Source organism: Acidovorax sp. LjRoot117 (genome assembly GCF_964252695.1).
Lineage (GTDB): Bacteria > Pseudomonadota > Gammaproteobacteria > Burkholderiales > Burkholderiaceae_C > Acidovorax.
The window spans coordinates 55,808-113,217 of the sequence record NZ_CAXUPO020000017.1 but is presented as its reverse complement, the minus strand read 5'-3'; the positions used below and the strand labels follow the sequence as shown (position 1 = coordinate 113,217).

The window sequence follows — 57,410 nt, the reverse complement described above, 5'->3', positions numbered from 1 at the left end:
CGTGAGCAGCGGGGCCGCCGCCATCGTCACCAGCACGTTGGCCACGGGCATGAGCAGGATGGCCACCATGAACGCGGTGAACATCACGCTCCAGCACAGGCCGGATATCCACAGCGCCCGGCCGCTGCGGTGCAGGGACGCGAACACCGTGCGCCCCTGCATCAGCGGCAGTATCACCAGCAGGGCCGCCAGTGTGAACAGGCTGCGCCAGAAGGTCACCTCGAAGCTGCGCGCCGCCTCCAGATGGCGCGTGACCACGCCCGCGATCGACCACATCAGGGTGACCGCCACCATCAGGGCCACGGCGCGGGAGTGCGTGAGCTGGGGCGAAGACATGGAGCGCGTTCAGTCCGGGTGGTGGTAGTGGTGATGGTGATGGAAAGCAGGCAGTACGACCGACATGAAAAAAGGGCCACAGCATGGCGGTGGCCCTTCGGGCGACACACAGAAAACTTCGGGGTGAACCTCAGTTCCTGCGTGCGCTCACTCTGCAGAACGCAGCGTCTTCACGCTGGCAACTCAGGAGCGGCCTGCGCGCTTGCGCTCGTTTTCGGTCAGGAAGCGCTTGCGGATGCGGATCGACTTGGGCGTGATCTCGACCAGCTCGTCGTCCTCGATGAATTCCACCGCGTATTCCAGCGTGGCGTCGATGGGCGGCGTGATCTTGATCGCGTCTTCCTTGCCGGACACGCGGAAGTTCGTCAGCTGCTTGGTGCGCGTGGCGTTCACGATCAGGTCGTTGTCGCGGCTGTGGATGCCGACGATCATGCCTTCGTACACGGGGTCGTTCGCCTTCACGAACATGCGGCCGCGGTCGTCCAGCTTGCCCAGGGCGTAGGTGAAGATTTCACCGTCGTCCATGGAGATCAACACGCCGTTCTTGCGGCCGCCGATGTCGCCCTTGTGCGGCTCGTAGCTGTCGAAGATGTTGCTGATCAGGCCCGAGCCACGCGTCAGGTTCAGGAATTCGTTGGTGAAGCCGATCAGGCCCCGCGCAGGAATGCGGTACTCCAGGCGCACGCGGCCGCGGCCGTCCGGCTCCATGTTCACCAGCTCGCCCTTGCGCTCGCCCAGGGCCTGCATCACGCCGCCCTGGTGGCCTTCTTCGATGTCGGCCGTCACCAGCTCGATAGGCTCGTGCTTGACGCCGTTCACGTCCTTGAACACCACGCGGGGCTTGGACACGGCCAGCTCGTAGCCTTCGCGGCGCATGTTTTCCAGGAGGATGGTCAGGTGCAGTTCACCACGGCCCATCACTTCGAAGATGCCTTCTTCGTCGGTTTCCTTCACACGCAGGGCCACGTTGTGCTGGAGTTCCTTTTGCAGGCGGTCCCAGATCTGGCGGCTGGTCACGAACTTGCCTTCGCGGCCTGCCAGCGGCGAGGTGTTCACGCAGAAGTTCATGGTCAGCGTGGGCTCGTCCACCTTCAGCATGGGCAGCGGTGCGGGGTTGGCGGGGTCGGTGACGGTCACGCCGATACCGATATCCTCGATGCCGTTGATCAGCACGATGTCGCCCGGGCCGGCCAGCGGCGTCTGCATGCGATCGAGGCCCTGGAAGGTCAGCACCTGGTTGACACGGCCCTTCACGGCCTTGCCATCGGGGCCTTCCATGACGACCACGTCCATCATGGGCTTCAAGGTGCCCTGGCTGATGCGGCCCACGCCGATGCGGCCCACGAAGGTGGAGAAGTCCAGCGCCGAGATCTGCAGCTGCAGCGGAGCTGCCGGGTCACCCGAGTTCGGGGGAACGTGCTTGAGGATGGTGTTGAACAGGGCCGACATGTCGGGGCCCCACTGCTCGCCCGGTGCGCCTTCTTCCAGCGACGACCAGCCGTTGATGCCCGAGGCATACACCACGGGGAAGTCCAGTTGTTCGTCGGTGGCACCGAGCTTGTCGAACAGGTCGAACGCGGCGTTCACGACCTTGTCGGGGTTGGCACCGGGCTTGTCCACCTTGTTCACCACCAGGATGGGGCGCAGGCCCAGGGCCAGGGCCTTCTTGGTCACGAAACGCGTCTGGGGCATGGGGCCCTCTTGCGCGTCGATCAGCAGCACCACGCTGTCCACCATGGACAGGGCACGTTCCACTTCGCCGCCGAAGTCCGCGTGACCGGGGGTGTCCACGATGTTGATGTGGGTGCCTTCCCAGCTCACGGCGCAGTTCTTGGCCAGGATGGTGATGCCACGTTCTTTTTCGATGGCGTTGTTGTCCATCACGGTGTCGACCACTTTTTCGTGGTCGGCGAAGGTGCCGGACTGGCGCAGCAGTTGGTCGACCATGGTGGTTTTGCCATGGTCAACGTGGGCGATGATGGCGATGTTGCGGATCTGTTTCGTCATAGTTTTTCCAATGTGCCGCTGGCTTGCAGGTGCGGCGTGCCTTCCAAAATTTGTTGAATTTCCAGCGGACTCAGGAGCCTGTCGGGCACCAGCTCCCCGCCAACGATGTGGCCCACCCCCAGCAGCGCAGGGGGCACGTCGCCAAACACCGCCACGGCACCTGCATCAGGCCAGGTACCTCGGCGGCGTACGCCCGACAGGAAGCGAGCGGCATTCTCGCTGTCCAGCGTGACACGCACATGTTGTGCCAAAAGTGATTCCGGCGGCTCGAGCTGCGCAAGCCGCGCGCCCTCCTCCATGGCTTCGAGCTCTGCCAGCGTGACGCAGCGCTCCACACCGATACCACCGGTATCGATGCGCCGAAGAAAGGTCAGGTGGGCGCCCACGCCCAGCGCGGCGCCCACGTCTTCGCCCAGCGTGCGGATGTACGTGCCCTTGCTGCAGCACACCACCATGCGCACGGCGATGGCGTCCGGGTTGTCGGCCAGCAGGGTGAGCGACAGCGCGTGGATCACCACGTCGCGTGCGGGCCGCTCCACCTCGATGCCGGCGCGGGCGTATTCGTACAGCGCCTTGCCGTCCTTCTTGAGGGCGCTGTGCATGGGCGGCACCTGCTTGATGGGGCCGGTGAACTGCTGCTGCACGGCGGCCAGGCGCTCGGGCGTGAGGTCTGCCAGCACCACGGGGCGGCGCTCCACCACATCGCCCTCGGCGTCGCCGGTGGTGGTGGTGGTGCCCAGCAGCGCCACGGCTTCGTAGGTCTTGGGCGCGTCGAGCTGCAGCTGGCTGAACTTGGTGGCAGCGCCAAAGCACAGCGGTAGCACGCCGGTGGCCAGCGGGTCGAGCGTGCCGGTGTGGCCCGCTTTTTCGGCGCGCAGCAGCCATTTCGCTTTTTGCAAGGCGTCGTTGCTCGACAGGCCGAGCGGTTTATCCAGCAGCAATACCCCATGCACAGGGCGCCGCTGCACCCTGGTGCGAGGCGCGTGCGCAGCAACGCCCCCACGCTCTTTCACTGCGTGCAAATCGCTGCCCCCCAAGGGGGCTTTCGCACCTTGGGGCGGCCCGGCGGTACTCATGCCTACTCCTCTTTAGCGCGCGAAGACACAGCCTTGGCGATCAAGGCGTTCATGTCGGCCGCACGCTCGGAGGTGCGGTCGAACACGAAGTGCAGCGTAGGCACGGTGTGGATGTGCAGGCGCTTGAACAGGCCGTTGCGCAGGAAGCCCGCCGCCTGGTTGAGCGCGGCCTGCGTCTCCACGGGGTCGCCCGTCAGCAGGCTGAAGAACACCTTGGCGTGCGCGTAATCGGGAGTCACCTCCACGCCCTGCAGCGTCACCATGCCCACACGCGGGTCCTTCAACTCGCGCGCGATCAGCTCCGTCAGATCGCGCTGGATCTGATCGGCGACCTTGAAGGCGCGGTTGGGGGTGGCAGATTTCTTCTTGGCAGCCATAGTGTCAATACCTCCCCTGTGTCGCGTGGCGCCCTCCCCCTTCCGGGGGGCGACGCCCATGGCCTGGCGAAGCCAGTTCCATGGCGCCTGCCAGCACGGTGTGCTCCGCAGCCTGTTGAAGGCCTGCGTACATCACCGCGCCTGCAGGGCGCTGGCAGTGGTTGGTAGTGCAAACGTGCATCACAGTGTCCGGGCGATTTCCTTGATGTCGAAGAATTCGAGGTGATCGCCTTCCTTGATGTCGTTGTAGTTCTTGAGCTTGATACCGCACTCAAAGCCTTCCTTGACATCCTTGACATCGTCCTTGAGACGCTTGATCGAATCGACTTCGCCCGTGTAGACCACCACGTTGTCGCGCAGCAGGCGGAAGCGTGCGTTGCGATGGACCATGCCCGAGGTGATGTACGAACCGGCAATCGTGCCGATCTTGGTCGCCACGAACACCGTGCGGATCTCGGCCGTACCGATGATTTCCTCGCGCTGCTCCGGAGCCAGCATGCCCGACATCGCCACCCGCAGCTCGTCCACAGCGTCGTAAATGATGCTGTAGTAGTGCAGATCGACGCCATTGCCCTCGGCCAGCTTGCGTGCACCGGCATCTGCCCGCACGTTGAAGCCGATCACGATGGCCTTGGAGGCGATCGCCAGGTTGATGTCCGACTCGCTGATGGCGCCCACTGCGGCGTACACCAGCTGCACCTTGACTTCGTCGGTCGACAGCTTGAGCAGGGACTGCGCCAGCGCTTCCTGCGAACCCTGCACGTCGGCCTTGACGATGATGGGCAGCATCTTGACTTCGCCCGCCGTCATGTCGGCGAACATGTTCTCGAGCTTCGCAGCCTGCTGCTTGGCCAGCTTGGTGTTGCGGAACTTGCCGGCACGGTAGGTGGCGATTTCGCGGGCACGGCGTTCGTCCGTGAGCACCATGAATTCGTCGCCCGCCTGCGGCACTTCCGTCAGACCCTGGATTTCCACCGGGATCGACGGACCTGCCGTCTTGGCCACGCGGCCGTTTTCGTCCAGCATGGCACGCACGCGGCCATAGGTCTGGCCTGCCAGCACGATGTCGCCGACCTTGAGGGTACCGGACTGCACCAGCACGGTCGCCACAGGGCCACGGCCCTTGTCGAGCTGCGCTTCGATCACGAGGCCCTTGGCCAGCGAGTCGACCGGTGCCTTCAGTTCCAGCACTTCGGCCTGCAGCAGCACTTGCTCGAGCAGGGTGTCGATGCCCATGCCGGTCTTGGAGGACACGGGCACGAACGGCGAATCGCCACCGTATTCTTCCGGCACCACCTCTTCGACCACCAGCTCCTGCTTGACGCGGTCGGGGTTGGCATCGGGCTTGTCGGCCTTGGTGATGGCCACCACGATGGGAACACCAGCCGCCTTGGCGTGCTTGATGGCTTCCTTGGTCTGGGGCATGACGCCGTCGTCGGCGGCCACCACCAGGATCACGATGTCGGTGGCCTGCGCACCGCGGGCACGCATGGCCGTGAAGGCCTCGTGACCAGGGGTATCGAGGAACGACACCATGCCGCGTGGGGTTTCCACGTGGTAGGCACCGATGTGCTGCGTGATGCCGCCGGCTTCGCCCGCGGCCACCTTGGCACGGCGGATGTAGTCGAGCAGCGAGGTCTTGCCATGGTCCACGTGGCCCATGACGGTGACCACAGGGGCGCGCGGCAACAGCTCGACGTCCTTCTGGCTCGAATCGTCGTCGGTGAAGGCTTCAGGGTCGTCCAGCGCAGCCACCACCGCCTTGTGGCCCATTTCTTCCACCATGATCATGGCGGTGTCCTGGTCCAGCGGCTGGTTGATGGTGACCATCTGGCCCATCTTCATCAGGGCCTTGATGACTTCGTTGGCCTTGATCGACATCTTGTGTGCCAGCTCCGCCACCGTGATGGTTTCGGGAACGTGCACTTCGATGATGCGTGCCTCGACCGGGGCGGACTGCTGGTGGTCGTCACGGTGGTCGCGGTTGTCGCCACGGCGGCCGCGCGGGCCTCCGCGCCAGTTGTTGCGGCCGACACCGCCGCTGCTGTCGCCGCGGGTCTTGATTTCCTTCTTCTTGGCAGCGTCGCCCGCCCAGCTGGAGGACAGCTTGGCCGACTTGACTTCCTTGCCTGCACCGGGCGCACCAGCGCCTGCTGCGGCAGGGGCGCCCGCACGGGCCACACCCGTGCCGACGGCCGGCTTGTGCAGCGTGCCCTTCTTCGCGTCGCCCACGGCAGCGGGCTTGGCCACTGGCTTGGGTTCTTCGGGCTTCTTGGCGACCATGACCGCCTTCTTGGGCGTGGCCATCATGGAGCGGATGGCGGCAGCTTCGGCCTCGGCCTTGCGGCGGCGGGCGTCCAGGTCGGCAGCGCGCGCGGTTTCCTCGTCGGCGCGGGCCTTGGATTCTGCGGCGGCCTTTTCACGGGCTTCGGTCTGGGCGGCATTGCGCGCAGCAGCTTCGGCCGCCTGTTCGCGGGTGGCTTCCTGCTTGACGGCAGAGGCCTGCGCCTTCTTCTCGGCTTCCTGGGCTGCGTAGGCGGCGGCGCGCTCTTCGGCTTCGCGCTCGCGCTTTTCGCGGGCTTCGCGCTCGGCACGCTTTTCGGCCAGCTCGGTCTCCTGGCGGCGGATCAGCTCGGCCTGGCTGCGGGCTTCTTCCTCGCGGCGGGCCAGTTCGATGTCCTCGCTGGAGGCAGCGGCTTCCTCGACGGCGGGCGCTGCGGACTCGGCCGCGGTCCCGACATCTTCGTCACGCTGGATGAAGGTGCGCTTCTTGCGCACTTCCACCTGGATGGTGCGCGCCTTGCCGGTGGCATCGGCCTGCTTGATCTCGCTGGTGGACTTCTTCACCAGCGTGATCTTCTTGCGGTCGGCAGAAGCCGTGCCGTGGCTGGCCTGCAGGTAGGCCAGCAGCTTTTGCTTGTCCGACTCGGTCAGTGCATCCGACGGGGCAGCCTTGCCCACGCCAGCAGCCTTGAGCTGGTCGAGCAGGGTTTCAGGCGATTTCTTGAGCTCGTTAGCGAACTCGGCGACAGTATTACTGGACATATATGGTTCGTGCCTCCCTGACCTTTACTCTTGCTGCCCCGCGAACCAATGTTCGCGCGCCTTCAGGATCAAGGCTTTGGCATCTTCTTCAGACTGTCCGGTCAGGTCGGTCAGTTCATCTAGGCCCAAATCGGCCAGGTCGTCACGTGTATGCACACCGCCGTCGGCCAGCTTGGCAATCAACTCGGGGGTGAGGCCTTCAAGGTCGCGCAGGTCCTGGGAGACCTCATCCACGCTTTCCTCGCGGGCGATTTCCATCGTGAGCAGCGCATCCTTGGCACGGGCGCGCAGCTCGTTGACGGTGTCTTCGTCGAAGCTTTCGATCTCCAGCATTTCCTGCAGCGGCACATAGGCCACTTCTTCGAGGCTGTTGAAGCCTTCGGAGATCAGGATGTCGGCGATTTCCTCGTCCACATCCAGCTTTTCCATGAACAGCTTGCGGGCCGTGTCGGTCTCGGTGGCCTGCTTTTGCGCGCTTTCGGCGGCGTCCATGATGTTGATCTTCCAGCCGGTCAGATCGGACGCCAGGCGCACGTTCTGGCCGCCGCGGCCGATGGCGATGGCGAGGTTTTCCTCGTCCACCACCACGTCCATCGCGTGCTTTTCCTCATCGACCACGATGGAGGACACGTTGGCCGGGGCCAGCGCGCCGATCACGAACTGGGCGGGGTCTTCGGACCACAGCACGATGTCCACGCGCTCGCCGGCGAGCTCGTTGGTCACGGCGTTCACCCGGGTGCCGCGCACGCCGACGCAGGTGCCGATGGGGTCCACGCGCTTGTCGTGCGACAGCACGGCGATCTTGGCGCGGGAGCCGGAGTCACGGGCGCAGGACTTGATCTCGAGCAGGCCCTGCTCGATCTCGGGCACTTCCTGGCGGAAGAGCTCGATCATGAACTCGGGGGCCGAGCGCGACAGGATGATGGGTGCGCCACGCAGCGTGAGGTCCACCTCCATGATCATGGCCCGCACGCGGTCGCCGCTGCGCAGGTTTTCCTTGGGGATCATCTCGCTGCGGCGCAGGCGGCCTTCCACACGGCCGGACTCGACAATGATGTCGCCCTTGTCCATGCGCTTGACGGTGCCGGTGAAGATGCGTTCGCCGCGCGACATGAAGTCGTTGAGCAGCATTTCGCGCTCTGCGTCGCGGATCTTCTGCAGGATGACCTGCTTGGCCGCCATGGCGCCGATGCGGCCGATGGGCACGGACTCGACGCCTTCTTCGATGTATTCGCCGACTTCGATGTCCGGGATGCGATCCTTCGCGTCCATCAGCAGCTCTTCGGCTTCAGGGTTCTGCAGGCCGGCATCGTCGGGCACCACCAGCCAGCGGCGGAAAGTCTCGTAGTTGCCGCTGTCGCGATCGACGGACACGCGAATGTCCACCTCGCCCTGGTACAGCTTCTTGGTAGCCTGGGCCAGGGCCGACTCCACGGCGCCCAGGACCACGTCCAGCTCCACGTTCTTCTCGCGTGAAATGGCCTCAACCAACATCAACAATTCGCGATTCATGCGACGACTCTCCTATTTCAATCACCTGAGGGCAGTGGCTGCGCACCGCAGCCCCACCCCGTTTGTTCAGCGGCTCAGGCGGGCGTTGGCCCGGCCTTGCCTGCACGCCCCTTGAAGTCCACGATGGGCGCCAGGCGGGCATCCTTGATTTCATCCAGGGCAAAACCCAGCGCCTGCAGCGGCGCGGGCACGCGCTTCTTGCTGACCTTGGCACCGGGCTTCACGGCGGGCTCTTCGCTCCAGACGATCTGCCAGCCCCCTGCCTCGGCCCGCTCCAGCGTGCCGCGAAATTTCTTGCGGGTGGCGTTGACCTGGCCGCCCGCTGCGGCGCCGATGGGCGCCTTCAAAGTGATGTCGATGACCGAGCCCGCAAAACGCACGAAGTCCTGTTCGTGCCGCAGGGGGCGGTCGATGCCGGGTGAGGACACCTCAAGGCGCTTGTACTCGACGCCGTCGACCTCCAGCGCAAACTGCAGCTGGCGGGTGACCTTCTCGCAATCCTCGACCGTGACGAACTGATCGAGCAGGGGCGCGGGCGCGTCGGCGGCCGGCTGCACCCAGGGCAAGTCGATGGTGATGCGCAGCAGACCACCGGCGGAGCGCTCGATCTCCACCAGGTCATACCCCAGGCCCGTCACTATTTGTTCAACGACTTGCTGCAATGCCACGTGTTCAGTTCAATCCCGGAAAAACAAAAAACCCGATAACCCCCGGAGACTCTTCTCCGACAGCTTCGAGCTCCAAAAGCGTTCGACCAAAAAAAACGGGCGGTTGGTACCCGCCCGTTTGGTCGTGAGAGTCGTATTGTAGCGCGCAAAGTGTTGATTTGCAAAGGCGCGCACTCGCAAAACTGTTGTGAACGCACCCCGAATCCGGCGAAAACCAGCATTCATGCGGCTGCGAGCGGGGTGCACGCCATGGGCGACAAATACCCAGAGCCAAAACGGCACGTGGCGCGCGCCCCACACGCGCCAGCCGCTATCACTGCGATAGCGGCGCCAGCAGCTCGGCCAGGTCGCCCTCGGTGAACAGCGGCTCCTTGCGCGCGGCGGCGGCGCTGTACAGGCTGCCGGCCAGCTGCGCCTTCCTGTCCTGCAGCGCCAGGATGCGCTCTTCGATGGTGCCCTGCGCCACGAGCTTGATCACCCACACGCTCTGCGTCTGGCCGATGCGGTGGGCGCGGTCGGTGGCCTGGGCCTCGGCCGCGGGGTTCCACCAGGGGTCGAAGTGGATCACGGTGTCGGCCTGCGGCAGGTTCAGCCCCACCCCGCCCGCCTTCAGGCTGATGAGGAACAGCGGCACCTGCCCGCTGGTGAACTGCGCGATGACCGCGTCACGCTTTTGGCTCTGCCCGGTGAGCTTGACCCAGGGCAGGCCGCGCTTTTTCAGCTCGGCCTCGATCAGCGTGAGCATGCTGGTGAACTGCGAGAACAGCAGCACGCGCCGCCCCTCGGCCAGCATCTCGGGCAGCAGCGCCATCAGCTGCTCCAGCTTGGCCGATGCGCTCACGCCCCGGGCGGCCTCGAGCGGCAGCAGCTGCGGGTGGCAGCACACCTGGCGCAGCTTGAGCAATGCGTCCAGCACGGTGATCTGCGACTTGGCCAGCCCCTTGGTGTGCAGGGCCTCGCGCACGGTTTTCTCCATGCCCAGGCGGATGGTCTCGTACAGGTCGGCCTGCGCGCCGGCCAGCTCCACGGGCATCACGGTCTCGACCTTGGGCGGCAGCTCGCCGGCCACCAGCGCCTTGGTCCGCCGCAGCATGAACGGCGTGATGCGCGCGCGCAACTGCGCCATGCGCGCGCCGTCGCCCTGCTTTTCGATCGGCGTGCGAAAAACCTGCTTGAAGCGCTGCTGACTGCCCAGAAACCCCGGCATCAAAAAGTGGAACAGGCTCCAGATCTCACCCAGGTGGTTTTCCATGGGCGTGCCCGACAGGCACAGGCGGTGGCGCGCGTTGAGCGCGCCCACCACCTGCGCCGCCTGGGTGCTGGCGTTCTTGATGTTCTGCGCCTCGTCCAGCACCACCAGGTGCCACGGCTGGGCCAGCCACCGGTCGCGGTCGCGCTGCAGGAGCGAATACGGGGCGATCACGAGGTCGTGCTCGGCCACCGCGTCGGCCACCGCATGGCGGCCCGCGCCATGCAGCACCAGGCAGCGCAGGCCGGGGCAAAAGCGCGCCGCCTCGCGCTGCCAGTTGCCCATCAGGCTCACGGGTGCAATGACGAGCGCGGGGTCGGTCAGGCGCCCGGCGTCTTTTTCGACCTGGATGTGGGCCAGGGTCTGCAGCGTCTTGCCCAGGCCCATGTCGTCGGCCAGCACCCCGGCCAGGCCGTGGGCGCGCAAGAACTGCAGCCAGTTCAGGCCCTGCTGCTGGTATGGCCGCAGGGTGGCGCGCACGCCGGCGGGCAGCGGCACCGGGGGCAAGGCACTGGCGCCCTGCAGTTGGTCCACCACGGCGCGCAGCGCGTGGGCGCCCTGCCACGGCACGCCCTGGCCCAGCGCGGCGCTGGTGCGCAGGGCGTCCAGGCGCGACAGCTTCAGGCTGTCGCCGGTGAAGTCGTGCGCCCGGTCGCCCACCAGGTCCAGCAGCGCGGCCATCCAGGGGCGCAGGGTGTCGGTCGGCAAACGCACGAAGCCCGGGCCCTGCAGCGATGGCAGGTACACATAGGGCGGCAGCTGCGGCAGGCCGGTGGTGGCATCCAGCGGCTGGTCGGCCGCGGCGGCGATCAGGTCGGGCAGCCAGGGCAGGATGTTGTGGCGCACGCCGTTCACCTCCATGCCCAGCGACAGCGCAAACCAGGGGGACGTGGCCTCATCGCCCCCGCCTTCTCCTCCCTTGCCATCGCCATCGCCCGCACCCTCTGGCTGCAGCGCCACGGCCAGCGTGTCGGCATGGGTGATCCAGCCGTTGAGCGCCGCATCCACCGTGACGGCAAAGCCTGCGTCGCGCAGCACCGCGAAGCCGTTGTCGGCCCAGTGCATCCAGGCGGTTTGCGGCTGCTCGCCCGGAATGCCGAACAGGCCGTCGTCGGTGCCCAGCAGGCCCAGGTGAAGCAGGCGTTCGATGGCCGACAGCTCGGCCACTGCATCGCGCTGCAGCAGCACCTCAACGCCGTCGGCCCCCGGGACCATCAAGGCCAGGTCCTGCCCCGCCCACCAGCCCACGTGGCCCTGGTAGTCGAACTGCAATTGCGCGGTGATGAGGCCCATGTCGGGCATGTCTGCAGGCGGTGTGGGCGCCAGAAACAGCCGCGCCAGGGGCTTCACGCCCTGCACCCGGGCGAAGGGCGCCCCCACCGGCGGCAGCGGCAGCACGCCGCCCAGGCGGGTGGCCAGGTCGGCCTGGTGTTTTTGCAGCGCCGCGGTGCTCAGCGCCGGCGCCTTGAGCAGCATGGCCAGTTGCGCCGCGCTCAGGCCCTGCAGGTCGACCGTGCCGCACAGGCCGTTGGCAGCGTCCACGTACAAAGGCGGGCTGTTGCTGCACAGCGTGGCCGTGGTGCCGGGCAGGCCGGGGCGCAGCGCCCAGGTGGTGTCGCCACCGGCCGCAGCCGGGGCGCGTGACTCGTGCCAGGCCCACGCGATAGCCAGCGGTGGCCCCCAGGCCAGGGGCGTGCCCACCATGGAGCCGCCCGCATCCGCGAACAGCCGGCCGGTGCTGGCCGCCTGCTGCAGCGCCAGCACGCCCACCGAGCCCTCCAGCACCGCCACCGGCCCGGCGCTGTAGGCCGAGTAGTAGCCCAGCCCGCGCGGCATGGCGCGCAGCAGCTGCAGTACCTGGCGGTCGGCGTCGCTCGCGCGGTCGTACACCGCCTGCCCTGGCGCGGGCTGGGTGCGCACCGGCTTGGGCTTGGCCCAGCCGCCGGTCAGCTTGGGGTAGGAGACCACGGCTTCGAGCTGCATTTGCTGCAGCGTGGCGCGGGGCAGCCCCACGGTGGAGACGAGATACAGGTACCGCTCGGGCCGGTCCACCTGCGGATCAGCGGGTGCGGTGGCCGACGCACCCGCCGCGCGGTCCCATTCGCGCAGCCAGTGCACCAGCCGCGCCTCGGCCTCGGTGCGGGCCAGCGCTTCCTTGCGCTCTTGCAGGGCTTTCAGGGCGTCCGCAGCCTGGGTGGCCTGCGTGGCCGCGGCCGGCGGCTCGCCGCCCAGGTGCACGGATTTGAGCGCCAGCGCCACCGCGTGCTTGCAGTCGGCACCCACCGGGCAGCTGCACTCGCCCCACCACGACTGGACCACGCCGGCGTCGGACAGGGTGAGCTGGACGCGCACGGCATACGGCACCGGCTGGCTGCCCAGCACCTCGCCGTCCAGCGCCCACCCGGCCATGCCGTCCGGCTTGACGGCGATGCGCAGCACGGCCCCTTGGCGGTGCAGCGCTGCCCCGCGCGACCAGGTGCCTTTGTCGCACTGGGCCTGCAATGAGCCGATCTGGAACCAGGGGGGACGGGGTGTAGGCACAAAATCCAAGCAAAAAACGGATCTACCGCTTGTCTATCAAGCGCCAGCAGCTATAAAAACAGGAGCATTTCGCACCAACAGATGAGAAAACCGCCGCAGCGCCTACCGGCTGCGCGCTGCGCGCACGCGCTCGAAGACTTCTTGCGCCTCACCCCCCGTACCGCCTGTACTGCCCGCACCGCCCGCCTGGGGCGACGACGCCTGCAGGCTGGCCAGCAGCCGCCCCAGTACCGGCGCCTGCGGAAGCAGCGGCCCGAGGAACAGCGCCCGTTCGCCATCGGCGATCAGCAGCGTGGGGAAGGTTTCCACATCCAGGTCACCGGCGATCTCCGCGTCGTCCTCGATGTCCACCCATTCGAAGCGCACGTCCGGGTGCGCGCGGGCCAGTTCGTCGAACAGGGGGCGGTACACGCCGCAGGTGCCGCACCAGGCAGCGCACAGGCACACGGCCCACCAGCCGCCCGGGGTGGCGGCGGCCGGGCTCTGCGGTGTGGGGTCTGGCAACGAGGCCGGGCTTTGCATCGACGGGGGCTCCTTCGGGGGTGGGCTGCGCGGCGGGCGCTGCCGGCAGACCCTGCCACCGCACCACCGCACCACCGCGCCTTTACATGCCGCGCCGTTCGCGGGCGCGGTAAACCTCGATGGTACCCACACCGGGCGCCCGGTTGCCCCAGCTGTTGCGCACAAAGGTGGTCACCGCCGCCACGTCCTCGTCGCCCAGCGTTTGCTGAAACGGCGGCATGCCGTGCGGGCGCGGGTTGCCGGCCGTGGCGGGCAGGTAGCCGCCCTGCAGCACCACGCGCACCGTGTTGGTCGGGTCGGCCAGCAGCACGGCGCGGTTGCCCGCCAGCGCCGGGAAGGCGCCCGCCTGGCCCTGCCCGGCATCGCCGTGGCATTGCGCGCACTGCTGCTCGTACACCTTGCCGCCCCGCGCCATGGCGGCGGCGGGTGGCGCGGTGTAGGGCGCCGGGGTGGCGCGGGCGGCCTGCTGCGGCAGCGCCTGCAGGTACACGGCCATGGCACGGGCGTCGGCATCGGTCAGGTACTGCGTGCTGCGGAACACCACCTCGGCCATGGGGCCCAGCACCGACCCGTGCGGGGCCACGCCGGTTTTCAGCAAGGCCACCACGTCGTCGGTGGCCCATTCCTTCACGCCCGCCTCGGCCGCCGCGTTGAGCGCGGGGGCATACCAGTTCTGCACCGGGATCAGCCCGCCGTTGAAGGCCTTGGCGTCGGCCGTGGCGCCCAGCGCGTTGCGCGGCGTGTGGCAGGCCGTGCAGTGGCCCAGGCCGTTGACCAGGTAGGCGCCGCGGTCGTATTCCGCCGTCTTCGTGGATGCGGAGTCGCCAGCGGTGCTGGCAGCGCCCGGGGCAAAGAACAGCGCACGCCACACGCCCAGCGCCGCCTGCGTGCTGTACGGAAAGCGCAGCGCGTGCGCGCGGTTGGGCTCGCTGGCGGGGGGCACGCTGCGCAGGTACGCAAAGATGGCGTCCGAATCCGCGCGCGTCACCTGGGTGTAGTTGGGGTACGGAAAGGCGGGGTACAGCAGCCGCCCGTCCTTGCTGCGGCCATGGTGCATGGCGCGCCAGAACTCGGCCGACGTCCAGCTGCCGATGCCCTGCGCCGGGTCGGGCGTGAGGTTGGAGGTGTGCACCACGCCGAACGGCGTCTCGATGCCGCGCCCGCCCGCAAACGGCGCGCCGCCCTGCGTGGTGTGGCAGGCCATGCAGTTGCCGACGCGCGCCAGGTACTCGCCGCGCGCCACCAGCGCGGGCGTGCTCTGCAGCGTCTCGGCCGCGGGCAGCGGCTCTTCGCCGCGCAGGTTCAGGGTGACCAGCGCAGCGGCCGCGATGCCCACGGCTGCCAGCACGGAAGAAAGGGTCCAGAGGATGCGTTTCATGGGGGCATCCTTGTTCAACGTGCTGCAGTTGCAGCAGCCACCGGCACCTCGGCCACGCCGCCGCAGCGGGCGGGCATGGCGGCCGGCAGGGTGCGCGCGGGCTTGCCGCCCGCTGCCACCGGCTGGGCGGCCAGCCAGGCCGACACGGCGCTCACATCGTCGGGCGTCAACTGCCGGGCGATGTCGGCCATGCAGTCGGGCGCATGGGCGCGGCGCTGGCCGGTCTTCCAGGCGCCCAGCTGGCTGTTGAGGTAGTCGCGCGGCAGACCCAGCAGGCCCGGGATGGACGGCGCCACGCCCGTCATGGCGCTGCCGTGGCACGACACGCAGGCCGGTATGCGGCGCGCAGCGTCGCCCTGCTGCACCAGCACGCGCCCCTGCTCCAGCGCGGCGGTCGGCGCCTGGGGTGCGGGCGGCGGCGGGTACGGCACATCTTGCGCGGCAAAGTGATCGGCCATTTCACGCAGGTAGTCGTCCGTCAGGTGCTCGATCAGGTAGGTCATCTGCGGGTAGCTGCGCCGCCCGTCGCGGAAGTTGAGCAACTGGTTGGCCAGGTAGCCCGCCGGCTTGCCCGCGATGCGCGGGAAGTAGCCCTCCTGCGTGGCCCGCCCTTCCTTGCCGTGGCAGGCGGTGCAGGCCAGCACGCGCGAGGCCATGGCGGCGGCAGGCACCGTGGGCGCTGCTGCAGTGGTGGCAGATGCGGATGCCGCGGCCGACGCCGTGGCCGTCGGGGCGGGAGCAGCAGGCGCGGCCAGCGCGCTGGCGCTGAAAGCCGCCGCTACCGAGGCAGCCGCCACCGCAGCAGCAGGCCAGCCAGAAACAGGGCGCAGCAGGCTGCGCAGGCAATCAATCATGGATTTTTTTCGCGTGGGGATCGACAGGGTCGCCAGCTGGGCCGGGCGTTTATCACCGCCCGCACCAGCGCACCACGGCACTCTACGCCCAACCCCCAAAACAGTACAGATTCAGTTTCCAGTTAAAAATACAGATCAGTTTGCGCTGCATCCGCTCCCAGGCCCCCAGGCCCAAGGGCCCACCCCGTCAGCCCGCCCCCCATGAAACGCTACGAACGCCACGCCGACGCCATCGCCCAGCTCATCCACAGCGGCGCCCTGCGCCAGGGCGACCGCGTGCCGTCCGTGCGCGAGGCCAGCCGCACGCGCGGCATCAGCCCGTCCACCGTGTTCGAGGCGTACTACCTGCTGGAGGCCCAGGGCCTCATCCACGCCCGGCCGCGTTCGGGCTACTACGTCAGCGCGCGGCTGCCCGCCACCGGGTCGCGCCCCGCAGAGCCCCTGCCCTCGCAGCCCGCGCGCACCTCCACCGGCGTGGCCATCAGCGACCTGGTGTTCGAAGTGCTGGGCCTGGCGCGCGACCGCGACCTGGTGCCGCTGGGCTCGGCGTTTCCAGGGCTGGAGCTGTTTCCGCTGGACCGGCTGGCACGCTGCCTGGCCAGCGGCATGCGCAAGCTCGACCCCTGGAACATCGTGCAAAGCCTGCCGCCCGGCGACGAACGCCTGCGCCAGCAGATAGCGCTGCGCTACGGCCTGCACGGCAGCGCGGTCGATGTGGAAGAGATCATCATCACCAACGGCGCGATGGAGGCCCTGAACCTGTGCCTGGAGGCCGTCACCCAGCCGGGCGACATCGTGGTGGTCGAATCGCCCACCTTTTACGCCGCGCTGCAGGCGCTGGAGCGGCTGAACCTGCAGGCGCTGGAGATTGCCACCCACCCGCGCGACGGCATCGACCTGGCCGCCCTGGCCGAGGCGCTGGAGCGCCAGCCCGCCCACCAGCGGGTCAAGGCGTGCTGGCTCATGCCCAGCTTTCAAAACCCCCTGGGCAGCCTGATGCCCGAAGCCCAGAAGCGCGAGCTGGTCGCCCTGCTGGCCCGCCACCAGGTGCCGCTGATCGAAGACGACGTGTACGGCGAGCTGCACTTCGCCCCGCACCGCCCGCCCCCGGCCAAGGCGTTCGATGCCCAAGGCCTGGTGATGCACTGCAGCTCGTTCAGCAAGAGCCTGGCGCCCGGCTACCGCGTGGGCTGGGTGGCGGCGGGCCGCTTTGCCACGGCGGTGCAGCGCTTGAAGCTCATGACCACGCTCTCGGCCGCCACGCCGTCGCAGCAGGCGCTGTCCGAATACCTGGCCCAGGGCGGCTACGACCGGCACCTGCGCCAGCTGCGCCGCAGCCTGGCGCAGCAGCAGGCCATCGCGCTGGGCGCGGTGGCCCGGCACTTCCCGCCGGGCACGCGGGTGTCGCAGCCCGAGGGCGGGTACTTTGTGTGGGTGGAGCTGCCGCCGCAGGTCGACGCCCTGCAACTGCACCGCCAGGCACTGCAGCAGGGCATCAGCCTGGCGCCGGGGCAGATCTTCTCGGCCGACCGGCGCTTTGCCCACTGCGTGCGCATCAACTACGGGCACCCGGCGCAAAGCCGCCTGGAAGCCGCGCTGCAGACGGTGGGCGAGCTGGCGACGGCCCTGGCCCAAAGTAGCCCAGGGCCGGGCGAGCACAGCGATTCAACCGCTGATTGAACCAATGAATCAACCAATAGTTGAACCGCGGCAGGCCGTGCGGACCTGCCCGCACCACGCCACCGCAGCACGTTTTGGCTTGCAGCCACCTGACGAAACCCGGCGGCGTTGGAAAGGCCCAACCTCGGGTTCTCCCGACCTCGGCACGGCTTTTGCAACGGCATACTGACCGCCGCCCGCAACCCGGGCAGCGCTACCAGCCTGGCAACCCGCCAGCATCCACCACCCACCCAACGCCCCACCATGGCAGCACCCCAGCATGTCCCGTTTCTGACCGTGGAAGACGAAGACGACTGGGTCGTCTCGTTCGCCCTGGGCCCGCTCGGTGCCAGCCGCCTCACGCTCACGCGCACGCCGCATCTCGAGTTCATGCTGCGGCCCGAGCAGCGCGGCGTCTCGGTGGCTGCGGTGGAGGCCGGCCAGCGCCCCACCCTGCTCGTGGCCGTGCAATGGGGCCACAAATGCGTGGACGTGGTGTCCACCGCCAAGCGCTACAGCCTGGACATCAGCAAGGTAGACAGCACCACGCGTGCGGCGGCGCTGCGGGTGCTGGGGAAGATGAATTTCGATCAGCGGTTTCAGTTGGCGAATGCGTGAGTTCGCGCCGGTGACACCTGGGCAGCGCTCGAGCGCCTGCGCACCCCATCGCTCAACCCCCGACCGTTCGGGCTGAGCTTGTCGAAGCCTGGGCACACGCGCCCCGAATTGGCAGCCCTTCGACAGGCTCAGGGCGAACGGGGTCAGGCAAGCGCAGCGCACCGACCATCACCGTCACGGGCTTGGAAGCACCGCGGCCTCACCCGCCACCCACCGCATTCACACCACCAGCGGATCCAACGGCTTCACCACCCGGCACGGATTCCCCGCCGCAAACACCCGCGCCGGCACATCGCGCGTGACCACGCTGCCCGCACCAATCACCGCACCATCGCCAATCGTCACGCCCGGGCAGACGATGGCGCCGCCGCCGATCCACACGTCCGCGCCGATCGTGATCGGCACGCCCAGCTCCAGCCCGCCCGCACGCTCCTCGGGCGACATGGGGTGCGATGCCGTGAAGATCTGCACGCCCGGCCCCATCATCGTGCGCGCGCCGATGTGCACCGGTGCCACGTCCAGCACCACGCAGTTCACGTTGAAGTACACGCCCTCGCCCAGCGTGATGTTGTAGCCGTAGTCGCACTGGAAAGGCGGCGTGATCGCCACGCTGGCCGGCACGCCCGGCACCAGTTGCGCGACCAGCGCCTTCACCGTGCCCGCGGTGTCGGGCCGGGTGGTGTTGATGTCGTGGCACAGCTGGCGCGCGCGCAGGCGGTCGGCGGTCAACTCGGGGTCGGCGGCGTTGTAGAGCTCGCCGGAGATCATCTTGGATTTTTCAGAGGTCACAGGGTCTGTCCGTGAAGTGGTGCAAGCGCAAGTGCACGAGCAATCAGCATTTGGATCTTCCGAACCGGTCGATCCGTCGATGGGTCAGCAGTGTGGTTCTACCATTGAACCTCAGCCCTGCTGCCACCATCACGGCCTGCCCCGGCGACACGTCCAACAGCTTGCCCGCCCTCACCCCAGCGCCGTCCACTTGCGCTCGCTCGCGGCGGACTCCACCACCTTTTCGATGAAGCGCACGCCCTCGGCCCCGTCTTCCACGCTCGGGTAGTCGGCCTCCAGCGCGGTGGCGGTGCGCCCTGCGGCCCGCGCCCGGATGTCCGCCGCCACGCCCAGGTAGACATTGGCAAACGCTTCGATGAAAGCCTCCGGGTGCCCGGCCGGAATGCGCCCTGCGCGCAGCGCCGATTCGCTCAGCCAGGGCGAGCCACGGGTGAGGATGCGGCGCGGCCCGTCCACCGGCGAATGCACCAGGTGGTTGGGGTCCTCCTGCCGCCACACCAGCGTGCCGAGCGTGCCGGACACCTGCAGGCGCACATCGTTCTCCAGCCCCGCCGCCACCTGCGACGCGACGATCACGCCGCGTGCACCGCCCGCATAGCGCAGCAACAGTTGCGCATCGTCGTCCAGCCGCCGGCCGGCGCCGAAGGTGGTGAGGTCGGCGCACAGCGCCTCGGGCCGCAGGCCGGTGACGGTGGCGGCCAGGTTCTCGGCGTGCGATCCGATGTCGCCCATGGTGCCCACCGCGCCGCTGCGGGCCGGGTCCAGCCGCCAGTCGGCCTGCTTGTTGCCGCCGCCCTGCTCCACCGCCGTGGCCAGCCAGCCCTGGTTGTATTCCACGGTGACCTTGCGCAGCGTGCCCAGGGCGCCGCTGTGCACCAGGTGGCGGGCCTCGCGCACCATCGGGTAGCCGGTGTAGTTGTAGGTCACGCCGAACACGGTGCCGGCCTTTTTCACCGCCGCCACCAGCTCTTCGGCCTGCGCGCTGGTGTGCACCAGCGGCTTGTCGCACACCACATGAAAGCCCGCCTGCACGAAGGCCAGGGCCACCGGGTGGTGCACGTGGTTGGGGGTGACGATGCTCACCAGGTCGATGCGCTCATCGGGGCTGCGGCGCAGCTCGTCGGCCAGCAGGTCCTGCCAGCTGCCGTGGTTGCGGTCGTCCGCCAGGCCCAGCCCGGCTCCGGATGCGCGGGCCCGCTCGGGCGATGACGAGAGCGCACCGGCCACCAGCGCGAACTGGCCGTCGAGCGCCATGGCCTTGCGGTGCACCGCACCGATGAAGGCGCCGTGGCCGCCGCCGACCATGGCGTAGCGGAGCTTTCTGACTTCACTGGACATACGGAAGGCCTTTGTTTGTTGTTCTTGGTTCGCTGTTGCCGTCACCACCCGGCCGTTCGCCCTGAGCTTGTCGAAGGGCCGTCGAGCACCCTGCCCCGGCTTCGACAGGCTCAGCCCGAACGGTGAGGGAGTGGTGGATGGCGGTGGAATGGTGGCGGTGGCTGGAGAGCATTCACACGTTCTGCTGGTCGCGCGCAAACACCGCGTCGAACGCGCCTGCCGCGGGCTTGAAGTCGAGCCGCTTGCAGAACGCCGCGCTCTCGGTGGCGCCGTGCACGCGGTCCATGCGGCTGTCCTCCCACTCCACCGAGAGCGGGCCCTGGTAGCCGATGTCGTTGAGCGCGACGATGATGGATTCGAAATCGATCATCCCGCGCCCCACGCTGCGAAAGTCCCAGGTGCGCCGCGCATCGCCAAAGCTGGTGTGCCCGCCGAACGTGCCCACCGTGCCGTCGCCCTTGCCCCACCACACGTCCTTCATGTGGGCGTTGTAGATGCGGTCGGCAAACCGGCGGATGAACTTCACGTAGTCCACGCCCTGGTAGGCCAGGTGGCTCGGGTCGTAGTTGAAGCCGAAGCGCCGGTGCTGGTTGACCGCTGCAACCGCGCGCTCGGCCGAGGCGATGTCGAACGCGATCTCAGTGGGGTGCACCTCCAGCGCGAAGTCGATGTCGTGCTCTTCAAACACATCGAGGATGGGGCCGAAGCGGTCCGCAAAGTCCACGAACCCCTTGTCCCAATACGCCTGCGTAGTGGGCGGAAACGCGTAGATCGAATGCCACACCGACGAGCCGGTGAAGCCGGTGACCGTCTTCACGCCGAACTGCGCCGCCGCACGCGCCGTGTCGGCCAGTTCTTCGGCAGCCCGCTGGCGCACGCCCTCGGGCTCGCCGTTGCCCCACACGTGGGGCGGCAAGATGGCATGGTGGCGCTCGTCGATCAGGTCGCACACGGCCTGGCCCACAAGGTGGTTGCCGATGGCAAAACACGAGAGGCCGTGCTGGGCCAGCAGCGCGTGCTTGTCCTTCACGTACTGCGGCGTCGACAGCGCCTCCTGCACGTTGAAATGGTCGCCCCAGCAGGCCAGCTCCAGGCCGTCATAGCCCATGCTCTTGGCCAGGGGCGCGAGTTCTGCCAGCGGCATGTCGGCCCACTGGCCGGTGAAAAGGGTGACGGGTCTGGGCATGGTGCGTGCGTCCTGGTTATTCGGTCCACCCACCGTTCAGCCTGAGCTTGTCGAAGGCCGGGCACGCAGGGTGTGGCTTCGAAAGGCTCAGCCCGAACGGGCGGGGGTGGTGTTGAGCCATTCGGGTCGTAGTGACTGCCATGGCTTTTGTCTGGCAGTCGTTGAATTCCAACCTCCGAACCTCCCAACCTCCCAAATCCGTTCAGCCTGAGCTTGTCGAAGGCCGGGCACGGCTGGGTGCGGCTTCGACAAGCTCAGCCCGAACGGGCGGGGGTGGGTTCGGGTTCGGGTTCGGGTTCGGGTTCGGGTTCGGGTTCGGGTTGGATGGGTTGAGAGCCATGGCCTCCACTTGCCCAGCAAGCAGTTACTGCTATATTTTTAGTAGCTGCTTGCGCTTACCAGACAAGCGGTAGAGGCCTTTTTTATCTCAAAACCACCATCAGAACGGCGAGTCAGGGAAGTAGAAGTTCTTCGCGTTCTCTTTGGTGATCAGCACCGACGGGATGATCGTCGTCGCAGGCAGCTTCTCGCCCTTGATGCGCGCCTCGGCCGTGAGCTTGATCGAGTCATAAATGAACTTGGGGCTGTACGACACATTGGCCTGGATCAGCGGGTTGCTGCCGTCGGCCAGCGTCTTGATCATGCCCTTGGCACCCGCGCCGCCGAACACCAGCTTGATGTCCTTGCGCTTGGCCTGCTCGATGGCCTTGAGCACGCCCACGGCCATGTCGTCGTCGGCGGCCCACACCGCGTCGATCTGCGGAAAGCGCGTCAGGTAGTCCTGCATCACCTTGAAGGCGTCGTCGCGGTTCCAGTTGGCGTACTTGGCGTCCAGCAGCTTGATGTCAGGGTGGTTCTTCAGCACCGCGTTGAATGCGTCCATGCGTTCGTTGTCCAGCGTGGTCGCAATGCCGCGCATGGCCACCACGTTGCCCTTGCCGTTCAGTGCCTTGGCAATGTATTCGGCCGGGATCTTGCCGAAGGCCGTGTTGTCACCGGCCACGTACGCATCCTGCGCGCTGGTGTCGGTCAGGCCCCGGTCCACCACCGTCACGTACACGCCCTTGGCCTTGACCTGGGCCACGGGCTTGGTCAGCGCCGCCGATTCGAACGGGAAGATCACCAGGGCGTTGATCTTGTTGACCGTCACCAGGTCCTGCAGCTGGTTGGCCTGCTCGGGCGCGCCGCCCGCCGTCTTCACGATGACCTGCAGGCCGGGGTGGGCCTTCTCCAGGTCCTTCTTGGCTTGGTTGGCCCAGTACACGATGCCGCCGGTGAAGCCGTGGGTGGCCGATGGAATGGCCACGCCCACCACCGTCTTGTTGGCCTGCGCCATCGCCGGGCCTGCCAGCGCCAGTGCGGCTGCGGCACCCACGGCCGAGAGGGCCAGGCGGCGGGTGAAGGACGAAGTTGATGTCTTGCTGTTCATGATGCGTTGTCTCCTGTTGCTGTTGCTGTTGCTTTGCTGAAAATGGCCATGAAAGCCTGGCCGACTGGGGAACACTGACGAAATCAAAAACCGGTGGAAGCGCTTCGGAACGGGTGCAAGCACCTCGGGCCTGCGCCACTACCCCGTTCGCCCTGAGCCTGTCGAAGGGCTGTCACGATGGGGCGCAAGTGCCCAGGCTTCGACGGGCTCAGCCCGAACGGTTGGGGGATTGCCGGAATCCAGCGCAGTGCGCTCGCCCTGCCCCGTTCGCCCTGAGCCTGTCGAAGGGCTGCCACCATGGGGCGCGAGTGCCCAGGCTTCGACAGGCCTGTCCTGAGCCACGTCGAAGGGCTCAGCCCGAACGGTTCGGGGGTCGGGGCGGCCTCGCGGGGCGAATGAAAGGAATGAAGTGGCGGCACGGCCATCACCTCTTTCCACGCTGCATGAACGCCACCGCGATGATCACGAACCCCTGCACCGCCGCGTTCAAATACACGCTGATGATGCTGGTCAGGTTCAAGATATTGCTGATCACCGACAGCAGGATCGCGCCCACCACCGTGCCGGTGATGCTGCCCGCCCCGCCCTTGAGCACCGTGCCCCCCACGATCACCGCAGCGATGGCCTCCAGCTCCCACAGCAGCCCCGTGGTGGGCGATGCGGACCCCAGGCGCGGCACGTACAGCAGCGTGGCAATGCCCACGCACACCCCCAGCAGCATGTAGGTCAGGATCTTGATCTTGTGCACATCCACCGCCGCGTACTGCGCCACCTGCTCGTTGGAGCCGATGGCCTGCACATAGCGGCCGTACGCCGTGCGGTTCAGGATGACGCCGCCGATGACAGCCACCAGCAAAAAGACCCAGACCGGAATCGGCACCCCCAGCAGGTTGGCGTAGTACACCGGGCTGTAGATGTCCGACAGGTCGTTCTCGAGCGTGATGGCCCCGCCGTTCGAAAAATACGTGAGGTACGCGCGGAAGATGCCCAGCGTGCCCAGCGTCACGATGAAGGGCTCGATGCGCCCCTTGGTGATCAAGAGGCCATGCACCAGCCCGAACACCGCGCCCAGCACCACCGCCAGCAGCATGCCCACCACCACGGCCGCCATGGGCGAGCCCAGCACGGGCGCCATCGCGTTCATGAACAGGATGACCGAGCCTGCGATCAGCGCCGCCATCGACCCCACCGACAAATCGATGCCGCCCGAGATGATCACAAAGCACATGCCCACCGCGATGATGCCGATGAAGGCCGTGCGCGTGAGCACGTTCATCACGTTGTCGTAGGTGGCGAAGTTGCTGTTGAGCAGCGTGCCGGCAATGCACAGCAGCACCAGCCCGATGACCGGGCCCAGCCCGTGCAGCTTGCCCCACCAGGCCGTGGCGCCGCCGTGGCGGCCCGCTGCGGTGGATGCGTTTTCAGCGGGTACCTGTGGCATGTGCGATCAACTCCTCTTCGGTCAAATGTGGTTCTTGCAGCGTGGTCTGCAGCCGCCCGGCGCGCATCACCGCCACGCGGTGGCACAGGCCGATCAGCTCCATCAGTTCGGAAGAAATCACCACCACCGCCAGCCCCTGCTCTGCCAGGCGCTGCACCAGGTGATAGATCTCGCGCTTGGCGCCCACGTCCACGCCGCGCGTGGGCTCGTCCAGCACCACCACGCTGGGGCCGGGGTGCAGCACCTTGGCCAGCGCCAGCTTTTGCTGGTTGCCGCCCGACAGCGACGACGCGCGCACCTCCAGCGACCCGGTGCGGATGCCGAACTCCTGCACCGCATCGCGCAGCGCAGCCTGCTCGGCCGCCGGGTCGAGCCAGGGCTTGGCGTAGCGCTCCAGCGCCATCAGCGTCAGGTTGGGCCGCAGGCTGAAGTGCACGTGCAGGCCCTTGCCCTTGCGGTCTTCGCTCAGGTACGTGAGGCCATGGCGCGCCGCATCGCGCGGGCTTTTGAGCTGCACCTGCTTGCCCGCCAGCTCCACCGTGCCGGCCGAGCGTGGGCGCAGGCCCAGCAGGCCCTCGAACAGCTCCGTGCGCCCCGCGCCCACCAGCCCGGCAAAGCCCAGAATCTCGCCGCGCCGCACGTCAAAGCTCACGTCCTCGGCCCAGCCGGGCACCGTGAGGCCCCGCACCTTGATGGCGGGCTCTCCACCCGCAGGCGCAGGCAGCTTGGGCGGGAACAAATCCGCCAGCTCGCGGCCCACCATCAGGTTGGCCATCTGCCGCCGCGTCACGCTGGCCGTGGCCTCGCGCGCCACCAGCAGGCCGTCGCGCATCACCACGACCTCGTCTGTGGTGCGCTCCACCTCATCGAGCTTGTGCGATATGTAGATGATGGTCACGCCCGCGGCCTTGAGCCCGGCCATCAGCGCAAACAGGCGCTCCGTCTCGCCGGGGGTCAGCGTGGCGGTGGGCTCGTCCATGATGAGCAGGCGCGCATTGCGGGCCAGCGCGCGGGCAATCTCCACCAGCTGCTTTTCGGCCACGATGAGCTTCTTGACCCGCGTGTCTGGGTCCAGTGGCAAACCCACCTGCGCCAAAGCAGCGCGCGTTTTCTCGCGCATGGCCTTGTCGTCCAGGAAGGGGCCACGCTTGATCTCGTGCCCCAGAAAGATGTTCTGCGCAATCGTCAGGTCGTCCGCCAGGTTGAACTCCTGGTGGATGAGCACGATGCCCTGCGCCTCGGCCGCACGCGAGCCGCCGCCCGGGGCGCGCACCGTGCCGTCCACCACCACCTCGCCGGTGGTGGGGCTCTCGTACCCCGCCAGAATCTTCATCAGCGTGGACTTGCCCGCGCCGTTCTCGCCCAGCAGGCCGTACACCCGGCCCGGCTGCAGCGCAAAGCCCACGCCGTGCAGCACGCGCACCGGGCCGAACTCCTTGGTCACATTGCGAAACTCGACAGCGACGCTCATCGTGCGGCCCCCACGGCATTGGCTTTGGTCGCAGAAGAAGAGGCACGCGGCGACAGCGCCAAGCTCTGCTGCATGGCCAGCACACCCGCGCCCACCACGCCCGCATCGTCGGCCAGCGGCGCGTATTGAATCTCCAGGTGCCGCGTGGACAGCGCCAGCGACCGGTGGTACACGCTCTGCCGCACCGACGCCAGGAACAGCGGCCCCATGTCCGTCACCCGCCCTGCAATGAACACATGCGACGGGTTGAAGAAATTCACGATGGACGCCAGCATCTGCCCCACCAGGCTGCCCGCGCGCTGGATGATGGCGTTGGCCGCCACATCGCCCGCCCGGCTGGCCTGGGCCACGTCCTCGGTGGTCAGCGTGCCGGTGGCCTGCAGGCGCTCGGCCAGCATCGCGCTCTCGCCCCGCTCCACGGCCTCCATCGCCATGCGCGCCATGGCGGGTGCTGCCGCCATCGCCTCCACACAGCCCTGGTTGCCGCAGTGGCAGCGCGGCCCGCTCTGGTCCACGCAGATATGGCCCACGTCACCGGCCGACCCGTTGGCGCCCCGGTACACCTGCCCGTGGCACACGATGCCGCAGCCAATGCCCGTTCCCACCTTGATCACCAAAAAGTTGGGCAGATTGCGCTGCAGCCGCCACAGCTCGCCCAGCGCCATCAGGTTCACGTCGTTGTCCACGAACACCGGCGCGGCAAATGCCTCGCGCAGGTAGTCGCGGATCGAAAAGCCGTCCCAGTCGGGCATCAACGGCGGGTTGACGAGCTGCCCGCTTTCAAAATCCACCGGCCCCGGCAAGCCCATGCCGATGGCAATGACCTGCGACGCCGCCAGCCCGCAACGCGCCATCAGCTCGCGCATCAGCCCGCGCAGCCGCGCCAGGATCACGCCCGGCCCCTGGCGCACATCGATGGGCTCGCGGTGCCGCGCCAGCACCGTCATGTCGGGCCGCATGATCGCTACCTGCATGCTCGTTGCGCCCAGGTCGGCGCCAATGACCACGCCCAGGGTTTCGCTCAATCGCAGGGTTTCGGCCCGCCGGCCGCCAGAAGACTCCTGCAGGCCCACCTCGTCGAGCAGGCCTTCATCGAGCAGCGCCGCAACCATGGCGTTGGCCTTGCTCTTGGAGTAGGCCAGGCGTTGCGCCAGCGCATTGCGCGACGCGCCCGCGGACCAGAAGATGGTCTGCAAGACGTCCAGGTCTTCGGTGCCGCAGTGACTCCAGCGGGTGGATGGCAAGGCTTGTCTCCTGTCGTTGTTGTGTAGCACCTCATGGGGGTGGGTGCTTGACAGGGATGCTATGCGGTCTACTTTGACCGGGCAAGACTGAACTTTGACCTAAATTAATCCAAACATATGATCTTTGCAGACTGGAATTGGTTGCAATCAGACCAAGCCGACGGCGAAAGATTTAATTTTATTAACAAAATCTGAACCAAAACGCTTATTTTCCATAAAGAAATTAGCCAATGAAAGTTGCGGCAATTCCATGTCTTGTGCGTCTGGACCACGTATTAAACGGATCAACTCTGAGGATGTACCCGGGCTTTCTATCTCATAAACAATACTTTCAATCCCAAGAACATCGCAAGCCTGGTCATAAAACGCGTAGTGCTCACCGTAATGACGGGCCATAAAATAATTCTCCACACTTCCAGAGATCAGTGTGAAAAACTCATCACCATCTAAATCCACCGATATTCCCGACCACCTAAGCGCACCCACGTACATACGGACGCTCTCTGACGAGCTTTCTATAACTTGCAACGATGGGAAATAACGCATGTCGTCCGCACCAAAAGCTTTGGCCATGGCAATCACGAGGTCTCCTGGATTAAATAGGTGGATAGAGATCGTCGGAGAATAGCGACTAGACTCGGCGCGTTCAAGGATACCGTTCAGAATGTGCTCCCACGCGGCACAACCACCAACAACAAGTTCAACATCCTTTTTCATTGCCTGCCAACTAGGTCTAAATTTAGGAGAAGATGTTCTGTACAAATAGTGAATTGCACCTCCCTCAACACGCATTATTTCGGCGATCAAAGCTTTGTCCGAAAGAACCTCAGAGTTGGTCGCATAACGCCCAGCCCGATGAACTACACTGGCGTCCCATCCGTCTGCCGTCATAGCCGCAAGCTTCTCGGGATAACCGATTTCTAGGCTATCACGCACGAAGGTTGTGAGTTCTTCTATCCAGCACTGAAAATTTTCGCTAGGTTCATCCAAGTCCTCCCAAGGCATCCCTGTCTTGCTTATAAATCGATCCAAAGAGGTTTGATCGTTATAGTCAACAGGAGCGGAAAAAGCAAAATAAGCTCCATGGGGATAGATAACTTCTGTTTTTGATCCCATGTAACTAACAGACAGAATGACGAAATCCCGAATGGATGCCTTGCAAGCCGCCGCCCCGAGAGCATCTACCGCTTCGTCCCGCTGTTCCGCATGTCTGTAGAGATGGATCGCATGAGCTCGTTCTAGACGTAATGGTTGGTCCAGGGTCACTGGCTCAAAGCGGCGCACTCCGCTAACGCAGCCATGCTCGTCCGCTTCTATCACCAACCCCTCAGTCGGAGCTTCGACACTTTTCAGGTACTCGGAGAAAGGGACAGCTAATTCGTGCCATTCTGTCGAAAGCAAGAGGACGCGAATTTTTTCCAACGGCAAGCCGTGCGCCGATTTAAGCAATGCCACATACTTAGTCAGTTCATGAAGTGCCGCCCGCGCCGCTTGATCACTTCTTTTAATTTCTATTACGACAAAGTGACCAAAATCATCTTTCGCAAGTATGTCAATAAAACCACCAGCGCCAAATGCATTTGGCACCTTAAACTCCTTCTCAACAAGAAGCAATCCCGGCTCCAATATTTCGAGGTGCTGACAAAGATAGTCTCGGATACGGGCTTCGTGCTGATTCACTGCTCACTCCAAATTAAAGGTGAATGGTGCTGAACGCGACTTTACCCCTCGGCGCTAGCGCCAGCGCCACGTCTAGCACTTCCAGCACTCACCTGTGCCCACCGACAGCACGAGACCGTTGTGCTGTTGTTTTGCTCATCATTTGATAGCTACCAGCGCTTTGCTGATATGCGCCAGAGCCGTTTTTCACTCAAATTCTGCGGGCATATGCTGGCTGCGCTGTACGGAGAGCACCGTCCGACAGGGCTCCCAAGCGCTTCTACAGCAGACCACGCGGCACCACCCCCACCGCCTCGCACAAGCGGTGATAATCCGCCCGCCGATCCGCCGTGGTAATCCGCTGCAGCACCGCATGGTGCGGCCCCAGGTATTCCACGCTGCCCTTGACCACCACATGCACCAGCAGCTCTTCGGTGCCCGTCGCCTCCCACCAGTCCACATTGCCAGCGGGCTCGTGGATGTAGTCGCCCGGCCGCACCACGCGGCCATCGTTCAGGCGGCGCTCGCCTGCCAGCGTCAGGGCGTGCACTTCGCCCGTGTGGCGGTGCAGGCCCAGCCGCGTGCCGGGCGACAGGCGCATTAGTTCCACCCAGCCGGCATCGTCGGGCAAGAACTGAATGGGCAGGGACCATTTGCCTTCACCTTCGGGGATCCAGCCCGCCAGGCCCGCACGCTCCAGCGTCTGGGCCACGATCACGTCGGCAAGGTGATTGTTGGTTGTCGTCATCGTCATGTCGGTGCTCCTAGGTTGTTGTTGGATGGCTTGCTTGCTTATTGCTCGGGGTGCTGGTGGCGGTACTCCTGCGTGCGGCCGCCAAAGCCGTAGGCGGCGGCCCGCACGTCCTGCACGTAGACATAGCTTTCGGGGTGCAGCGTGCCCAGCAGGCCCTCGAAGACTGCGAACGCCTCGGCGATGTAGCGCGCCTTTTCGGCCTTGGTGTTGGTCTCGTCCACCACCTTGACGTCGAAGTAGAAGCTTGATTGCTTGAGCTCGGCCAGCGACCGGCCGGCGATGTACCAGTCGGCGGGGTCGACAAAGGTGATGACCACGGCGGTCAGGTCGCGCCGCTTGCCGAGCACGCGGGTGGTCAGGTCCAGCAGGGTTTCTGCAATGCGGGCAGACAGTTCGGGCGTGCGTTGGGCAGACACTTTGACGTTGAGGATGGGCATGGAGGGCTCCTGTTGAATGCGTTGGTTGATAAGGAGCCTTCACTGTAGAAATTGCGCCCCGCCACGGAAACCGCCCGTGGCGATAATGGCTTTTGCTCCGCACGCAAAGGCGCGCTCGATGAAACAAGAACCCCGCTCCTTCCTCCCCGACCCGGCCGACCTGCGGTGGCTGGTGCGGTCGCTTGACCTGCGCTCGTTTTCTGCAGCGGCGCGCGAGATGGATGTGGCGGTGTCGGTGGTCGCGCGTGGGGTGGACCGGCTGGAGGCCGGCTACGGCGTGCGCTTGCTGCGCCGGTCCACGCACGGCCTGTCGGCCACACCCGAGGGTGCAGAGCTGGCGCAGGAAGCGCGTGCCTTGCTGGCGCAGCTGGAGGACATCGGGGCATCGCTGTCCGACCAGCGCAGCCGCGTGGCGGGCACCTTGCGCCTGGCCTCCAGCCAGGAGATTTGCGAGGCGCTGGTGCTGCCCCACCTGGCGGACCTGCAGGCGCGCTACCCCGCGCTGCGGGTGGAGCTGCTGGCCGATGACCGCGTGGCCGACCTGGTGACGGAGGGCATCGACGTGGCGCTGCGCACCACCGTGGGCCACAGCGACCTGGTGGTGGCGCGCGCGCTGGGCCGGTTCGAGCGGCGCCTGTACGCGGCTCCGGAATATTTGCGCCTGCACGGCACGCCCGCCGACCCCAGCGATCTGCAGCAGCACCACACCGTCACGCACACCGCACAGGGGCCGGCGGTGACCTGGGCGTTTCGTAATCCACAAGGCAAGCCGCTGGAGGTGACCGTGCGCTCGCGCCTGGCCGCCAGCAGTTCGGCCCTGGTGCACCACGCGCTGGTGGGCGGCGCGGGCATTGGCACGCTGTCCTGCCCGCTCGCGGCGGCCGACGTGGCGCAAGGCCGGTTGGTGGAGGTGCTGGCGCCTTTTGCGTCCCGCACGGTGCACACGCTGTACGCGGTGTCGTCACCGGGCCGGCGCAATGCGGCCAGGGTGAAGGCGGTGATTGATTTTCTGGTGAAGGCGGCCAAGGACCGGTGGGCGCTGGCGCCTGTGCGTTGAGGTCATTTTTTGCACCACCGGCTGGCTGGTCCGGGGGGTTCCCTGAAGTTGAGCAACCGTCGGGCTGAGCCTGTCGAAGCCTTGCGCGGCGGCGCTTCGGCAAGCCTGTCCTGAGCGTGTCCTGAGCCTGTGGATGGGCTCAGTCAACGTGAACGGTTTCAGGGCGAGTGAGCGCCGCGTTCACTGGAGGCCGTTGCCACCCAGCCCCTGAACGCGAACCCCATGTAGAACATGCGCACATCGCCGAACCCGGCCTCGCGCAGGATCGCCTCGTCCTCCTGCGGCGTCAGCACCGCCAGCTCGGCCGCCACCTTGGCACGCCCGCGGTCGGCCATCTCGGGCGCCATGCCGGACGCCACCTGAAACGCCGCATAGCGCGACAGCCACAGGTCACGCCCCCCTGCCCCGCCTTCGCCCCGAGCACCTTCACCATCGGCCACGCTCAGGTGCACCGCGACGAACGGCGCGCCGGGCTTCAACCGCCGCCGGATCTCGGCCACCATGGCCGCACGCTCCTCGCGCGGCACAAAGTGAAAAGTCAGCAAACACGTCGCGCCATCGAACGGCCCGGCCGGTGCGCTCTGCACATAGCCGTGGTGCAGCGCCACGCGGTCGCCCGACACGCCCGCGCTTTGCAGCCGCTGCGCGGCCAGGTCCAGCATGGGCTGGCTCGGGTCCACACCGTCGAAGCGCCAGCCGGGGTGCGCGCGCGCCATGTCCTCCAGCTCCAGCCCGCCGCCCGCACCCACAACCAGCACCCGGCCATCGGCGGGCACGCGCTCGGCCAGCAGGATGCGGACCATGGGCAGCAGGCTGTCGTAGCCGGGCACGTTGCGGCGGGGGCCTTCGGCGTAGCGGGCGACGGCGGCGGGGTCGGTGAAGGGGGATGTGGTGGTGGGGTGCGTCATGGTGTGGTGTGCGGTGGATGCGGTGGGTATGGGGTTTTGCGGTGGGGTGAGCCAGGGGCTGGCAAGGCGGGCGCAGGGTTTCGACAGGCTCAACCCGAACGGGTGGGGGTATGCGACTGTGCCAAAAATCAAGCCAAATCGGCACCTTTCGCTTGGCTATCAAGCGCTAGCAGCTATCACTTCAGTAGCAAACCGTGAGTCCGCCAGCGCTCCTTCTGGGCCCATGCTAACATCACGCAACTTTGAATGTTGCATGAAACGAGATAGCCGCCTTTCCAACGTCCTCCACGCGCTGCTGCACATGGCAGAGATGGATGGCCCCGCCACGTCCGAGTCGCTGGCGCAGGCCATGCAGACCAATCCTGTGGTGGTCCGCCGCCTGATGGCGGGGCTGCGGTATGCGGGTTTTGTCTCGTCGGCCAAGGGGCATGGCGGAGGGTGGGTGCTGTCGTGCCCGCTGTCCGAAGTGACCCTGCGCGACATCCACGAAGCGCTGGGCGCGCCCACGCTGCTGGCGGTGGGCAACAGGGTGGAGAGCCCGGGCTGCATCGTCGAACAGGCCGTCAACCGCGCGCTGACGGACGCTTACCAAGCCGCCGAAGAGGTGCTGCTGGCCCGCCTGGGCGAGGTGACGCTGGCGCAGCTGTCGGCCGAGTTTCATCAACGCATGGTGGCAGGGTGCCACGGTCACAAGGAGATTTCTCATGGCGGCAGCAGCAATGACAACCACCCAGGCGTATGAGGTGATCGTGATAGGCGGCAGCTTTGCCGGCCTGTCGGCCGCGATGCAGCTGGCGCGGGCCCGGCGGCGCGTGTGCGTGGTGGATGCGGGCCAGCCGCGCAACCGGTTTGCCGCCGCGTCGCACGGCTTCTTCGGGCAGGACGGCGAGCCGCCGCTGGCGATGATCGAGCAGGCGCGCCGCAAGCTGCTGGCCTACCCCACGGTGGCGCTGCGCCAGGGCACGGCCGTGTCCGCCACGGCGCAGCAAAGCGCGGGGTCGCCGGAGAGCGGCTTTGCCGTGGTGCTGGACGATGGCACGCACCTGGAGGCTCACAAGCTGATACTGGCCTTTGGCGTGCAGGACGGCCTGCCCGACATCGCTGGCCTGCGCGAGCGCTGGGGCACCAGCGTGCTGCACTGCCCCTATTGCCACGGCTACGAGTTTGCGGGCCAGCGCCTGGGCGTGCTGTACCACTCGCCGCAGTCGGGCATGCACGCGCAGCTGATTGCCGACTGGGGCCCCACCACCCTCTTCCTGAACGGCGAGTCCACGCTGGAGCCCGCCGAGCGCGAGCGGCTGCTGGCGCTGGGCATTGCGGTGGAGCCTGCGCGCATTGCGGCGCTGGAAGGCGACGGCGGGGCATTGCACGGCGTGCGCCTGCAGGCCCACGGCGACAGCGGCGCGCGCCTGCTGCCGCTGGACGCCCTGTACGTAGCGGCCACCACGCGCCCCGCCAGCGCGCTGGCCGAGCAACTGGGCTGCGCCATGGACGACGGCCCCATGGGCCCGTGCATCCGCACCGATGCGAACAAGATGACCACGGTGCCCGGCGTGTACGCCGCGGGCGACGCCACGCTGATGCGGCACAACGCCACGCTGGCGTCGGCCGAAGGTGTGCTGGCGGGCGTGGGGGCGCACCAGGCGATGGTGTTCGGGCCATAACGAGGCAGCATGGGTGGGCGCCGACGGCAATGGACCTTGACTGAGGTTTTGGCTGCCGTTCTTTGAGCTCCCCCAACCGTTCGGGCTGAGCCTGTCGAAGCCCTGCGCCGCACGTCGGCAGCCCCGCCATCACCAGCCACAGGGCTCTGCCTGACCGGTTCACAGGGATGACTGCCGAGCCACCCACCGATGCAGCCACGCTGCAAGGCTGCAAGATCGGCCCGGTCCCGGCGCGCAGGCTGCGGCACACTGTGCGGCGCAACGCCGCGCACGCCGACCTGCGCACCGGCCTGCCAGTTCCCACCCGCCCCAGCCATCCATCACCATGACCTCCACTGGATTCATCTCCCGCTTGCATGCCCGCTCTGGCTTTGGCATTGCCTTTCGCTGGCTGTCCACCGCGGCGCTCTGCAGCGCCGCCACCCTGGCCCAGGCCGCAGGCTTTGCCTTCATCGAGGTGCCCGCCGACCAGGACGGGCCCGCGCTGCGCGGCGCCGTGTGGTCGCCGTGCAGCACGCCGCCGGGCCCCATCGACCTGGCGCCGCTGGTGCTGCAAGGCACGCGGGACTGCCCCGTGACCGGCCCAGGTCTGCCGCTGGTGGTGGTGTCGCACGGCGCGGGCGGATCGGCCCTGGGGCACCACGACACGGCGGCAGCGCTGGCCGATGCGGGCTATGTGGTCGCGGCCATCCACCACCCGGGCGACAATTTTCAGGACATGAGCCGCCAGGGCCACCTGTCGGCCTTTGCCACGCGGCCCGTGGACATGAAGCGGCTGACGGATTACATGCTGGGCGCGTGGCCCCAGCGCGCGCAGCTGGACGCGGGCAAGGTCGGCTTCTTCGGCTTTTCACGCGGGGGCTACACGGGGCTGGTGGCCACTGGCGCGGTGCCGGACTGGACGCTGCGGCCAGACCTGTGCCCACCGCTGTCCACCCGGCCGCTGTGCGGCGAGATCCGCCGCAACGAGATACCGGCCACACCCGCGCCGGATGCGCGCATCAAGGCGGCGGTCATCGTCGACCCCTTGAGCGTGTTCGACGCCAAGGGCCTCCGGCAGGTCGGCGTGCCGGTGCAGTTGTGGGCGTCGGCGCTGGGTGGCGACGGCGTCACGTTGAACAGCGTGGAAACCGTGCGCCAGGGCCTGCCCCGCGCGCCCGACTGGCATCTGGCCGCCAACGCGGGGCACTATGCCTTTCTGGCGCCCTGCTCGCCGGCGTTGGCGGAGGTGGCGCCGGACATTTGCCGCGATGCGCCGGGGTTCGACCGGGTGGCGTTTCACCAGGTGTTCAATGCGCAGGTGGTGCAGTTCTTTCAGCGGCACATTCAGGCGTCTGAAACGGCAGGCATCGCGGCGGGCAAGGCGCCCTGAGCGGTTTTCGTCAGCGGCGGCAAGTCTGCCCCGCTGACAACATGGAGCCGCTCAGCGCGCATCGCAGCCGTTCACATGCACGGCGCTGTCAGGGTCGACCTTCTGGCAGGCTTTGACCTGGTTGGATTTGACCCGGCCATCCACCCAGATCGTGATGTGGGGCTCGGAGGCCTGATGGCACCCTTTCTTTATCTGGACCTGCCCACACGCGCGCAGAACCTGGGCGGCCTTGGATTCGTCGGCACCTCGGTTTTTGACGTTTTCCAGAAATGTCTGGACCTGAGTTTGCGTGTAGGGCTTTCCGGTGGCGGGATTGTTCACGTCGTTGTTGATTTCTGCATCCCAGTCCGGCTGGAACACATACGTGGGCCTGGCCAAGGCCGTCCCGCACAGCAGCACGGCAAGCGCTGCAGTCATGAATTTTTTCATTTTCCGCTCTCCTGAATGCCTACTCTTTGACGATTTTCGGCGCCCTCGGCTTCATCACTTGTTGAGGAAGCGAGCCCATCGTCGCGCCGCCCGGACGGCTTGGCGATTACAGGAAATTACAGCGGTGTTCTGCTAATGTGCCCCGCGCAGCATCAGGCCTGCTGGGCGGACAACTGGGGCCGCCGGATCGTCCACAACGCCGCCGCCATCAGCCCCACACCCGCGAGTTGCACGGCGCTGAGCGTGCGCCCATACACCGCCCAATCCACCAGCACCGCGGTGAGCGGGTACACAAACTGCAGCACCGCGATGCGCCCCAGCGCCAGGCGGGCCATGCCGGCGAACAGCACCACATACGCCAGCCCCGTGTGCACCACGCCCAGGCCCAGCAGCCAGGCCCATGCGGCACCCTGCTGCGGCCAACCCAACACAAAGGGGGCCCACACCAGCGCCAACGCGCCCACCAGGCACTGCCACAGCGCCATCGCAAAGGGGCTGATGGCCTTTTGCGTGTTGGCCAGCAGCGTGACGCCCGCGTAGCACAGCGAGCCGCCCAGGCACATCAGCACGCCCGCCATGTAGCTGCCGCCACCACCACTGCTGCTGGCGGCCGCAGCCGCTGCGGTGCCGTCCAGCAGGCCGGTGGTCAGCACCAGGCCGCCCAGCGCAGCCAGCGTGGCCAGCCACTGCGTGGGCGAGACGGCCTCGCGCAGGAACAGTGCGCCGAACACGATGACCCAGATGGGCTGGATGTGAAAGATCACCGTCGCCACGGCGATGGAGGTGCGCGGGATGGCCGCGAAGAACAGCGCCCAGTTGAACACCATGAGCACGCCGGTGGCGCACGCCACCCAGCGGGCGCGGCCGCTGAGCAGCAGCTCGCGCCCCCGGCCCGTGGCCAGGCACCAGGCCAGCAGCGCCAGCGCGCCGAATGCGCAGCGGAACCACACCGTCACCAGCGGGTGCTGGCCCGCCTCTTCCACAAACACGCCGATGGTGCCCAGCAGCACGCCCCCGGCGATGAGCAGCCACTGGCCGTCGCGCTCGCGCTGGACAGGTGGTTGCGATGGCTCTGCGGGGGATAGGGACGCTGCGATGCCGGCTTTGAGATTCATGGGGCTGATGCTCGGGGTTTAGCGTTGTGGTGTAAAACGGATAATTCGAACGACTAACATTCGATAAACGAATGCTTTTAAAGATGGCGTTTGACAGAGCCCGGCATCCAACGTCTCCACACGCACCCATACGCATCCACACTCACGCACCCGCACTCACGTTCACACCGACCGTTCAGGCTGAGCCTGTCGAAGCCCGCGCCAATCCCTGTGCGACGGACCAGAGAATCTGCGCAGGCGCCAGCCACACGGCAAGACGCCAGATCACACCACTGCACACACCCACCGAGGCCCTGTCACCACCATGAACCACCCGGACTTTCAGATCGACTGGCTGCGCGCCTTTGTGGCCGTGGTGGACGCAGGCTCGCTCTCGGGCGCGGCGCCGCTGGTGCACCGCTCCCAATCCGCAGTCAGCATGCAGATCAAGAAGCTGGAGGCCGCGCTGGGCCGCCCGGTGCTGCTGCGCGGGCCGCGCCACCTGGAGGTGACGCCGGCCGGGGCCGAGCTGCTGTCGTACGCGCGCCGCGTGCTGGACCTGCAGGCCGAGGCGCACACGGCGCTGTTCGGCCCGCAGCTGGCCGGGCGCGTGCGGCTGGGTGTGCCGGACGACTATGCCAGCGCCTACCTCACGCCGGTGCTGCGCAGCTTTGCGCACCGCTACCACGGGGTGGAGATCGAGCTGACGTGCGAGCAGTCCACGTCACTGATCCCGCGCCTGGGGCGGGGCGAACTGGACCTGGCGCTGGTCTCGCGCGACAAGCCGCAGCGCGGGCACTTTTTGTTTGATGAGCCGCTGGTATGGGTGGGCTCGCCGCAGCACGAGGTGTGGCGGCGCGACCCGCTGCCGATTGCGGTGTACGAGTCGGCCAGCCTGGCCCGCATCGCCACGATGAAGGCGCTGGCGGCGCGGCGGCGTGCGCACCGCATCGTGTACCACAGCTCCAGCCTGGCGGGGCAGCTGGCCGCGGTGGAAAGCGGCCTGGCCGTGGCGGTGCTGACGCGCTGCAGCGTGCCCGCGCATCTGCAGATACTGCAGGACCTGCCGGCAGAGTTTGACCTGCCGCTGCTCGATTCGATGGAGGTGGCGGTGCTGCGCAGCAAGGTGTCGCTGCGCTCGCCAGCGGTGGATGCGATGTACGAGCAGATGCTGCGCACGCTGGGGAGTTGATGGTGCGTGGCGACACGGCCTGCGTGCCGGCCGGCACTGCGGACCACGACAGCAACCCTGCCGCCGCAAGGCACTTGCGCGACCGTGGCTGCGGCGCAATCCAGTTCTAATGTTTGGCACCGGGGCGCGCAATTGAACCAACGGCGCGCCCTTCTTCCTACCGAAAGCCAAGCATGACCACCACCACCGACATTCCCACCACCGCACTGCAACTGCGCTCGCTCGTCCAGCCCGACGGCACCTTGCAGATCAGCCTGGAGCCCACGCCCGTGCCCACGCCGGGGCCCGACGAGGTGCTGATCCAGGTGCAGGCCACGCCCATCAACCCGTCGGACATCGGCCTGCTGCTGGGCCCCACCGATTTGTCCACGGTGCAGGTCACCGGCACGGCCGACCGGCCGGTGGCCACGGCCCGCATCCCCGAGCGCGCCATGCCCGGCATGGCCGCCCGCCTGGGCCAGAGCATGCCCGTGGGCAACGAGGGCGCGGGCCTGGTGGTGGCTGCGGGCGCGTCGCCCGCAGCGCAGGCGCTGCTGGGCCGCACGGTGGCGGTGATCGGCGGCGCCATGTACGCGCAGTACCGCGCCATGCCGGCGGCGCAGTGCCTGCCGCTGCCCGCAGGCACCACGGCGGCCGAGGGCGCATCGTGCTTCGTCAACCCGCTGACCGCGCTGAGCATGGTGGAGGCCATGAAGCGCGAGGGCCACACCGCGCTGGTGCACACCGCCGCGGCCAGCAACCTGGGCCAGATGCTGAACAAGATCTGCCAGAAGGACGGCATCGGCCTGGTCAACATCGTGCGCAAGCCCGAGCAGGCAGCGCTGCTGCGCGGCATCGGCGCGCAGTATGTGTGCGACACCAGCGCGCCCACTTTCGTGGCCGACCTGACCGAGGCGCTGGTGGCCACGGGCGCGACCATCGCGTTCGACGCCACCGGCGGCGGCACGCTGGCCGGGCAGATCCTGCAGTGCATGGAAGCGGCCATCAACCGCAAGGCGCAGGAGTACAGCCGGTATGGATCGGCGGTGCACAAGCAGGTGTACTTGTACGGCCACCTGGACACGCGGCCGACCGAGATCCACCGCACGTTCGGCATGGCCTGGGGCATTGGCGGCTGGCTGCTGTTTCCGTTCCTGGCCAAGATCGGTGATGCCGCGGCCCAGGCGCTGCGCGCGCGCGTGGCGGCGGAGTTGAAGACCACGTTTGCCAGCCACTACGCGCGCACGGTGTCGCTGGCCGGGGCTGTGAGCGCCGATGCGATCGCGTTTTATGGTGCGCGGAATACGGGTGCGAAGGTGTTGATCGATCCGTCGATGGAGTGAGCGGGGGTCGGTGCAGGTCACAGTCTGTCGGAGCGTTGTGCGGCGCTTCGACGAGCCTGTCCTGAGTCTGTCGAAGGGCTCAGCGTGAACGGATATTGGGGATTCCATTTCACTCACCCCCACACCGTTCGGGCTGAGCTCTCAAACACCGTTCGGGCTGAGCCTGTCGAAGCCTTGCGCGGCGCTTCGACAAGCCTGTCCTGAGCCTGCCGAAGGGCTCAGCGTGAACGGGTAGTTGTGGCTGCATCTTCACTCGCCCCACACCGTTCGGGCTGAGCCCCTCAAAAACCGTTCGGGCTGAGCCTGTCGAAGCCTTTCACCGCTCTTCGGCGAGCTGCGCGTGAACGGTGATTGTTTTTTCGTTGACTGCGAGTGGCTGTCCGTTAGGCCGCTGCCCGCACCAGCGCCACCAACTGCTCGCGCGGCCCCAGCAGCGCATCGCCCCCCAACAGCCGCAGCGCGCCGCCCTGCCCTGTCACCACCAGTTGCGGCACACCCCGTGCACCCACGGCGCGCAGCGTGGACTGTGCGTGGGCCACACGTTCAGCCAGCAGCGTGCGCAGCGCTGCATCGGGCGCCAGCGTGAGCGCTGCGGCGTCGACCAGGCCCAGGGTGTTGAGCACACCGGCCAGCACGGCAGGCTCTGCAGTGTCGCGCCCATCCACATAGCGGGCATGCTGCAGCGCATGCAGGGCATCCAACTCACGCTCGGGCGCAGTGTGGGCCACCGCAGTCAGCGCCAGCGTGGCAGGGCCTGAGTCGAAGCGGCCAGACGGCGCACCCAGAATCTGGTCGCGGTAGACCTGCGTGAAGGGCTGGCCCGTGAGCTGCTGGATGCGCTGGTCGTTACTCCACGCATAGGCGGCAAATTCCGCATCCATGGGCCGCGCGCCTGCGCCTGCGAACAGGCCCGTGGGCGCCAGCGAGACATGGATGCCTTCCACGCCCTGCAGGTGTTTTAGCGCGGGGGCGGCGGCGTAGCACCAGCCGCACAGGGGGTCGAACAGATAGGTGAGGGAGATGGAGGACATGGTGGGTCAGGGGCTTTCAGGATCAGGGGATGCTGAGGGGGATGCGGCAGGGGGTGCTGATGCAGCAAGTGCGGCTTCGAAAAGTGCGAGCTCTTCTACCAGCGTGCCCCGGCTGCGGAAGTGGCGGCCGGCGCGGTCGTACCAGTTTTCGGCGTCCTCGAGGTCGCCTTCCTGCACATGCAAGATGCCGTGCAGCCAGGCCGCGAGCATGGAGCCGTCGTGCTGCACCAGGTCGTGCGCCGCGTTCCAGCGACCGGCGTGCAGGTGCTGCAGGACTTGCTGGAGTGGGTGCGTGGACATGGGGGGCTCCTTGTGAAAAACGGATGGCGGGCGGTGGCGCTGCAGAACGAAGTCTTATAGCTATCTATGGGACTAACTTTCTATCTGCGTTCGATCATCTTCCACCCGTTCACGCTGAGCCCTTCGACAGGCTCAGGGCAGGCTTGTCGAAGCGCCGCGCGGGGCTTCGACAAGCTCAGCCCGAACGGTTGTTGGAGGCTAAACGGTTGTGAGAGCCCGAGCGGTTGTGGGAGCCTGAACGGCGGCACCAGCCCGAACGGCAGCGATGGATGAACCGCAGGTTCGCCGCCGGCCTTTCCAGAATTCAGCGATTTACCACTTCATCTCGCCCTTGTTGACCTTGGCGCCGATGTCCAGCGACAGGCCCATGGGCGCTGCGGGGTAGGCCTTCTTCATCGCGTCGATGAGTTCGGCGCTGGTCTTGGTGGCGGCGGCATTCTTCTCGAACGCTTGCAGGTAGCCCTTGGTGTAGGTGATGTTGGCAGCATCGAGCGTGCCGCCGGCAGGCATGTGGCCGGGCACGACGACGGCGGGCTGCAGTGCGGCCATCTCGTCGAGCTGGGCCACCCAGGCGCTGCGCTCGGCCACGGTTTGCGTGTCGGCCGTCCACACATGGGTGTTGGTGCCCGACACCGCGATGTTGCCCACGATGGCCTTGATGGACGGGATCCACGCATACGGGCGGTGCGCCAACATGCCGGTGGTGCCGCGGATCTCGACCACCTGGCCGTCCACGCTCAGCGTGTTGCCGCTGATGGCCTTGGGCAGCACAGGCGTGCGCGGTGCGTTGGCACCCATCTTGGGGCCCCAGAACGAGAGCTTGGTCGCCAGCTTGGCGTTGATCTTCTCCAGCACGGCGGGGGTGGTCACCACGTCGGCCTTGGGGAAGATTTCCTTGAGCGTTTCCACGCCGAAGTAGTAGTCGGGGTCGGCCTGGCTCACGTAGATGGTTTTGAGCTCCTTGCCGGTGTCGAGCACGTTGGCGGCAATGCGCAGTGCGTCGGCACGGGTGAAGCCGGCGTCGATGACCATGGCTTCCTTGTCGCCGTAGACCACGGTGGAGTTGACGTTGAAGCTGTTGCCGTCGGCGTTGTAGACCTTGACTTGCAGCGGCTGGGCAGCCTGGGCACCGGTGAAGGCGACGGCGAGGGTGGCGGCGATGAGGGTGGTGCGGAACATGGTGGTTTTTCCAGAAAGTTGAAGGGGTTGTCAGGGCTTGGCGTCGATGTCGAAGCGAAGTTTATTTGCGCCAATCGATCCAATAAACCCCATAAAATGCGCATATTTGTTGCACCAATAGAGCAAATATGGACCGCCTGACGGCCATGCGGGTGTTTGTGGAAGTGGCCACCAGCGGCAGCTTCAGCGCCACGGCCGAGCGGCTGGAGATGTCGCGCGCCATGGTCACGCGCTATGTGGGCGAGATGGAGCAATGGCTGCAGGCGCGGCTGTTGCAGCGCACCACCCGCAGCGTGACGCTGACGGATGCCGGCGAGCACTGCCTGCGCCGCTGCCAGCAGATGCTGGCGCTGTCGCAAGACCTGGAGGAAGAAACCGCCAGCACCACCGAGGGCGAGCTGCGCGGCCAGTTGCGGCTGACCTGCAGCGTGTCGTTCGCGTTCGCGCAGATGGGCGCGGCGATTGCGGACTTTCTGGCGCAACACCCGCAGCTCAAGATCGACCTGGACGCGAGCGAGGGGTCGCTGAACCTGGTGGAGCGCCGCATCGACCTGGCCATCCGCATCAGCGCCGAGCCCGACCCGCTGCTCATCGGCCGGCCGCTGGCGCGGTGTGACTCGGTGCTGGTGGCATCACCCGCCTACCTGACCACGCACGGCACGCCCCAGGTGCCGGCCGATCTGGCGCAGCACCGCTGCCTGAGCTATGCCAACTTTGGCAAAAGCGTATGGACGCTGACCCGGGACGCAGAGACCGAGCGCGTGGGCGTGTCGGGCCACTTCAGCGCCAACGAGGCCACCACGCTGATGCGCGCGGCGCTGGCGGGGGGCGGCATTGCGATGCAGCCGACGTACCTGGTCAACCCGTTGCTGCGCAGTGGCGAGCTGCAGGCCGTGCTGCCCGCGTGGGATTTGCCAGTGATGACGATCTACGCGCTGTACCCGTCACGCCGGCATTTGTCGCCGGCAGTGCGGGCGCTGCTGGATTTTTTGGTGCAGCGGTTTGAAGGGGTGCCTTGGTAGTTGGCGCGGGTAGGCGTGGCAGATGAGTGAAACGCTATCTTTTCGATAGCTGGTAGCGCTTTCTGATCCAGCGGTAGAGGCTGTTTTTTGCTTGATGTTGGAAAGGCGATCAACAGCACCCCGGCGCCCTGGCCCCTCGCCCCTTGCGGGAGAGGGGTTGGGGAGAGGGAGCTGTGGGCAAGGATGCATGAATGCTTGATCCACCACCCCCTCTCCCCCGCCCTCTCCCGCGAGGGGAGAGGGTGTGAATGCAGGAGCGTCGGCGAAGGGGACTGCGCCCCGCCCTGCATGTGGCGCCGTCTGCTTAAGCCCCTAACGCCATGCGCCCCCGCGGACCTTAGCCCCTCGCCCCTCGCGGGAGAGGGGTTGGGGAGAGGGGGGCCACCGCCAAGAAGCACAACGGCACCAAAACCTCAGCCCCACCCCAAATACCCAGTCACCTCACGGCAACACCGCCGCCACCTTGGCCCGCGCAATCTGCAGGTCCGCGTCGCGCTGCAGCAGCAGGCGCTGCGCCACCAGTGCGTTGGCGGCCTCGGTCACGGCCGCCACGTAGCCGTCTTGCGTGCCGTACAGCTCTTCCAGCGACGGCCGCGCATCGCCCGCCGCCAGCCGCGCGGCGCGCGTCTTGTGGAAGGGGATGAAGCTGCCGGTGAGGTTGGCCAGGTCGGTGATGCCGGGCGTGGCGACGTAGTTGAACTCGATGCTGGTGCCCAGAGGCGCGCGCGCTTCCACGCTGCGGATGCCGGCGCGGGTGAGGCCGGTGGACGCATCGACCTGCGGCACCATGATCGCGTAGTCGCGGCCCAGGTTGCGCGGGGGCAGGATGGTGGCGATGCCCGATTCGTCCTGCGGGATGTACTGCGGGCCAAAGTCGAACAGCGGGAAGTTGTTGTACAGGCCCCGGTAGCTGAACTCAGGAATGGCCGTCTGCACGCCGCCCACCGCCCAGGTCAGCCCCTTCATGGCCGGAAAGGCCAGCGCCTCGGGCCGCACCAGCGTGCCATTGTCGATGCGTGGCACCTGGCTGGCGGGCGGCTGCGTGCCGCGCACCACCCAGTCTTCCAGGTTCAGGAACAGCGCGCGGAAGGTGTCGTTGAAGTGCACCACCGTGCCCGTGGGGTAGGTAGCGCGCGTGGGCGCGTACGCGATGCTGGCCGTGCCCCCTGCCCCGCCGTGCTGGGTGCTGGCGTAGTAATAAATGCGCGCGTTGTCGGGCTGGGCCAGGTCCTTGGTGCCGCGGGCATCGGTCAGCACGGGCGAGCCCTGCAGTTGCCAGAACTCGGTGCCCGACAGGCCCAGAAAGAACTTGGGGCAGGTGCTGGTGGCGGCGCAGCGTTTCATCACGCCGCCCTGGCGGCCGCTGATGTCGTCGTTGTAGTCCTTGTCCAGCCCGCGCGGCGCCGTCTGGCCGAAGGCCGTGTGGTCGGTGCGCAGGCCCCCGCCGCCGCCGGGCACGGCAAAGCGGGTGTTGATGTGGGTCTGGCGCGCGGCCACGTGGGCGAAGATGCCGTCGAACACCTTGCCGCCGTCGAGCGCCTGGTTGAAGCCCAGGTGCAGGAACGTCTTCATCGCGTTGCCCGACTGCGAGGTGCCCTGCCCCAGCGTGTACTGGATGCGGCCCGCCAGCGGGTTGGGCGTGCCCGACGAGTCGGCCGCCTTGCTGCGAAAGAAGCTCACCGTGTCGCGCAGCGCGGCCAGGCCCACGCCCATGACCTTGGGGTCCTTGGCGACGTAGACCAGCTCGTACAGGTAGGCCGGGTCGAACCCGCCTTTGAGGCACACGCTGGTGGGGCTGGCGGTGCCGGGGAAGGCATTGGTGCCCGCATCGCAGGTGGCGAACTTCCAGTCGGCTGCGGGCACCGGCACGCGTGCATCCGTCTCGTTGGCGCGGCGGGTGAGCGAGTAGCCGGGCTGGGTGTTGTCCAGGCTGGCGGGCTCGTACGGGATCATGGTGCCATTGAAGACGCCGCCGGGCAGCGTCATTGATGCGCTGGCCACGGTGGGCACCAGCTCGGCACGGTAGGGGCCGGTGATGCTGCTGCCGTCCTTGTTCTTCGCCACGGGCACGGTCACCGTGAGGCGCGCCGGGGTGGTCTTGGGCACGTCGCCCTGCCAGGCGGAGTACAGCATCACGTAGCCGCGCTCCAGGTACACCGCGTCGCTGGGCGTGGCCGTGGGGTTCAGCATCGTGAGGATGTTGCCGCGGTTGGGTGCGTCGTAGCGCAGCACGCCGCTGGCCTTGGCCATGTTCTTCGGTTTGAGCATGACGAAGTCGGCCTGGTACTCGACCATGCCGTTGGCGTTGGTGGGTGCAAGCGCCAGGTCCTGGATGGTGGCGTTCTTGGGGTCCTTGGGGTCGACCTCGCCGCTGATGGTGCCTGTGAGGCGCTCGTATTCACCCACGTCGCCATAGCTGCCGGGGAAGGCCTCGGTGGCAGTGATCTGGAGCTTGAGGGCCGGGCCTTTGGGGGCGTCGTCGCCATTGCTGCTGCCGCCACAAGCGGCCAGGGCTGCCGCGGCGGCGGCCGTGAGGGCGAGTTTTCCGAATGCACGAAGGGGTTGCATGGTGTCTCCTGGGATGGATGGTGGGTGGTGGCCGCTCAAGCGGCTCTGGGAGAAAAACGGCAGCGTCTGGTGCGCTGCGCGCGGCAAGGCTCCGCCCGCGCCTGCCGGGGACGGCGGGCGGACTGGCGGAACGGGAAACGGGTTTGGAAAAAGCCGCGGCCCGGCGCGGGGGCTGCGGCTTGTGGGCTGGCTTGGCTGGCCTGCTGGCTTACTCGGCCTCGATCCCGGCGGCCTTGATCACCTTGCCCCACTTCTGGGTTTCAGCGGCCTGGAACTTGGCGAGTTCATCGGGCGTGGTCGTCCATGCCTCGGAGCCCGCGTTGTCGTAGAAGCTCTTGGCCGCAGCGCTCTTGGTGGCCGCCGTGAGCAGCTCGTTCAGGCGCGCCACCACCGGTGCGGGGGTGCCGGCCGGCACGTAGGCCGCAAACCAGTAGCCCATGTCGTAGCCCTTCACGCCGGCTTCGTCGAGCGTGGGCACGTCGGGCAGCTGGGCGCTGCGCTTTTGGGTGGAGTAGCCCAGGGCACGAAGCTTGCCCGCCTTGACCTGGGGCACGCCGGTGGAGGTGTCGGTGATCATCAGATCGATCTGCCCGCCCAGCAGGTCGGTGATGGCCAGCGGGTTGCTCTTGTAGGGCACGTGCAGGATGTCCACGCTGGCCAGTTGCTTGAGCATCTCGCCGGCCATGCGGCTCGACGAGCTGCCGCTGCCGAAGCTGAGCTTGCCGGGGTTCTTCTTGGCAAAGGCCAGCAGCTCGCCCACGTTCTTGTACGGCGCGGTGGCGTTGACCACCAGCACCTGCCCGCCCTTGCCCAGGCCGGTCACCGGCGCAAAGTCCTTCACCGGGTCGTACGAGAGCTTCTTGTACAGATGCTCGTTGGCCGCATGCGTGGTGTTGGTGGTGATGAGCACGCTGTACCCATCGGCCGCAGCCTTGGCCACGGCCGACGCCGCGATCATGCCGCTGGCACCGGCCTTGTTGTCGATGACCACGGCCTGCTTGGTGTCGGTGGTGATGGACTGCCCCAGCGCGCGCGCCAGCTGGTCGGTGGCGCTGCCGGCCGCGAACGGCACGACGAAGGTGATGGGCTTGGCGGGGTAGGCCTGCGCATGGGCAGCCCCGCCCTGCAGCGCGCCCAGCGCCAGCACGGCGGCGGCCATCGCGTGGCGTCGGCCCTGGTTCAACAGCGAAGTGGATCGGCTCATGGTTGTCTCCTTGTGTTTAGGTATGGAAAAGCGGAAAGTGAATCGGGAACCCGTCAAACAAGCGACCGCTACGGCGGCGGCCCGCCCAGGTGCGGTGCCAGCGCGGCAGGCACGGTGACGGGCATGTCCAGCAGCAGGTAGCTCAGCGCCTTGCCGTGGCTGTCGAGGTTGAGCGAATCGTTCACGCCGCCGTCCAGCACATCGTCCAGCACGATGTTCATGGCCTGCAGCTGGGGCAGCAGGTAGCGCGTGACCTGGCGTGGCTGGCGCAGCGCGAACTGGCGGGCCACGGCGGCTTCGGTGACCTGCTCGACCAGCACATCCCACAGCGCGGGGTGCCAGGCGATGACGCTGATGTTGGAGCGGTTGCCCTTGTCGCCGGTGCGGCTGTGGGCCAGGCGATAAAGCGTAACAGTGATGGTTGCCGTGGTGGCGGGCTGGGTTGCGGCCGGGGTTGCAGAAGTCATGGTGTGTGGTTCCTCAATCAACCATCTCGAAGCGCACGGCCACCGCATCGCGCGGCACCAGGCACGACACGGTGCCCAGGCGTGGGCGCATGGCGGTGCGCACGCCGCCGCCGCCCGCAGGCCCGCAGGTGTAGAGCGCGGTCACCTCGCGCACCAGGCGCTGGGCGCTGGCGTGGTCGCGGTGCTGCAGAGCCACGCGCAGGCGCACATCACGCACGTCCTCCCGGGCATCGCCGCCTGCGTCTGCAGGGGCATCCAGCCACCGGCTGGTGTCGTCGCCGAAGATGCTGGTCACGCCGATCAGGTCGATGCGCAGCGGGCCCAGGCCGGCCAGCCGCTCGCGCAGCACCTCGCCCGCCAGGCGCGCGCGGGCTTGGGCGCGCGGGCCTGCGTAGGAGATTTCGCCCTCGGCGAACCAGCCGGATTCAAAGCACACGTTGACCTTGAGCGTGGCGGGCTGCGCGTGGCCCTGTACGCCGGTGAGGCGCACGGCGTCGGTGCCCACGGCCTGCACGCGGGCCTCTCTGATGTCGGCCACCACGTCGGGCGTGAGATAGGCCGCCGGGTCGTGCAGCTCGTACAGCAGCTGCTCCTTGACGGTGCGCTCGTCGATGCGCCCGCCGGTGCCGGGCGGCTTGGTGATGGTGCAGTGGCCGTCGGCGTCGATCTCGGCGATGGGGTAACCCAGTTGCGCCAGCCCCGGCACGTCCTTGTAGCCGGGGTCGGCAAAGTAGCCGCCCGTGACCTGCGCGCCGCATTCGAGCAGGTGCCCGGCCATGGTGGCGCGGGCCAGGCGGTCCCAGTCGTCCAGCGCCCAGCCGTAGTGCGCGAGCGCCGGGCCCAACACGAGCGACGGGTCGGCCACGCGGCCGCAGACCACGATGTCGGCCCCGGCGCGCAGCGCATCGGCGATGGCCTGTGCGCCGATGTAGGCGTTGGCGCTCACGATGGGCTCGGTGGGCATGGCGCTGCCCAGGGCGTCCTGCAGCAGCGCGCGGTGGGCCGGGCCGCTCAGGTCGTCGCCCTGCAGCACGGCGATGCGCGGGCGGGCCAGGCCCAGCTCGGCCGCCAGCGCTTGAATGCGGCGTGCGGCGCCGTGCGGGTTGGCCGCGCCGAAGTTGCTGACGATGCGCACGCCGTGCGCCAGGCACAGCCCGAGCACGGGGCGCAGCAGGTCGGCCAGCAGCGGCTCGTAGCCCGCATCGGGGTCGGTGCGGCGGGCCAGTTGCGCCAGGGCCAGCGTGCGCTCGGCCAGGGTCTCGAAGATGAGCACCGACGGCTGGCCGCTGGCGATGAGCGCCTGCACCACGGGCAAGGCCGCGTCCGTGCGGTCGCCCGAAAAGCCGGCGGCGCAGCCGACCCGCAGATGGGTGTTGTTCGCCATGAATGTGTGTCTCCTGGGCCCCACTGTAGAAACACTGCGGTATTCTGTGAAATCGATATTTATGATGAATCCATCTGCATTGCAGATAAATAGCTTTTGGGGCTTTTCTGCCCTCGCCTTCACCCATGAGCACCGCCCACCTCTCCAGCCGCCAGATCGACGCTTTCATCGCGCTGGCCGAGCAGCGCAGCTTCACCCGCGCGGCAGCCCTGTGCCACCTGTCGCAGCCTGCGTTCAGCGCGCTCATCCGCGCGCTGGAGGACGACCTGGGCCTGCGGCTGTTCGACCGCAGCACGCGGCATGTGGACTTGACGCCCGAGGGGCACAACTTTCTGGAATCGGCCCGCCGCATCCGCGCAGAGATCACCAACGCGCTGTCGGCCGTGCGCGATGCCGCCACGCTGCAGCGCGGGCGGGTGGCCCTGGCGCTGCTGCCGTCGCTGGCCGCGGGCTGGCTGCCCGCCGTGCTGGCGCAGTACCGCGCAGCGCACCCCGGCATCGAGATCGACATCGCCGACGTGCTGTCCGAGCCCTGCATTGAGCGCGTGGCCAGCGGCCATGCCGACTTTGCGCTGGCCGCCATCCGCGCCGACACCCCTGCGCTGCAGGCCGAGCCTTTTTGCAGCGACGGCTTTTACCTGGTGTGCCCTGCAGACCACCCACTAGCCCGCCGGCGCAAGGCCGTCACCGCGCAGGACCTGGCGGCCTGGCCCTTCATCCACCTGGCGCGCACCAGCAGCGTGCGCCAGTACCTGGAGGCCGCCCTGCACCCGCAGGCCATGCACACGCTGATGGAGGTGGAGCAACTGGCCACCGTGATGGGCATGGTGCGCGCAGGCCTGGGCATCAGCGTGGTGCCGGCGCTCACGCTGTTCCACTTCGAGCAGCCGGGCCTCGTCACACGCCCCCTGGCGCTGGCAGGCCTCACGCGGCAGATCTACCTGGTGCGGCGGCGCGATGAGAGCCTGTCGGTGGCGGCGCAGGCGCTGTACGCCCTGGTGATGGCGCATGCGCCCGTACCGGCGTAGCAGGCGCAGCAGGCGCACTAACAGCACCGGATAGCGCAGGTGTATCCAGAAGTTGCTGTCTCCGATGGGGCTATAGGCAACTGGCCTACAAACCGGGGAGCCGGTGTCTTTATCATTGCGCGGAATCAACGGTGCCAGACCACCGCCCAGCGCACAAACCCATCACAGGAACTGGCACGCATGGCCAACGGCACATCCCACGTCAAGAATTTCATTTTGTCAGCCGGCGGCGAGATGGCCGGGCTCATTGCCGACTTTGACTGGAGCACCACCGACCTGGGCCCCATCGAGCAGTGGCCGCCCTACCTGACCGGCGCGCTGGTCAACATGCTGCGCTGCCCCATGCCGATTGCCACGCTGTGGGGCGAGCCGGGCGTGCTGATCTACAACGACCCGTACGCCGGCTTTGCGGGCGGGCGCCACCCCGGCCTGCTGGGCATGAACATCCGCGAGGCCTGGCCCGAGGCCGCCGACCTGAACGATCGCGTGCTCAAGGTCTGCCTGGCCGGCGGCACGCTGCATTACGACGACCAGGAACTGAGCCTGAACCGCGACGGCGTGTACCGCCCGCTGTGGGTGGACCTGAACTACTCCCCCCTGGTGGACGACCAGGGCACGCCGGTGGGTGCCCAGGCGCTGGTGGTGGAGACCACCGACAAGGTGCTGGCCGACCGGCGCCTGCTGATGGAGCGCGAGCGCTTTGCCACGCTGTTCGAGCAGTCGCCCAGCTTCATGGTGCTGCTGCAGGGCCCCACCCACCGCATCGAGCTGGCCAACCCCAAGTACCTGGAGATGGTGGGCGACCGCAGCCTGCTGGGCCGCACGGTGGCCGACGCACTGCCCGAAGCGGCCGAACAGGGCTATGTGGCCATGCTCGACGGCGTGTACTCCAGCGGCAAGGCGGCCACGGCCTACGGCGCCCGCTTCGACATCCGGCAGCATGCGGGCGAAGCGGTGAGCGAGCGGTACATGGACTTCGTGTACCAGCCGATCCGCGACACCTCGGGCACCGTGACCGGCATCTTCGTGGAAGGCCTGGACGTGACCGAGCGCGTGGCGGCCGAGGCCAAGCGCGACGCGCTGATCGAGTTCACCAGCCAGTTGCGCGGCTTGGACGACGTGGACGACATCAGCCTGGCCGCCGCCCGCATCCTGGGCCACACGCTCAAGGTCAGCCGCGCGGGCTACGGCCGCGTGGACCACGAATCCGACACCCTGCATGTGCAGTGCGACTGGACGGCCCCCGGTGTGCAGACGCTGCAGGGCAGCCTCTGCCTGCGGGACTTCGGCACCTTTGTCGACGAGCTCAAGCGGGACGAGTTCGTGCGCGTGACCGATGCGCGGCTGGACACCCGCACCGCCATGGCCGCCGACGCCCTGGATGCGCTCAGCGGCCGCGCCTTCATGAACATTCCGGTGGTGGAGCACGGGCGCCTGGTGGCGGTGCTCTTCGTCAACCAGGACGACGTGCGCCAGTGGACCCATGAGGAGTGCGAGTTCATGCGCGAGATCGCGGCCCGCACCCGCACCGCCGCCGAGCGCGCGCGCTCCGAGGCCGAGCTGCGCACCAACGAAGCCCAGCTGCGCGAGATGAACGAGTCGCTGGAGCGCAAGGTGACCGAGCGCACGAACGAGCTGATGGAGGTCGAAGCCAAGTTCCGCCAGTCGCAGAAGATGGAGGCCATCGGCCAACTCACCGGCGGCATCGCGCACGACTTCAACAACCTGCTGGCGGGCATGAGCGCCAGCCTGCAGGTGCTGGAAAAGCGCCTGAACGCCCGGAACTTCGACAACACCGAGCGCTACATCGGCATGGCGCAGGGCGCGGTGCGCCGCGCGGCGGCGCTCACCCAGCGGCTGCTGGCGTTTTCACGCCGCCAGACGCTGGACCCGCGCCCCACCGACGTGAACCGCCTGGTGGGCGGCATCGAGGAAATGGTGCGCCGCACGGTGGGCCCGTCGGTCGAGGTGGAGGTGGTGGGCGCGGGCGGCCTGTGGCTCACGCAGGTGGACCCGTCGCAGCTGGAGAACGCGGTGCTCAACCTGTGCATCAACGCGCGCGACGCCATGGCCCCCAACGGGGGCCGCCTGACCATCGAGACGGCCAACAAATGGCTGGACGACCGCGCCGCGGCCGAGCGCGAGCTGCCGCCCGGCCAGTACATATCGCTGTGCGTGACCGACACCGGTGTGGGCATGACGCCCGAGGTGATCGCCCGCGCGTTCGACCCGTTCTTCACCACCAAGCCCATGGGCCAGGGCACGGGCCTGGGCTTGTCGATGGTGTACGGCTTCGTGCGGCAGTCGGGCGGGCAGGTGCGCATCTACTCGGTGCCCGGCGAAGGCACCACCATGTGCCTGTACCTGCCGCGCTACATGGGCGAGGCCGACCAGGAGAACCCGCACGTGCAGCCCACCTTCGACCACCGCGCCGATGGCGAGGTGGTGCTGGTGATCGAAGACGAGGCCACCATCCGCGGCCTGATCGCCGAGGAGCTGGAAGACCTGGGCTACAACGTGATCTCGGTCGGCGACGGCCCCGCAGGCCTGCACGTGCTGCAGTCCGAACGCCGCATCGACCTGCTGCTGACCGACGTGGGCCTGCCCGGCGGCCTCAACGGCCGCCAGGTGGCCGACGCCGGCCGCGTGACGCGCCCGGACCTGAAGGTGCTGTTCATCACCGGCTACGCCGAGAACGCGGCGGTGGGCAACGGGCTGCTGGCGTTCGGCATGGAGGTGATCACCAAGCCGTTCGACGTGGCGGCGCTGGCGGCCAAGGTGCAGGAGATGATCGAGCGGTAGCGGTATCGGTGGTGGCGGCGCGCAGGGTGCGACGGCGCAGCAGCGCCATCGAATGCACCCGCGCCGGGCCACCATCAGCGCCGGGGCGTCTTGAATGATGACTGGAACAATTCAAAAGATCCGGCGCTTCTTTGCACGGAAAGAGGGTGAATTCCAGATGGGATTCGTCGGCGCCTTGCCCCTGTGCAAGGTCCGGCTGCTGCAGCCCGAAGACATTGCGCAGTGCGAGCAGATCTACCTGCTCAACGAACCGCTGCACTTCCCGGCCGGGTTCTATCCGATGTTCGCGCAATGGCTGCGTGATGGAAAAGTGCTCATCGTGGTGATCGAGCAGGACAACGCGGTGGTGGCCGTGGGTGGCATGACGGCCGACCCCGTTGAAGGCCAGCAGTTTGTCACCCTCTCGTTCGGCATGGTGCACCCCGCGCACCAGCAAAAAGGATTGGGCACCTTGCTGCTGCTGTCGCGCATGGCCCTGCTGCGGCAGAACGCCACGCCGGCGCAGGTGCACATCACGACCGTGGGGGGCTCGGAAACCTTCTATGGCCGGTTCGGGTTCGCGTACCAGGACTCCCAGCAAGCCACGCCCGACTACCTGCGAAAATACTATGCCGTGAAGCTATCGACGGCGGACATCGACAAATGCGCGTTCGTCCTGGGGCACTACACCTGGATCCACCCCGACTTCTACACCACCAGGCTGCCGGGGTACCACGGCACCGGGTATTCATCGGCCTGATCTCCATCCGTCAAAGTCAAAGGTGAGGCCGTCGTTCACGAACACCGGCGCAAAGGGCCCCACGCCAGTCTCCGACCACGGCACGCCCAGCAGCCCCGCCAGCAACCGCGCGGCGGCGATCTTGTCCCGCGCGGGGACCAGAAGGTGATCGAGCTCGATGGGCATGGGAGACCTCCGCAGGGGTGCGCAGCACACAGGCTGCTGTGGGCCGCATTGTCTGCCCGGTGAGCGGCGGTCGCCACCTGCGGCGCATCAGCTCTTCTTCTTTTGCAGCTTTTTGAGGGTGGCCTCGAAGGCCTCCGCCACATCAGGCCGGGTTTCAGCGGACACGTCAAAGCGGCTGGCCAGCACGGCCGCATCGGCCTTGGCGCCCAACTGGCCAATGGCCTTGAAGACTTTTTTCATGAAAGCCGCGTCACCACCCAGGATGTGCTTTTCAAACCGCAGCAGGTCGATGATGGGGTCCACCAATTGCGGTGAATTCACCTTGCCCACCACGTCGAGCAAGCGCTTGTAGTGGTGCAGGTGGGCCTCGGAGAAGTCCCCGCGCTGGTTGAAGAACGCCAGGAACAGGTCGGCAAACACTGGCAGGGGTGCCTCTACCAGGATGCGTGCGATGGTGGCATGCTCGTGCTTCAATTTGCCCGCGTAGAACGGTTCGTACTCCGGGTAAAACGCCAGCTCGGCGTGAAAGCTCTGGGTCAGCGGGGTCACCAGGCGCTCGCCAAAGCTGCTCAGTACGGTCACCAACAGTTGGGACTCGTCCCAATAGTGCGGACGCAGGCCGTGGGTCACCATCGCATCGAACGCGCCAGGGGCCGGGTGTGCCAGCGCGCCGCGCACCATGTCCTCGTCGAAGTGCCCGTGCACGAGATTGGAGAATGCGTCACCCAACAAGGCCACATCGGTGACGGCGTAGAGCTGCGGCCAGTCCTTGGCCTCCATCAACTGCGCGATGCGCGAGGCTTCGATGCTTGCCGCGTCGCGCACATACGGCTCCTCGGGCAACTCCAGCCCAAGGGCCGCTCGCTCGGCGCTCAGCTCATTGCTGACATGCATGCGCTGGTAGCGCCTGCCCGCCAGCGGCGCCAGCGTGGCCAGCGGGTTGTCATCGATCCACAGGGACTCCAAGGCCGTGCAACTTGCCAAGGGTGACACATCAGTGATCCGGTTGCCGTCTGCATGCAGGCACCTGAGGGCGGGATAGCTGGCGACGAAGGACAGGTCGGTGATGCGGTTGCTCGACAGGTACAGGTTCTCCAGCCTGGGCAGGTCGAGCCCTGCCGGGAAGCGGGAGAGCTTGTTGTTCCACAAGAACAGCGTCTCAACGTTCAGGCCATTGAGCGCGTCGAAGTCGTTGAAGTCGCAATGCGCAATGGTCAGCGCGTTGAGATGAGGCAGCGACTTGAGTGCCTGCAGATTGGTGAACTGCATGCGCTCCAGGCTCAACCGCCGAAGTCCCTGGATGTGCGCCAGGCGCGACAAGTCCACCGGCTGCGCGGTGCGGTTGCTGCGCAGGTCCATGTCCAGGACGTCATTGCAGCCCGCGACCTGGTCCAGATCGGCGTCGCTGAATTTCTCGAGATGCAGTTTGTCGGCATGGTTCAGCACGCGGACAGGGCTGTAGAGACGGTCGGTCCATTTGGGCTTGGTGGTCATGGGGTCGGGTGGTGACGGTGGGAAGGTGCCGGAAGGCGAACGGGCGCTTGTGCTCAAGCCGAGGTGTTGAGGTAGCGGGCGCACAGTTTCCCGATGGCGTCGCACAGCACGTCGGTGGCGGGCGGCGCGCCGGGCGCCATGGGCAGATCGATGGCTTCGCGGAGCACCCAGTCGTCGCCCTCCACCTGCGAGAAGCGCACGCGCATGATCGACCAATCGAACACGTGGACGCCCATTTCCACCGCGCCGCTGCGGCTGAGGTACGACTTGGTGCGAGACAGCCGCAGGCTGCGAGAGTAGTCGTCGTACTCCAGGTACAACGTGCCTGGCGGCACGCGCGGGTCCGCGCCCGATCCCAGCCGTGCGATCACGTCCTTGAGACAGGTGCGCAGCCACTCGGGGTACTGGCTGGGCTGCCAGTCGGTGGGTCCGTCGATGAGTGCAGGGGCACGGTCCCAGGTGGCGCGCCGGGCGACACCATCTGGCGCGGCCTTGGGCTTGGCGGGCTTTCTGGCTGGCGCCGAGGTGGTCAACGCTGCCACGCGGGGCTCGTGGTCGGTGCCCCTGAACAAGCGCACATCGGCCGCCAAGAGCTTGCCCTGGACTGCGAGCGCCTCGGCCAGCACGGCGGCCACATCGAGGTTGCCGGCGCTGACGGCCAGGCGCAGCGGCGTGCGGCCGCGCGCGTTGGCGGCGGCCGGGTCCAGGCCCCAATCGAGCAGTTGGCGCGTGCTGGCGACAGGGTCGCCCATCCGATGCCAGGTGGTCGAGAACCCCGCGCGGCTGCGGGCCAGGCCGTCCACGTCGCCTGCGGCGTACATCAGCGCATTGGACCCATCGGGGTTGGTGGCCTGCACGTCGGCGCCTCGGTCCTTCAACCACCGCAGCAGCGGCACGCTGCCGATGTACGCCGCCATCAGGAACGGCCGGTACATCGCACGGTGCTCCAGCGCCTCCATGTCGGCGCCTGCCTGCAGCAGCATGTCGACCGCTTGGAAAACCGCATCGGCATGGCCTGGAGACGCATCCTCGCGGAACGCCATGTCGAAAACCTCACCCCGCATCTCGCGCAGGCCCAAGGCAATACACAGCGCGGGGTCCTTGGTCTGGCGCGGGTCGCCGCCTGCGGCCAACACGAGGCCCAGTCTCTCCAGGGCACGCTCCTGGAAATAGGTGGCGAACTGCCGGCAGCAAACAGCCAGCGGCGTGGAATTGCGGTTCTTGCGCTTGTTGGGATCCGCCCCACGCTCCAGCATCAAGCGCAGCAGGGCGAGCTGGGCGTCCACGCGCCGGGCGGCACAGGCGGCGTCCGGGCCATCGGAGTACACCCAGTGGGCCTCGCAGGCCCATTGCACGGCGGCATAGTGGGACACGCTGATGCGGTCCGGGTGCACGCCCGCACGGACCAGGCGATCGAGTTCGGCAATGATGGCATCGAAGCCGATGTCATAGTCCAGGGTGACAGAGGAGGAGGAAGTGGCCATGGAGGGCTATGAAGGGCTATGAAGGGCTATGAATAGGTCAGGGTGAAAGATGCGGGCGGCCTCAGGCCTTGGACATCACCGCCAGCTCCTGGTGCAGCAGCAACTCCAGCTCGGCGGATTCGAACTGGTCTTGCAGCAGCGGGATGGCGAAGCGGTAGTCGGCCTCGTGCTTGCGCAGCACGTAGGCCAGCTGCAGGCGGGCCAGCGACTGGCGCAGGGCCTGGGCGTCGGCCAGGACACCGTGGCTTTGCAGCAGCTGCGCCAGGGTAACCAGGCTGCTGTGCCCGGCCTGGGCGGTGAGGTAGACCACCACGCGGTCCAGGCGGCAGGCGGCCTCGTCGTGGCTCAGGCGCCCCCAGCCGGCCAGCGCGTCCTGCACCGGCTGCGAGGCCAGGGCCTGCGCGAGGTGGTGCGCCTCGATGGCGCGCTCGCTGGGTTGCAGCGCCTCCAGGCATTCCTGGCACAGGATGGCGACCAGGTTGGCACGCTGGCCGCTGGCGTCCACCAGCTTTTCCACCAGCGTGTCGCTCGCAAAACCCAGGCGCAGGCGGCGCAGCGGCTCGGTGGCCAGGTCGCGGCAGGCGGCGCGCTCCAGCCCGCCGATGGCCAGCACCTCGCCAAAGTTGCGCAGCGGGCTTTGGTAGTCGAGCACGGCGGTGGCGTACAGGTCCCAGAAGCCCGCCAGCATGAACCAGCAGCGCCCTTCTTCGCTCAGCGCCCGCAGAGTGGACAGCTGCGGGTAGCCGTTGTGCGACTCGTCGCGAAAGAACAGGTCAGCCTCGTCGATCAGCAGGTAAAGACGCTTGCCCTGGTACTGCGCCTGCAGGTGGTCCACGATGGCCTCGAGCGGGGTGTCGGCCGGCAGGCCGAACTGCAGCGCCATGCGCGGCGCCAAGCGGTGGTCGCGCAGCGACACGTAGTGGCACACGGTGTGCGGGTGGCCCTGCAGCCGGCGCTGTACGGCCTTGAGCAGGCTGCTCTTGCCCAGCTGGCGCCCGCCCACCACCAGGTAGTTGGCGGGCTCGCGGTTGATCACGCGGGCCAGCAGCTGGGCCCGGCCGAAGAACGAGCCTTCGCGCGTGATGCCGCCCCGGGTCTGGTACGGCGAGATGCGCGTGATGCGCAGCTGGGCCGCCAGCAGGCGCAGCAGCACCTGCAGGGCCTCGCCGCCCACCAGCCATTCGGTCTGGCTGGCGCTGTCCACCATCACATGCAGGTTGGCGTGGTCGGCCGCGTGCGCCTGCAGCAGGGGCATGGGGGAATCTGCGCTGTGCGCGCTGAGCACCAGCAGCACGTCGCTGCCGGTCTGCGCGGCGCGCAACTGACGCAGTAGGGTGGCCTCGTCCACACCCGGCGTCGGCACGAACACCAGGCAGCGGTCCAGCGACACCGGCAGGTCGGGCGGAAACTGCCACTCGAACACCGGCCCCGGCAGCGCCCAGTCGCTGCTGGGCTGGCTGCGGGCGGACACGCGCTCGGCCAGCGCACGGACCAGGCCCTCCGCGCGTGCGTTCGCCGCGTCGGGCGAGCCCGGCTGCGCGCACTGCACCGCACGGCGCCAGTCCACCATGCGGATGTCGGCCGCGAGCAGCGTGGACTCGCGCCGGCCCGTCCAGCCCAGCAGGCGGTCGAGCCGGGGCAGCCGCGCCAGCGGCGTGCGGCGCAATCGCGCGGGCTGCAGCTGCGCGGGCCCGAGCAACGGGTGCCGCGCCACCCAGACCACGGCGCCGGCCAGGAAGATGCCGGCGCACCAGTAGATGAGCTGGCGCAGCGCCGCGAACGGGTCGCGCTCGGACGCCGGCATTGGCGTGAAGTCGTCCCCCTGCCCTTCCAGGCAGTTGATGGGCAGGTAGCCGCTCGGGATGGACGGGCGCCCGGGGCGGCAGCTCCAGGTGGTGGTGCCGGGCTTGAGTTG

47 protein-coding genes (2 of these 47 running past the window's edge) are annotated in these 57,410 nt (G+C 67.3%); 12 read left to right on the top strand and 35 right to left on the bottom strand.

The features are described 5' to 3' along the window. From ACSQ3D_RS26585 to ACSQ3D_RS26535, 11 genes are all read right to left on the bottom strand, one after another. Positions 1-336 carry the 5' end (the start) of a DMT family transporter gene (locus ACSQ3D_RS26585; protein ID WP_436128831.1) on the bottom strand. 549 nt of this gene lie to the left of the window's left edge, so the window shows 336 of its 885 coding nt (coding positions 1-336); it begins with the start codon at positions 334-336; the stop codon falls past the left edge of the window. Positions 337-519: 183 nt separating this feature from the next. Further along, entirely contained in the window at positions 520-2,343 is a 1,824-nt protein-coding gene (typA, locus tag ACSQ3D_RS26580; protein WP_056414499.1) for a translational GTPase TypA, read from the bottom strand. Further along, a complete protein-coding gene (gene truB, locus ACSQ3D_RS26575) occupies positions 2,340-3,284 on the bottom strand; it encodes a tRNA pseudouridine(55) synthase TruB (protein ID WP_436128830.1) in 945 nt (314 codons plus the stop codon). The genes typA and truB overlap by 4 nt, the downstream gene beginning before the upstream one ends. Before the next feature lie 137 nt (positions 3,285-3,421). After that, on the bottom strand, positions 3,422-3,796 hold the full coding sequence (gene rbfA, locus ACSQ3D_RS26570; RefSeq protein ID WP_056172037.1) for a 30S ribosome-binding factor RbfA: 375 nt from the start codon (positions 3,794-3,796) through the stop codon (positions 3,422-3,424). A gap of 180 nt (positions 3,797-3,976) precedes the next feature. Next, the gene (infB, locus tag ACSQ3D_RS26565; RefSeq protein WP_436128829.1) at positions 3,977-6,841 is read right to left on the bottom strand and encodes a translation initiation factor IF-2; all 2,865 of its coding nucleotides are present in this window, start codon (positions 6,839-6,841) and stop codon (positions 3,977-3,979) included. Between the two features lie 24 nt (positions 6,842-6,865). Next, positions 6,866-8,353, bottom strand: coding sequence for a transcription termination factor NusA (gene nusA / locus ACSQ3D_RS26560; RefSeq protein WP_056414511.1), 1,488 nt, complete (start codon positions 8,351-8,353; stop codon positions 6,866-6,868). Positions 8,354-8,427: 74 nt separating this feature from the next. Further along, complete coding sequence (gene rimP, locus ACSQ3D_RS26555; protein ID WP_056414514.1) at positions 8,428-9,021, bottom strand: ribosome maturation factor RimP; 594 nt, start codon at positions 9,019-9,021, stop codon at positions 8,428-8,430. Positions 9,022-9,334: 313 nt separating this feature from the next. Next, entirely contained in the window at positions 9,335-12,811 is a 3,477-nt protein-coding gene (locus tag ACSQ3D_RS26550; RefSeq protein WP_436128828.1) for an SNF2-related protein, read from the bottom strand. 102 nt (positions 12,812-12,913) lie between these two features. Next, positions 12,914-13,333 carry a thioredoxin family protein gene (locus ACSQ3D_RS26545; protein ID WP_436128827.1) on the bottom strand — a complete coding sequence of 140 codons (420 nt, stop codon included), beginning with the start codon at positions 13,331-13,333 and terminating at the stop codon, positions 12,914-12,916. An 82-nt stretch (positions 13,334-13,415) separates the two neighbouring features. Further along, entirely contained in the window at positions 13,416-14,711 is a 1,296-nt protein-coding gene (locus tag ACSQ3D_RS26540; protein WP_436128826.1) for a c-type cytochrome, read from the bottom strand. Positions 14,712-14,725: 14 nt separating this feature from the next. Further along, the gene (locus tag ACSQ3D_RS26535) at positions 14,726-15,565 is read right to left on the bottom strand and encodes a c-type cytochrome (RefSeq protein ID WP_436128825.1); all 840 of its coding nucleotides are present in this window, start codon (positions 15,563-15,565) and stop codon (positions 14,726-14,728) included. 201 nt (positions 15,566-15,766) lie between these two features. On the opposite strand from ACSQ3D_RS26535, the gene ACSQ3D_RS26530 reads away from it, so the two are divergent. Together ACSQ3D_RS26530 and ACSQ3D_RS26525 are read left to right on the top strand one after the other, a co-directional pair. Further along, on the top strand, positions 15,767-17,245 hold the full coding sequence (locus ACSQ3D_RS26530; RefSeq protein WP_436128824.1) for a PLP-dependent aminotransferase family protein: 1,479 nt from the start codon (positions 15,767-15,769) through the stop codon (positions 17,243-17,245). A gap of 243 nt (positions 17,246-17,488) precedes the next feature. Next, entirely contained in the window at positions 17,489-17,842 is a 354-nt protein-coding gene (locus tag ACSQ3D_RS26525) for a hypothetical protein (protein WP_436128823.1), read from the top strand. 219 nt (positions 17,843-18,061) lie between these two features. Here ACSQ3D_RS26525 and ACSQ3D_RS26520 read toward each other — a convergent pair whose 3' ends face one another. The 10 genes from ACSQ3D_RS26520 to ACSQ3D_RS26475 all read right to left on the bottom strand — a co-directional run bounded on the left by ACSQ3D_RS26520 (position 18,062) and on the right by ACSQ3D_RS26475 (position 29,590). Next, a complete protein-coding gene (locus tag ACSQ3D_RS26520; RefSeq protein WP_436128822.1) occupies positions 18,062-18,631 on the bottom strand; it encodes a sugar O-acetyltransferase in 570 nt (189 codons plus the stop codon). A 171-nt stretch (positions 18,632-18,802) separates the two neighbouring features. Beyond that, a complete protein-coding gene (locus ACSQ3D_RS26515) occupies positions 18,803-19,969 on the bottom strand; it encodes a Gfo/Idh/MocA family protein (protein ID WP_436128821.1) in 1,167 nt (388 codons plus the stop codon). Positions 19,970-20,141: 172 nt separating this feature from the next. Then, entirely contained in the window at positions 20,142-21,155 is a 1,014-nt protein-coding gene (locus tag ACSQ3D_RS26510; protein ID WP_436128820.1) for a sugar phosphate isomerase/epimerase family protein, read from the bottom strand. Positions 21,156-21,594: 439 nt separating this feature from the next. Beyond that, entirely contained in the window at positions 21,595-22,584 is a 990-nt protein-coding gene (locus tag ACSQ3D_RS26505) for a substrate-binding domain-containing protein (RefSeq protein ID WP_056172273.1), read from the bottom strand. A gap of 424 nt (positions 22,585-23,008) precedes the next feature. Then, entirely contained in the window at positions 23,009-24,025 is a 1,017-nt protein-coding gene (locus ACSQ3D_RS26500; RefSeq protein ID WP_200926955.1) for an ABC transporter permease, read from the bottom strand. Next, a complete protein-coding gene (locus tag ACSQ3D_RS26495) occupies positions 24,006-25,496 on the bottom strand; it encodes a sugar ABC transporter ATP-binding protein (RefSeq protein ID WP_436128819.1) in 1,491 nt (496 codons plus the stop codon). Before ACSQ3D_RS26495 ends, ACSQ3D_RS26500 begins: the two co-directional genes overlap by 20 nt. Continuing rightward, positions 25,493-26,740, bottom strand: coding sequence for an ROK family transcriptional regulator (locus tag ACSQ3D_RS26490; RefSeq protein ID WP_396506551.1), 1,248 nt, complete (start codon positions 26,738-26,740; stop codon positions 25,493-25,495). Before ACSQ3D_RS26490 ends, ACSQ3D_RS26495 begins: the two co-directional genes overlap by 4 nt. Positions 26,741-26,887: 147 nt before the next feature. After that, positions 26,888-28,420 carry an endonuclease NucS domain-containing protein gene (locus ACSQ3D_RS26485; protein ID WP_436128818.1) on the bottom strand — a complete coding sequence of 511 codons (1,533 nt, stop codon included), beginning with the start codon at positions 28,418-28,420 and terminating at the stop codon, positions 26,888-26,890. 259 nt (positions 28,421-28,679) lie between these two features. Next, positions 28,680-29,153, bottom strand: a complete 474-nt coding sequence (locus tag ACSQ3D_RS26480; RefSeq protein WP_436128817.1) for a cupin domain-containing protein — start codon at positions 29,151-29,153, stop codon at positions 28,680-28,682. Positions 29,154-29,191: 38 nt separating this feature from the next. Next, on the bottom strand, positions 29,192-29,590 hold the full coding sequence (locus ACSQ3D_RS26475; RefSeq protein ID WP_436128816.1) for a tautomerase family protein: 399 nt from the start codon (positions 29,588-29,590) through the stop codon (positions 29,192-29,194). Between the two features lie 118 nt (positions 29,591-29,708). On the opposite strand from ACSQ3D_RS26475, the gene ACSQ3D_RS26470 reads away from it, so the two are divergent. Beyond that, the gene (locus tag ACSQ3D_RS26470) at positions 29,709-30,647 is read left to right on the top strand and encodes a LysR family transcriptional regulator (protein ID WP_436128815.1); all 939 of its coding nucleotides are present in this window, start codon (positions 29,709-29,711) and stop codon (positions 30,645-30,647) included. 158 nt (positions 30,648-30,805) lie between these two features. Here the strand turns inward: ACSQ3D_RS26470 and ACSQ3D_RS26465 are convergent, their stop codons facing one another. Then, on the bottom strand, positions 30,806-31,555 hold the full coding sequence (locus ACSQ3D_RS26465) for a class I SAM-dependent methyltransferase (protein WP_436128814.1): 750 nt from the start codon (positions 31,553-31,555) through the stop codon (positions 30,806-30,808). Positions 31,556-31,808: 253 nt separating this feature from the next. Between ACSQ3D_RS26465 and ACSQ3D_RS26460 the strand changes: the two genes are divergently transcribed. From ACSQ3D_RS26460 to ACSQ3D_RS26450, 3 genes are all read left to right on the top strand, one after another. Then, the gene (locus ACSQ3D_RS26460; protein WP_218338841.1) at positions 31,809-32,297 is read left to right on the top strand and encodes an Rrf2 family transcriptional regulator; all 489 of its coding nucleotides are present in this window, start codon (positions 31,809-31,811) and stop codon (positions 32,295-32,297) included. Beyond that, entirely contained in the window at positions 32,260-33,219 is a 960-nt protein-coding gene (locus ACSQ3D_RS26455; RefSeq protein WP_436128813.1) for an NAD(P)/FAD-dependent oxidoreductase, read from the top strand. The genes ACSQ3D_RS26460 and ACSQ3D_RS26455 overlap by 38 nt, the downstream gene beginning before the upstream one ends. A 325-nt stretch (positions 33,220-33,544) precedes the next feature. Further along, entirely contained in the window at positions 33,545-34,591 is a 1,047-nt protein-coding gene (locus ACSQ3D_RS26450) for an alpha/beta hydrolase family protein (RefSeq protein ID WP_436128812.1), read from the top strand. Positions 34,592-34,642: 51 nt separating this feature from the next. Here ACSQ3D_RS26450 and ACSQ3D_RS26445 read toward each other — a convergent pair whose 3' ends face one another. Continuing rightward, positions 34,643-35,020: a hypothetical protein gene (locus ACSQ3D_RS26445; RefSeq protein ID WP_436128811.1), complete on the bottom strand. Its 378-nt coding sequence runs from the start codon at positions 35,018-35,020 to the stop codon at positions 34,643-34,645. Positions 35,021-35,172: 152 nt separating this feature from the next. Further along, the gene (locus ACSQ3D_RS26440; protein ID WP_436128810.1) at positions 35,173-36,135 is read right to left on the bottom strand and encodes a DMT family transporter; all 963 of its coding nucleotides are present in this window, start codon (positions 36,133-36,135) and stop codon (positions 35,173-35,175) included. A 304-nt stretch (positions 36,136-36,439) separates the two neighbouring features. On the opposite strand from ACSQ3D_RS26440, the gene ACSQ3D_RS26435 reads away from it, so the two are divergent. Then, positions 36,440-37,306, top strand: a complete 867-nt coding sequence (locus tag ACSQ3D_RS26435; RefSeq protein WP_056172084.1) for a LysR family transcriptional regulator — start codon at positions 36,440-36,442, stop codon at positions 37,304-37,306. A gap of 173 nt (positions 37,307-37,479) precedes the next feature. Continuing rightward, positions 37,480-38,628 carry a zinc-binding dehydrogenase gene (locus tag ACSQ3D_RS26430; RefSeq protein WP_436128809.1) on the top strand — a complete coding sequence of 383 codons (1,149 nt, stop codon included), beginning with the start codon at positions 37,480-37,482 and terminating at the stop codon, positions 38,626-38,628. Positions 38,629-39,011: 383 nt separating this feature from the next. Here ACSQ3D_RS26430 and ACSQ3D_RS26425 read toward each other — a convergent pair whose 3' ends face one another. The 3 genes from ACSQ3D_RS26425 to ACSQ3D_RS26415 all read right to left on the bottom strand — a co-directional run bounded on the left by ACSQ3D_RS26425 (position 39,012) and on the right by ACSQ3D_RS26415 (position 41,138). After that, entirely contained in the window at positions 39,012-39,659 is a 648-nt protein-coding gene (locus ACSQ3D_RS26425) for a DsbA family protein (protein ID WP_396506533.1), read from the bottom strand. 6 nt (positions 39,660-39,665) lie between these two features. After that, positions 39,666-39,959, bottom strand: a complete 294-nt coding sequence (locus tag ACSQ3D_RS26420; protein WP_396506531.1) for a hypothetical protein — start codon at positions 39,957-39,959, stop codon at positions 39,666-39,668. Positions 39,960-40,271: 312 nt separating this feature from the next. Further along, a complete protein-coding gene (locus tag ACSQ3D_RS26415) occupies positions 40,272-41,138 on the bottom strand; it encodes an MBL fold metallo-hydrolase (protein ID WP_396506530.1) in 867 nt (288 codons plus the stop codon). A 128-nt stretch (positions 41,139-41,266) separates the two neighbouring features. Here ACSQ3D_RS26415 and ACSQ3D_RS26410 point away from each other — a divergent pair, with 128 nt between their 5' ends. After that, a complete protein-coding gene (locus tag ACSQ3D_RS26410; protein WP_396506528.1) occupies positions 41,267-42,160 on the top strand; it encodes a LysR family transcriptional regulator in 894 nt (297 codons plus the stop codon). A 441-nt stretch (positions 42,161-42,601) separates the two neighbouring features. Here ACSQ3D_RS26410 and ACSQ3D_RS26405 read toward each other — a convergent pair whose 3' ends face one another. The 4 genes from ACSQ3D_RS26405 to ACSQ3D_RS26390 form a co-directional block, all read right to left on the bottom strand. Next, positions 42,602-44,728, bottom strand: coding sequence for an alpha/beta hydrolase domain-containing protein (locus tag ACSQ3D_RS26405; RefSeq protein WP_436128808.1), 2,127 nt, complete (start codon positions 44,726-44,728; stop codon positions 42,602-42,604). Positions 44,729-44,936: 208 nt separating this feature from the next. Further along, positions 44,937-45,932: a Bug family tripartite tricarboxylate transporter substrate binding protein gene (locus tag ACSQ3D_RS26400; protein ID WP_436128807.1), complete on the bottom strand. Its 996-nt coding sequence runs from the start codon at positions 45,930-45,932 to the stop codon at positions 44,937-44,939. A gap of 68 nt (positions 45,933-46,000) precedes the next feature. Further along, positions 46,001-46,399: an AtuA-related protein gene (locus ACSQ3D_RS26395; RefSeq protein WP_436128806.1), complete on the bottom strand. Its 399-nt coding sequence runs from the start codon at positions 46,397-46,399 to the stop codon at positions 46,001-46,003. Between the two features lie 13 nt (positions 46,400-46,412). Beyond that, positions 46,413-47,783, bottom strand: a complete 1,371-nt coding sequence (locus tag ACSQ3D_RS26390) for an acyclic terpene utilization AtuA family protein (RefSeq protein ID WP_436128805.1) — start codon at positions 47,781-47,783, stop codon at positions 46,413-46,415. A 125-nt stretch (positions 47,784-47,908) separates the two neighbouring features. Between ACSQ3D_RS26390 and ACSQ3D_RS26385 the strand changes: the two genes are divergently transcribed. From ACSQ3D_RS26385 to ACSQ3D_RS26375, 3 genes are all read left to right on the top strand, one after another. After that, positions 47,909-48,811, top strand: coding sequence for a LysR family transcriptional regulator (locus tag ACSQ3D_RS26385; protein ID WP_436128804.1), 903 nt, complete (start codon positions 47,909-47,911; stop codon positions 48,809-48,811). A 180-nt stretch (positions 48,812-48,991) separates the two neighbouring features. Continuing rightward, a complete protein-coding gene (locus ACSQ3D_RS26380) occupies positions 48,992-51,613 on the top strand; it encodes an ATP-binding protein (protein ID WP_056172103.1) in 2,622 nt (873 codons plus the stop codon). A 94-nt stretch (positions 51,614-51,707) separates the two neighbouring features. After that, complete coding sequence (locus ACSQ3D_RS26375; protein WP_436128803.1) at positions 51,708-52,352, top strand: GNAT family N-acetyltransferase; 645 nt, start codon at positions 51,708-51,710, stop codon at positions 52,350-52,352. Here the strand turns inward: ACSQ3D_RS26375 and ACSQ3D_RS26370 are convergent. From ACSQ3D_RS26370 to ACSQ3D_RS26355, 4 genes are all read right to left on the bottom strand, one after another. Further along, positions 52,341-52,517: a hypothetical protein gene (locus ACSQ3D_RS26370; protein ID WP_436128802.1), complete on the bottom strand. Its 177-nt coding sequence runs from the start codon at positions 52,515-52,517 to the stop codon at positions 52,341-52,343. The genes ACSQ3D_RS26375 and ACSQ3D_RS26370 overlap by 12 nt on opposite strands. 87 nt (positions 52,518-52,604) lie before the next feature. After that, on the bottom strand, positions 52,605-54,011 hold the full coding sequence (locus tag ACSQ3D_RS26365) for a leucine-rich repeat domain-containing protein (RefSeq protein ID WP_436128801.1): 1,407 nt from the start codon (positions 54,009-54,011) through the stop codon (positions 52,605-52,607). Positions 54,012-54,064: 53 nt separating this feature from the next. After that, positions 54,065-55,495 carry a hypothetical protein gene (locus tag ACSQ3D_RS26360; RefSeq protein ID WP_436128800.1) on the bottom strand — a complete coding sequence of 477 codons (1,431 nt, stop codon included), beginning with the start codon at positions 55,493-55,495 and terminating at the stop codon, positions 54,065-54,067. 61 nt (positions 55,496-55,556) lie between these two features. Next, a protein-coding gene (locus ACSQ3D_RS26355; protein WP_436128799.1) for an ATP-binding protein crosses the window boundary here: on the bottom strand, positions 55,557-57,410 show its 3' portion. Its footprint extends 345 nt past the window's final position; 1,854 of the gene's 2,199 nt are visible here — the last part of the coding sequence; its start codon lies off the right edge, out of view; the stop codon is at positions 55,557-55,559.

Bases quoted from the DNA above. Each gene is read 5' to 3' on its own strand.
- ACSQ3D_RS26500 (WP_200926955.1), bottom strand. From the start codon at position 24,025: ATGCCACAGGTACCCGCTGAAAACGCATCCACCGCAGCGGGCCGCCAC.
- ACSQ3D_RS26475 (WP_436128816.1), bottom strand. From the start codon at position 29,590: ATGCCCATCCTCAACGTCAAAGTGTCTGCCCAACGCACGCCCGAACTG.
- ACSQ3D_RS26395 (WP_436128806.1), bottom strand. From the start codon at position 46,399: ATGACTTCTGCAACCCCGGCCGCAACCCAGCCCGCCACCACGGCAACC.
- ACSQ3D_RS26540 (WP_436128826.1), bottom strand. From the start codon at position 14,711: ATGAAACGCATCCTCTGGACCCTTTCTTCCGTGCTGGCAGCCGTGGGC.
- ACSQ3D_RS26385 (WP_436128804.1), top strand. From the start codon at position 47,909: ATGAGCACCGCCCACCTCTCCAGCCGCCAGATCGACGCTTTCATCGCG.
- ACSQ3D_RS26400 (WP_436128807.1), bottom strand. From the start codon at position 45,932: ATGAGCCGATCCACTTCGCTGTTGAACCAGGGCCGACGCCACGCGATG.
- ACSQ3D_RS26415 (WP_396506530.1), bottom strand. From the start codon at position 41,138: ATGTTCCGCACCACCCTCATCGCCGCCACCCTCGCCGTCGCCTTCACC.
- ACSQ3D_RS26445 (WP_436128811.1), bottom strand. From the start codon at position 35,020: ATGAAAAAATTCATGACTGCAGCGCTTGCCGTGCTGCTGTGCGGGACG.
- ACSQ3D_RS26460 (WP_218338841.1), top strand. From the start codon at position 31,809: ATGAAACGAGATAGCCGCCTTTCCAACGTCCTCCACGCGCTGCTGCAC.
- ACSQ3D_RS26390 (WP_436128805.1), bottom strand. From the start codon at position 47,783: ATGGCGAACAACACCCATCTGCGGGTCGGCTGCGCCGCCGGCTTTTCG.
- ACSQ3D_RS26375 (WP_436128803.1), top strand. From the start codon at position 51,708: ATGATGACTGGAACAATTCAAAAGATCCGGCGCTTCTTTGCACGGAAA.
- nusA (WP_056414511.1), bottom strand. From the start codon at position 8,353: ATGAATCGCGAATTGTTGATGTTGGTTGAGGCCATTTCACGCGAGAAG.
- ACSQ3D_RS26510 (WP_436128820.1), bottom strand. From the start codon at position 21,155: ATGCCCAGACCCGTCACCCTTTTCACCGGCCAGTGGGCCGACATGCCG.
- ACSQ3D_RS26515 (WP_436128821.1), bottom strand. From the start codon at position 19,969: ATGTCCAGTGAAGTCAGAAAGCTCCGCTACGCCATGGTCGGCGGCGGC.
- ACSQ3D_RS26370 (WP_436128802.1), bottom strand. From the start codon at position 52,517: ATGCCCATCGAGCTCGATCACCTTCTGGTCCCCGCGCGGGACAAGATC.
- ACSQ3D_RS26535 (WP_436128825.1), bottom strand. From the start codon at position 15,565: ATGATTGATTGCCTGCGCAGCCTGCTGCGCCCTGTTTCTGGCTGGCCT.
- ACSQ3D_RS26530 (WP_436128824.1), top strand. From the start codon at position 15,767: ATGAAACGCTACGAACGCCACGCCGACGCCATCGCCCAGCTCATCCAC.
- ACSQ3D_RS26450 (WP_436128812.1), top strand. From the start codon at position 33,545: ATGACCTCCACTGGATTCATCTCCCGCTTGCATGCCCGCTCTGGCTTT.
- ACSQ3D_RS26465 (WP_436128814.1), bottom strand. From the start codon at position 31,555: ATGACGCACCCCACCACCACATCCCCCTTCACCGACCCCGCCGCCGTC.
- ACSQ3D_RS26470 (WP_436128815.1), top strand. From the start codon at position 29,709: ATGAAACAAGAACCCCGCTCCTTCCTCCCCGACCCGGCCGACCTGCGG.
- ACSQ3D_RS26430 (WP_436128809.1), top strand. From the start codon at position 37,480: ATGACCACCACCACCGACATTCCCACCACCGCACTGCAACTGCGCTCG.
- typA (WP_056414499.1), bottom strand. From the start codon at position 2,343: ATGACGAAACAGATCCGCAACATCGCCATCATCGCCCACGTTGACCAT.
- rbfA (WP_056172037.1), bottom strand. From the start codon at position 3,796: ATGGCTGCCAAGAAGAAATCTGCCACCCCCAACCGCGCCTTCAAGGTC.
- ACSQ3D_RS26505 (WP_056172273.1), bottom strand. From the start codon at position 22,584: ATGAACAGCAAGACATCAACTTCGTCCTTCACCCGCCGCCTGGCCCTC.
- ACSQ3D_RS26420 (WP_396506531.1), bottom strand. From the start codon at position 39,959: ATGTCCACGCACCCACTCCAGCAAGTCCTGCAGCACCTGCACGCCGGT.
- ACSQ3D_RS26545 (WP_436128827.1), bottom strand. From the start codon at position 13,333: ATGCAAAGCCCGGCCTCGTTGCCAGACCCCACACCGCAGAGCCCGGCC.
- ACSQ3D_RS26480 (WP_436128817.1), bottom strand. From the start codon at position 29,153: ATGACGATGACGACAACCAACAATCACCTTGCCGACGTGATCGTGGCC.
- ACSQ3D_RS26380 (WP_056172103.1), top strand. From the start codon at position 48,992: ATGGCCAACGGCACATCCCACGTCAAGAATTTCATTTTGTCAGCCGGC.
- ACSQ3D_RS26455 (WP_436128813.1), top strand. From the start codon at position 32,260: ATGGCGGCAGCAGCAATGACAACCACCCAGGCGTATGAGGTGATCGTG.
- ACSQ3D_RS26440 (WP_436128810.1), bottom strand. From the start codon at position 36,135: ATGAATCTCAAAGCCGGCATCGCAGCGTCCCTATCCCCCGCAGAGCCA.
- ACSQ3D_RS26425 (WP_396506533.1), bottom strand. From the start codon at position 39,659: ATGTCCTCCATCTCCCTCACCTATCTGTTCGACCCCCTGTGCGGCTGG.
- ACSQ3D_RS26405 (WP_436128808.1), bottom strand. From the start codon at position 44,728: ATGCAACCCCTTCGTGCATTCGGAAAACTCGCCCTCACGGCCGCCGCC.
- ACSQ3D_RS26495 (WP_436128819.1), bottom strand. From the start codon at position 25,496: ATGAGCGTCGCTGTCGAGTTTCGCAATGTGACCAAGGAGTTCGGCCCG.
- ACSQ3D_RS26360 (WP_436128800.1), bottom strand. From the start codon at position 55,495: ATGGCCACTTCCTCCTCCTCTGTCACCCTGGACTATGACATCGGCTTC.
- ACSQ3D_RS26410 (WP_396506528.1), top strand. From the start codon at position 41,267: ATGGACCGCCTGACGGCCATGCGGGTGTTTGTGGAAGTGGCCACCAGC.
- ACSQ3D_RS26525 (WP_436128823.1), top strand. From the start codon at position 17,489: ATGGCAGCACCCCAGCATGTCCCGTTTCTGACCGTGGAAGACGAAGAC.
- infB (WP_436128829.1), bottom strand. From the start codon at position 6,841: ATGTCCAGTAATACTGTCGCCGAGTTCGCTAACGAGCTCAAGAAATCG.
- ACSQ3D_RS26435 (WP_056172084.1), top strand. From the start codon at position 36,440: ATGAACCACCCGGACTTTCAGATCGACTGGCTGCGCGCCTTTGTGGCC.
- ACSQ3D_RS26365 (WP_436128801.1), bottom strand. From the start codon at position 54,011: ATGACCACCAAGCCCAAATGGACCGACCGTCTCTACAGCCCTGTCCGC.